The sequence below is a fragment of the Pseudomonas sp. AC172 genome, assembly GCF_979258595.1.
In genome coordinates, this window is the sequence record NZ_OZ409868.1 from 4736110 (window position 1) to 4793780 (window position 57671).

General features: G+C 59.9%; 48 protein-coding genes (2 of these 48 only partly in view). 20 read left to right on the forward strand and 28 right to left on the reverse strand.

Annotation, left to right across the window (positions count from 1 at the left end; genetic code table 11):
• The 11 genes from ACZ0A4_RS21450 to bioB all read right to left on the reverse strand — a co-directional run.
• Nucleotides 1-1690 carry the 5' portion of an acyl-CoA dehydrogenase C-terminal domain-containing protein gene (locus tag ACZ0A4_RS21450; RefSeq protein ID WP_463576288.1) on the reverse strand. 89 nt of this gene lie to the left of the window's left edge, so 1690 of the gene's 1779 nt are visible here — the first part of the coding sequence; it begins with the start codon at nt 1688-1690; the stop codon falls past the left edge of the window.
• 211 nt (nt 1691-1901) lie between these two features.
• Complete coding sequence (locus ACZ0A4_RS21455) at nt 1902-3698, reverse strand: acyl-CoA dehydrogenase C-terminal domain-containing protein (protein ID WP_463576289.1); 1797 nt, start codon at nt 3696-3698, stop codon at nt 1902-1904.
• A gap of 90 nt (nt 3699-3788) precedes the next feature.
• A complete protein-coding gene (locus ACZ0A4_RS21460) occupies nt 3789-5078 on the reverse strand; it encodes a GGDEF domain-containing protein (protein WP_463576290.1) in 1290 nt (429 codons plus the stop codon).
• A gap of 198 nt (nt 5079-5276) precedes the next feature.
• Nucleotides 5277-7379, reverse strand: coding sequence for a cytochrome-c peroxidase (locus tag ACZ0A4_RS21465; RefSeq protein ID WP_463576291.1), 2103 nt, complete (start codon nt 7377-7379; stop codon nt 5277-5279).
• A gap of 273 nt (nt 7380-7652) precedes the next feature.
• Nucleotides 7653-9458, reverse strand: coding sequence for a phenylacyl-CoA dehydrogenase (locus ACZ0A4_RS21470; RefSeq protein WP_463576292.1), 1806 nt, complete (start codon nt 9456-9458; stop codon nt 7653-7655).
• Nucleotides 9459-9733: 275 nt separating this feature from the next.
• Nucleotides 9734-10030 carry a hypothetical protein gene (locus tag ACZ0A4_RS21475; RefSeq protein WP_016983171.1) on the reverse strand — a complete coding sequence of 99 codons (297 nt, stop codon included), beginning with the start codon at nt 10028-10030 and terminating at the stop codon, nt 9734-9736.
• Nucleotides 10031-10137: 107 nt separating this feature from the next.
• Entirely contained in the window at nt 10138-10818 is a 681-nt protein-coding gene (gene bioD / locus ACZ0A4_RS21480) for a dethiobiotin synthase (protein WP_463576293.1), read from the reverse strand.
• Nucleotides 10815-11624, reverse strand: a complete 810-nt coding sequence (bioC, locus tag ACZ0A4_RS21485) for a malonyl-ACP O-methyltransferase BioC (RefSeq protein WP_463576294.1) — start codon at nt 11622-11624, stop codon at nt 10815-10817. Before bioC ends, bioD begins: the two co-directional genes overlap by 4 nt.
• Entirely contained in the window at nt 11617-12348 is a 732-nt protein-coding gene (locus ACZ0A4_RS21490; protein WP_463576295.1) for an alpha/beta fold hydrolase, read from the reverse strand. The genes bioC and ACZ0A4_RS21490 overlap by 8 nt, the downstream gene beginning before the upstream one ends.
• Nucleotides 12341-13519, reverse strand: coding sequence for an 8-amino-7-oxononanoate synthase (bioF, locus tag ACZ0A4_RS21495; protein ID WP_463576296.1), 1179 nt, complete (start codon nt 13517-13519; stop codon nt 12341-12343). Before bioF ends, ACZ0A4_RS21490 begins: the two co-directional genes overlap by 8 nt.
• A gap of 170 nt (nt 13520-13689) precedes the next feature.
• Nucleotides 13690-14745: a biotin synthase BioB gene (gene bioB / locus ACZ0A4_RS21500; RefSeq protein ID WP_463576297.1), complete on the reverse strand. Its 1056-nt coding sequence runs from the start codon at nt 14743-14745 to the stop codon at nt 13690-13692.
• A gap of 91 nt (nt 14746-14836) precedes the next feature.
• Here bioB and ACZ0A4_RS21505 point away from each other — a divergent pair, with 91 nt between their 5' ends.
• The 5 genes from ACZ0A4_RS21505 (at nt 14837) to rarD (ending at nt 20728) form a co-directional block, all read left to right on the forward strand.
• The gene (locus ACZ0A4_RS21505; RefSeq protein WP_463576298.1) at nt 14837-15571 is read left to right on the forward strand and encodes a double zinc ribbon domain-containing protein; all 735 of its coding nucleotides are present in this window, start codon (nt 14837-14839) and stop codon (nt 15569-15571) included.
• Nucleotides 15572-15754: 183 nt separating this feature from the next.
• On the forward strand, nt 15755-16519 hold the full coding sequence (locus tag ACZ0A4_RS21510; RefSeq protein WP_463576299.1) for a TOBE domain-containing protein: 765 nt from the start codon (nt 15755-15757) through the stop codon (nt 16517-16519).
• 70 nt (nt 16520-16589) lie between these two features.
• Nucleotides 16590-18491 carry a PhoX family protein gene (locus ACZ0A4_RS21515; protein WP_463576300.1) on the forward strand — a complete coding sequence of 634 codons (1902 nt, stop codon included), beginning with the start codon at nt 16590-16592 and terminating at the stop codon, nt 18489-18491.
• A 167-nt stretch (nt 18492-18658) separates the two neighbouring features.
• Nucleotides 18659-19633, forward strand: a complete 975-nt coding sequence (locus ACZ0A4_RS21520) for a serine/threonine protein kinase (protein WP_016983182.1) — start codon at nt 18659-18661, stop codon at nt 19631-19633.
• 207 nt (nt 19634-19840) lie between these two features.
• On the forward strand, nt 19841-20728 hold the full coding sequence (rarD, locus tag ACZ0A4_RS21525) for an EamA family transporter RarD (protein ID WP_463576301.1): 888 nt from the start codon (nt 19841-19843) through the stop codon (nt 20726-20728).
• A 223-nt stretch (nt 20729-20951) separates the two neighbouring features.
• Here rarD and ACZ0A4_RS21530 read toward each other — a convergent pair whose 3' ends face one another.
• Entirely contained in the window at nt 20952-21470 is a 519-nt protein-coding gene (locus ACZ0A4_RS21530; RefSeq protein WP_463576302.1) for a glycine cleavage system transcriptional repressor, read from the reverse strand.
• A 504-nt stretch (nt 21471-21974) separates the two neighbouring features.
• Between ACZ0A4_RS21530 and ACZ0A4_RS21535 the strand changes: the two genes are divergently transcribed.
• Nucleotides 21975-24152 carry a malate synthase G gene (locus tag ACZ0A4_RS21535; protein WP_463576303.1) on the forward strand — a complete coding sequence of 726 codons (2178 nt, stop codon included), beginning with the start codon at nt 21975-21977 and terminating at the stop codon, nt 24150-24152.
• A gap of 254 nt (nt 24153-24406) precedes the next feature.
• Here ACZ0A4_RS21535 and ACZ0A4_RS21540 read toward each other — a convergent pair whose 3' ends face one another.
• Nucleotides 24407-24853 carry a response regulator gene (locus tag ACZ0A4_RS21540; protein ID WP_397482293.1) on the reverse strand — a complete coding sequence of 149 codons (447 nt, stop codon included), beginning with the start codon at nt 24851-24853 and terminating at the stop codon, nt 24407-24409.
• Between the two features lie 258 nt (nt 24854-25111).
• Between ACZ0A4_RS21540 and ACZ0A4_RS21545 the strand changes: the two genes are divergently transcribed.
• The 8 genes from ACZ0A4_RS21545 (at nt 25112) to ACZ0A4_RS21580 (ending at nt 34403) form a co-directional block, all read left to right on the forward strand.
• Nucleotides 25112-27046, forward strand: coding sequence for a putative nucleotidyltransferase substrate binding domain-containing protein (locus ACZ0A4_RS21545; RefSeq protein ID WP_463576304.1), 1935 nt, complete (start codon nt 25112-25114; stop codon nt 27044-27046).
• Nucleotides 27043-27750, forward strand: a complete 708-nt coding sequence (locus ACZ0A4_RS21550) for a 3'-5' exonuclease (protein ID WP_463576305.1) — start codon at nt 27043-27045, stop codon at nt 27748-27750. The genes ACZ0A4_RS21545 and ACZ0A4_RS21550 overlap by 4 nt, the downstream gene beginning before the upstream one ends.
• A gap of 349 nt (nt 27751-28099) precedes the next feature.
• On the forward strand, nt 28100-28576 hold the full coding sequence (locus ACZ0A4_RS21555; RefSeq protein ID WP_463577612.1) for an RNA polymerase sigma factor: 477 nt from the start codon (nt 28100-28102) through the stop codon (nt 28574-28576).
• Nucleotides 28573-29547, forward strand: coding sequence for a FecR domain-containing protein (locus tag ACZ0A4_RS21560; protein WP_463576306.1), 975 nt, complete (start codon nt 28573-28575; stop codon nt 29545-29547). The genes ACZ0A4_RS21555 and ACZ0A4_RS21560 overlap by 4 nt, the downstream gene beginning before the upstream one ends.
• Before the next feature lie 239 nt (nt 29548-29786).
• Nucleotides 29787-32210, forward strand: a complete 2424-nt coding sequence (locus ACZ0A4_RS21565; RefSeq protein ID WP_463576307.1) for a TonB-dependent siderophore receptor — start codon at nt 29787-29789, stop codon at nt 32208-32210.
• Nucleotides 32211-32284: 74 nt separating this feature from the next.
• Complete coding sequence (locus ACZ0A4_RS21570; RefSeq protein ID WP_463576308.1) at nt 32285-33415, forward strand: PepSY-associated TM helix domain-containing protein; 1131 nt, start codon at nt 32285-32287, stop codon at nt 33413-33415.
• Complete coding sequence (locus tag ACZ0A4_RS21575) at nt 33412-33591, forward strand: hypothetical protein (protein ID WP_463576309.1); 180 nt, start codon at nt 33412-33414, stop codon at nt 33589-33591. The genes ACZ0A4_RS21570 and ACZ0A4_RS21575 overlap by 4 nt, the downstream gene beginning before the upstream one ends.
• A gap of 182 nt (nt 33592-33773) precedes the next feature.
• Nucleotides 33774-34403: a glutathione S-transferase gene (locus ACZ0A4_RS21580; protein WP_463576310.1), complete on the forward strand. Its 630-nt coding sequence runs from the start codon at nt 33774-33776 to the stop codon at nt 34401-34403.
• Between the two features lie 205 nt (nt 34404-34608).
• Here ACZ0A4_RS21580 and creD read toward each other — a convergent pair whose 3' ends face one another.
• From creD to rloA2, 4 genes are all read right to left on the reverse strand, one after another.
• On the reverse strand, nt 34609-35979 hold the full coding sequence (gene creD / locus ACZ0A4_RS21585) for a cell envelope integrity protein CreD (RefSeq protein ID WP_463576311.1): 1371 nt from the start codon (nt 35977-35979) through the stop codon (nt 34609-34611).
• A gap of 184 nt (nt 35980-36163) precedes the next feature.
• A complete protein-coding gene (gene creC / locus ACZ0A4_RS21590) occupies nt 36164-37582 on the reverse strand; it encodes a two-component system sensor histidine kinase CreC (RefSeq protein WP_463576312.1) in 1419 nt (472 codons plus the stop codon).
• The gene (gene creB / locus ACZ0A4_RS21595) at nt 37582-38262 is read right to left on the reverse strand and encodes a two-component system response regulator CreB (RefSeq protein WP_463576313.1); all 681 of its coding nucleotides are present in this window, start codon (nt 38260-38262) and stop codon (nt 37582-37584) included. Before creB ends, creC begins: the two co-directional genes overlap by 1 nt.
• Nucleotides 38263-38335: 73 nt before the next feature.
• Nucleotides 38336-38839: a retropepsin-like aspartic peptidase RloA2 gene (gene rloA2, locus ACZ0A4_RS21600; protein WP_463576314.1), complete on the reverse strand. Its 504-nt coding sequence runs from the start codon at nt 38837-38839 to the stop codon at nt 38336-38338.
• 306 nt (nt 38840-39145) lie between these two features.
• On the opposite strand from rloA2, the gene ACZ0A4_RS21605 reads away from it, so the two are divergent.
• Nucleotides 39146-40033: an acyltransferase gene (locus ACZ0A4_RS21605; RefSeq protein WP_463576315.1), complete on the forward strand. Its 888-nt coding sequence runs from the start codon at nt 39146-39148 to the stop codon at nt 40031-40033.
• A gap of 1 nt (nt 40034) precedes the next feature.
• Here the strand turns inward: ACZ0A4_RS21605 and ACZ0A4_RS21610 are convergent, their stop codons facing one another.
• Nucleotides 40035-40592, reverse strand: coding sequence for a DUF2780 domain-containing protein (locus tag ACZ0A4_RS21610; protein WP_463576316.1), 558 nt, complete (start codon nt 40590-40592; stop codon nt 40035-40037).
• A gap of 149 nt (nt 40593-40741) precedes the next feature.
• On the opposite strand from ACZ0A4_RS21610, the gene ACZ0A4_RS21615 reads away from it, so the two are divergent.
• Nucleotides 40742-41377 carry an RNA polymerase sigma factor gene (locus tag ACZ0A4_RS21615; protein WP_463576317.1) on the forward strand — a complete coding sequence of 212 codons (636 nt, stop codon included), beginning with the start codon at nt 40742-40744 and terminating at the stop codon, nt 41375-41377.
• Nucleotides 41374-42048, forward strand: a complete 675-nt coding sequence (locus ACZ0A4_RS21620; protein WP_463576318.1) for an anti-sigma factor — start codon at nt 41374-41376, stop codon at nt 42046-42048. The genes ACZ0A4_RS21615 and ACZ0A4_RS21620 overlap by 4 nt, the downstream gene beginning before the upstream one ends.
• Before the next feature lie 254 nt (nt 42049-42302).
• On the opposite strand, the gene fdhA is transcribed toward ACZ0A4_RS21620, so the two are convergent.
• From fdhA to ACZ0A4_RS21665, 9 genes are all read right to left on the reverse strand, one after another.
• Complete coding sequence (gene fdhA / locus ACZ0A4_RS21625) at nt 42303-43502, reverse strand: formaldehyde dehydrogenase, glutathione-independent (RefSeq protein ID WP_186532956.1); 1200 nt, start codon at nt 43500-43502, stop codon at nt 42303-42305.
• Between the two features lie 137 nt (nt 43503-43639).
• Nucleotides 43640-44635: an IS110 family RNA-guided transposase gene (locus ACZ0A4_RS21630; RefSeq protein ID WP_463575969.1), complete on the reverse strand. Its 996-nt coding sequence runs from the start codon at nt 44633-44635 to the stop codon at nt 43640-43642.
• A gap of 302 nt (nt 44636-44937) precedes the next feature.
• A complete protein-coding gene (gene purU / locus ACZ0A4_RS21635) occupies nt 44938-45795 on the reverse strand; it encodes a formyltetrahydrofolate deformylase (RefSeq protein WP_008086918.1) in 858 nt (285 codons plus the stop codon).
• A gap of 223 nt (nt 45796-46018) precedes the next feature.
• Nucleotides 46019-46651, reverse strand: a complete 633-nt coding sequence (locus tag ACZ0A4_RS21640; RefSeq protein WP_463576319.1) for a sarcosine oxidase subunit gamma — start codon at nt 46649-46651, stop codon at nt 46019-46021.
• A gap of 181 nt (nt 46652-46832) precedes the next feature.
• The gene (locus tag ACZ0A4_RS21645) at nt 46833-49850 is read right to left on the reverse strand and encodes a sarcosine oxidase subunit alpha (protein WP_463576320.1); all 3018 of its coding nucleotides are present in this window, start codon (nt 49848-49850) and stop codon (nt 46833-46835) included.
• The gene (locus ACZ0A4_RS21650) at nt 49847-50176 is read right to left on the reverse strand and encodes a sarcosine oxidase subunit delta (protein ID WP_007913119.1); all 330 of its coding nucleotides are present in this window, start codon (nt 50174-50176) and stop codon (nt 49847-49849) included. Before ACZ0A4_RS21650 ends, ACZ0A4_RS21645 begins: the two co-directional genes overlap by 4 nt.
• Before the next feature lie 14 nt (nt 50177-50190).
• On the reverse strand, nt 50191-51441 hold the full coding sequence (locus tag ACZ0A4_RS21655) for a sarcosine oxidase subunit beta (RefSeq protein WP_003206307.1): 1251 nt from the start codon (nt 51439-51441) through the stop codon (nt 50191-50193).
• Nucleotides 51442-51461: 20 nt separating this feature from the next.
• Entirely contained in the window at nt 51462-52715 is a 1254-nt protein-coding gene (locus tag ACZ0A4_RS21660; protein ID WP_007913117.1) for a serine hydroxymethyltransferase, read from the reverse strand.
• A 285-nt stretch (nt 52716-53000) separates the two neighbouring features.
• Nucleotides 53001-53711: a TraX family protein gene (locus tag ACZ0A4_RS21665; protein WP_463576321.1), complete on the reverse strand. Its 711-nt coding sequence runs from the start codon at nt 53709-53711 to the stop codon at nt 53001-53003.
• 126 nt (nt 53712-53837) lie between these two features.
• On the opposite strand from ACZ0A4_RS21665, the gene ACZ0A4_RS21670 reads away from it, so the two are divergent.
• On the forward strand, nt 53838-54878 hold the full coding sequence (locus tag ACZ0A4_RS21670) for a threonine aldolase family protein (RefSeq protein ID WP_016772826.1): 1041 nt from the start codon (nt 53838-53840) through the stop codon (nt 54876-54878).
• A gap of 202 nt (nt 54879-55080) precedes the next feature.
• The gene (locus ACZ0A4_RS21675; RefSeq protein WP_463576322.1) at nt 55081-55905 is read left to right on the forward strand and encodes an SDR family oxidoreductase; all 825 of its coding nucleotides are present in this window, start codon (nt 55081-55083) and stop codon (nt 55903-55905) included.
• Nucleotides 55906-56114: 209 nt separating this feature from the next.
• On the opposite strand, the gene gbcB is transcribed toward ACZ0A4_RS21675, so the two are convergent.
• Nucleotides 56115-57215 carry a glycine-betaine demethylase subunit GbcB gene (gene gbcB / locus ACZ0A4_RS21680; protein WP_007911227.1) on the reverse strand — a complete coding sequence of 367 codons (1101 nt, stop codon included), beginning with the start codon at nt 57213-57215 and terminating at the stop codon, nt 56115-56117.
• 297 nt (nt 57216-57512) lie between these two features.
• Here gbcB and gbcA point away from each other — a divergent pair, with 297 nt between their 5' ends.
• Nucleotides 57513-57671 carry the 5' portion of a glycine-betaine demethylase subunit GbcA gene (gbcA, locus tag ACZ0A4_RS21685; RefSeq protein ID WP_008083155.1) on the forward strand. It continues 1137 nt past the right edge of the window, so only the first 159 of its 1296 coding nucleotides appear in the window; its start codon is at nt 57513-57515; its stop codon lies off the right edge, out of view.

Genomic DNA, 57671 nt, shown 5'->3' on the forward strand with positions numbered 1-57671 from the left:
CGAAATAGAAGCGCGCAGTGCCAAGTTTGCTGGCATAGAAATCGTCCTGCGCTTCTTTGCCCAGTGAGGCTTTGGCCATCAATGCCCACATGTAGGCGTAGGAAACGTATCCAAACGCTTGCAGATATTCGACCGAGGCCGCGCCGATTTCGTTCGGGTTGTTTTTCGCCCGATCCAGCAACCACGAAGTCAGCTCGTCGAGGGTGTCGACCGCATCGTTCAACGGCTTGGTGAACTCGCCCAGATCGGCGCTGGCAGTTGCGGTGAAATGGCGGATCTCGTCGGCGAACAGTTGGTAGAACGCGCCGCCGCTGCCGACGATCTTGCGCCCGACCAGATCCAGCGCCTGAATGCCGTTGGTGCCTTCGTAGATTTGCGTGATGCGCACGTCACGCACCAGCTGCTCCTGACCCCACTCGCGGATATAGCCGTGGCCGCCGAAAATCTGCTGGCCATGCACGGTGGTTTCCAGACCCAGATCAGTGAGGAATGCCTTGGCCACTGGCGTCAGCAACGCGACCAGATCTTCCGCACGTTTGCGCGTGGTGGCGTCTTCGCTGAACTTGGCAGTGTCGAGTTGCATTGCCACGTAGGTGGAAAACGCACGGCCGCCCTCGTTCGAGGCTTTCATGGTCAGCAGCATGCGCCGCACGTCCGGGTGGACGATGATCGGGTCAGCGACTTTGTCTTTGTTCTGCGCGCCTGTCGGCGAACGGCTTTGCAGGCGGTCGCGGGCGTATTCGACAGCGTTCTGGTACGAACGCTCGCCGGTCGCCAGGCCTTGAATACCGACGCCTAGACGCTCGTAGTTCATCATGGTGAACATCGCGGCCAGGCCTTTGTTCTGCTCGCCGACCAGATAACCCACGGCTTCGTCGAAGTTCATCACGCAGGTCGCGGAGGCCTGGATGCCCATCTTGTGTTCAATCGAACCGCAGTTCGCCGGGTTGCGCGCGCCGAGGCTGCCGTCGGCATTGACCATGAACTTCGGCACGAGGAACAGCGAGATGCCTTTCGGGCCCGCAGGGGCGTCCGGCAGTTTCGCCAATACCAGGTGAATGATGTTTTCGGTGAGGTCGTGTTCGCCACCGGTGATGAAGATCTTGGTGCCGCTGACCTTGTAGGAACCGTCAGCCTGAGGCTCGGCCTTGGTACGGATGATCCCCAGGTCGGTGCCGGCGTGCGGCTCGGTCAGACACATCGAACCTGCCCAGACGCCGGCGTACATGTTCGGCAGGTACGCGGCTTTCAGCTCTTCGCTGGCGTGGGCATTGATCGACAGGCAGGCACCGGCGGTCAGCATCGGGTACAGGCCGAAGGACAGACTGGCGGAGTTGACCATTTCTTCAACCTGCGCCGACACGGCTTTGGGCATGCCCATGCCGCCGTACTCGGGGTCACCGCCAACGCCGACCCAGCCGCCTTCAGCGTAGGTCTGATAAGCCTGTGGGAAACCGGCTGGAGTGGTGACGGCGCCGTCGACCCAGTGGCAACCTTCCTCGTCAGCGGCGCGGCTCAGCGGCGCGATGCTTTTGCTGGTGACCTTGCCGGCCTCTTCGAGAATGGCTTCAACGGTTTCGGCGTCGACGGTCTCGGCCAGCGCTGGCAGTTCGGCCCAGAGCTTGGCGACTTCGAACACTTCATTGAGGACGAAGCGCATATCGCGCAGCGGCGCTTTGTAGTCAGCCATGGCAAACCTCGCAAGATCTAAACGGTGATTCGTGGAATGGTGTTTTCGTTGAGCCGGAGTGTACCTCAACAACTTTTGCGACACATAGGGTCAACCGGTGACTGTTTTGTTATTTTTAGTCATCACAAAAAGATCGCAGCCTTCGCCAGCTCCTACAGAGAAATCAGATCCCGCGTAGGAGCTGCCGAAGGCTGCGATCTTTCGATCTTCCCTAAAGTGCAAACAACTCCGCAGGCAGTTTCATCAGGCAATCACTTCCCGCCTCGATCGCCGCCCGATGCGCCGCCGTACGCGGCAACAAACGCTTGAAGTAAAACTCGCACGTCGCCAACTTCCCGCGCAGGTAATCCGCCTCGCCCTCGCCCGCCTCCAGTTGCGCCTGCGCCACCAATGCCATGCGCAACCACAGATAACCGAGAATGATGTAACCGCTGTACATCAGATAATCCACCGACGCCGCGCCCACTTCATCCGGGTTCTTCATCGCCGCCATGCCGACTTTCATGGTCAAGTCGCCCCACTGCTGGTTCAGCTCATTGAGCTGCGCAACGAAACTGCCCAGTTGCGGGTGCTCAGCGTTGGCCGCGCAGAACTTATGGACGATCTTGGTAAAGCCGCGCAGCAATTTGCCCTGACTGCCCAGCACCTTGCGCCCGAGCAAATCCAGCGCCTGAATGCCGTTGGTACCCTCGTAGATCGGAGCGATCCGACAGTCGCGCACCAGTTGCTCCATGCCCCATTCACGAATGAAGCCATGACCACCGAACACCTGCATGCCGAGGTTGGTCACTTCCAGCCCGCTGTCGGTCATGAACGCTTTGCAGATCGGCGTGAGGAACGCCAACAAGTCTTCAGCCTCCTGGCGCGCGTCGGCGTCGCTGTTCAGATGTGCGGTATCGAGCAACTGTGCGGTGAAGTAAGTCAGCGCGCGGTTGCCTTCGTTGAAGGCTTTCATGGTCAGCAACATGCGCCGCACGTCCGGGTGGACGATGATCGGGTCGGCGACTTTGTCCGGGGCTTTGGCGCCGGTCAGTGAGCGCATCTGCAAGCGGTCGTTGGCGTATTTGATCGCGCCCTGAAAGCTTGCCTCGCCCAGACACAAGCCCTGCATGCCGGTGCCGAGGCGCGCGTGGTTCATCATGGTGAACATGCAGTTGAGGCCCTTGTTCGGCTCGCCGATCAGGTAGCCCTTGGCGCCATCGAAGTTGAGCACGCAGGTAGCCGAAGCCTTAATGCCCATCTTGTGTTCGATCGAACCGCAGGACACGCCGTTGCGCTCACCTGCCTCACCCGCCGCATCCGGCAAGAATTTCGGCACGATAAACAGCGAAATCCCTTTGGTCCCGGCCGGCGCGTCCGGCAGCTTGGCCAGCACCAGATGAATGATGTTGTCGCTCATGTCGTGCTCGCCGGCGGAGATGAAAATCTTGCTGCCGGTGACCGCGTAGCTACCGTCTGCCTGAGGCACGGCGCGGGTCTTGATAATGCCCAGGTCGGTGCCGCAATGGGCTTCGGTCAGGCACATGGTGCCGGTCCATTGGCCGGCGGTGAGTTTGCTCAGATAGGCTTCTTTTTGCTCGGCGCTGCCATGGGCGTGGATCGCCGACATCGCGCCGTGAGTCAACCCCGGGTACATGCCCCAGGAGGTGTTGCTGGAGCCGACCATTTCGCTGATCACCAGCCCCAGCGAACTCGGCAGGCCCTGGCCGCCGTAGGTCGGGTCTGCGGCCAGACCGTGCCAGCCGCCCTCGACGTATTGTGCGAAAGCCTGCTTGAAGCCCGTAGGCGTTGTCACCACGCCGTTGTCGAAATGGCAGCCCTCTTCGTCGCCGCTGCGATTGAGCGGTGCCAGCACGTTCTCGCAGAACTTCGCGCCCTCTTCGAGGATCGCGTTGATCATGTCCGGGCTCGCGTCATCCGCGCCGAGGGCGGCGTAGTTGGCGTGGAAGTCGAAGACGTGGTCGATCAGAAAGCGCATGTCGCGCAGGGGGGCTTTGTAATCAGGCATGGTGGCTTCTCCGTCAGCAGATTTCTCCAACCTACTGCTGGCCACCACGCCCCACAATCATTGTGCAGACGCTGAATGCGCCGTCATCACTCAACCTGCGGCCGTGTCCATGCGCACCGCGCCGCGGCGGTTCTGGCCGAATGCGACCACGCAGTTACGCCCCGCGCCTTTAGCGGCGTAGAGCGCTTCGTCGGCGGACTTCAGCACTTGTTCCGGATTGCGCTGCTCCACTCGCTCGGCGACGCCAATGCTCACCGTCACCGAAACGCTGGAGGCACCGGAGCCGGCGCGGCGCTGCCGACCTTGCTGATCGTCCTGCGGTCGGTTTTCCTGATTACGCAGTTGAATGTTGTAGGAGGCAATCGACTCGCGAATCACCTCAAGATGCGGCATGCACTCTTCAAGGGTTTTGCCTGCAAACACCAGGGCGAATTCCTCACCGCCATAGCGATAGGCCCTACCGCCACCGCTGATTTTCGACAGCTTGCTGGCGACTAATCGCAGCACCTGATCGCCTACATCGTGGCCGTGTGTGTCGTTGAATTTCTTGAAGTGGTCGACGTCGCTCATCGCCAGCACGTAGTTGCGGCCAAGGCGCTGCATGCGTTCGTTGAGTGCGCGACGGCCCGGCAGACCGGTCAGTTCGTCACGGAAGGCCATTTGATAAGCCTCGTGCGCAACTGCAGCGGCGATCATCAACATCACCTGACTGCACATGATATTCAGGGTAAACGGCAGGATGAAGGTTTTCGGCAGCATCCAGAACACGCCGAGCAGGCCAACCAATTGAGCTGCGTGCAGCGGGCGCGGATTGCGCCAGTATTGCCAGGCCAGCAGCAGGAACGCCGAGATAAACACCGGATAGGACAGCTGGATCAGGCTCATCCACGCGCCGTGCAGCGCAGGCCAGCGGATTTCCGACAGCCAGATCAGCAATGCCTGGGGATAACTTTGCTCAAGGCCCAATGCCACACTGCCAAAAGCCAGCAACACGGCGAAGCGCGCAATCATGTCCTGAAACAGATGCGTGCGCTCCTGCCACGCCGCAAACAGCCCAAACAACAACGGCAGCAATAAACAGACGAGGTGGAACACCACCGCGGCGTCTTCGCGCACCTTGCCGTTGTCGCGGTAATAGTCGGTCTGGGTGTCGAGCAAGAAGTAGGCGATGTACACCGTGAGCATCAGAAACAGTTCGCGCTGTCGGCGGTAAACCGCGCAATACGCGCCGCCCAACAACAGCACCAACGTCGGCAACACGTTGAACAGCGAAGTGAAGAACACACTGAGGTCTTTGACGTACGCAGCCGCCAACCCCGCAAGCAGCAACAGCAGTGATGGTAGGAAATGGCTGAAACGTACAGCGGAAGAACGCGGCAAGGGTAAAGCTCCGACCCGTCATGGCAAAGAGATGGCATTGTGCCTGCAATGCGTGCAGTTAAGCACACACAATGTGATCCAGATCACACGCAGTCTCTTTAACGGCAGAAAAGCTGAGTATCTGAGCGATTTACCAAGTTTTTTGCCTTGAACGAGCCAATGGCCATCATGACTGATGGCCAGGCCCGGAATTATCCCTCAAAGATCGTTGTAGAACGGCAGCAACGGCCCCTCCGCCGAACTCCGTCCTTCGGCCCCGTAGGGCTTGAGATTGATCAAAGCGTCCGATGCCTGGCGGGTGGTGACTTTCGGACTGGCCGGACGTTGGGTCACGACGTTTTCATCTCCGATATGGCCTTGTGGGATAACCAGTGATGGATGATCGAACGGCGCCCGCTCCCAAGCCACGCGCGGATCGGTCAGGCCGACTTCCATGAATTTCACCAGTGCGTCGATTTCTTCAGGCGTCAGATTGAGGTTGGTCATGTCCGGATCGAGGTTGGAGGTGTTGTGCTGATTCGCCGAAGGGTGTTCGAAACCGCTGGTGTTGTTGGCGTCTTCACCACGGCGATCACCGCCGCGGTTGTAGAACTCCATCACTTGCTTGAGCGTGGCGCGGCTGCCGTTGTGGAAGTACGGCCCGGTCAGCGCGATGTTGCGCAGGGTCGGGGTTTTGAACGCGCCATCGACTGAATCGCGGAAGTTGACGTTGGGCTTGAGTGTCGCGTCGCACGGAATCGCTGCGCTGAGTGGCGCTTCAAAGGTGCAGACATCGACGTCCAGCGAATCGGGAATGCTGGCGCCCTGCAACACCTTGTTGTACTGACGGCTGAACGACCATGGGTTGCCCCAGGCATCCGAGCCACCGAGGGCCAGATCTTCGGAGGTCGGACGTACACCCGTGTTGTAGAAACCGTTGTCGTAGAGGGTGGTGAGGTTATCGGCCATGACCATGCGTTCGATGCGTTCACGCGGATGCATCAGCAGGCGGCTGGCCGCGTTGGTCAGCTCCGCGCCGCCATGGCAGTTCACACATTTACCCTTGCCGAGAAACAGGTTCATGCCTTGGACCTGCTGCGCATTCATGGCGGTTGAGTCGCCTTGCAGATAGGCATCGATTGGCGCCTGATCAGAAATCAGGGTGGATTCGTACATCTGAATCGCCAGCCCGAAGAACAACGGAAAATTTGCTTCCATTTGCGTGTACGGCGCGCCACCCACCAGCACGTTTTGCGTGGCGTTCCACAGGCGTGGCTGGAAGGCGTTTTTGATCAGTTCGCGATAGGTCGGACGCCGCGCGCCGGATACTGATGCCAGCACGGAGTCGTTGGAAGATATCCGCTGTTGTTTGAGCATCAGTTGATCGAGCATGCGCCGGCCGATGTCAGCGAAAGTGCGGCCACCACAGGACATTTCCACCCCGCTACCCGGCGGGCCCACCGCTTGCGACGCGGCGGAAGCATCGTTGAGCGCCAGCCGGACTTTGCTTGCCACGGTGCTGCGCTCGGCGGTCACGTAAATCCCTGCATCGGGATCGCGATTGCCGAACGGCGAGAAACCGTTGAACACGTTGTTGGCCCGGCCGTCCCAGAAGTTGCGCACATTGAACGCAGCGTTGATCACCGACGGCGCATTCCGCCCGGTGCTGCGGCGTACATTGATGCCGCCGACCTGGAAGATGCCGTCCGGTTGCTGGGTGCATTTGTCGAAACGTGGCTGGTTGGGTTTGACGAAGTTGGCATCGAATACGCCTTGGGAGCCGACGACATCGTCGCTCGAATAAACGATCGGCGAGTTGCGCTCCAGTGGATTGCTCAGCACGTGGGTCGGGAAATCGGTTTTCTTCAGCGTGTAGTTCGGCCCGCCCTTGCCGCCGGACAGCATCGCGTAGGACGCCACGTCACCGGGGATGTCCGGTGCTACAAAGGGTTTGTTGAAGATCGAGGCGACGTTGGCGTTGGTGTGTGCCTGGCCGGGGTTGAGTTGGTTGGTGATGCGGTGATCGACGCCGGCGTGATAGTGACAAGATGCGCATGCCGTGGCGCCATCGCTGCCGACTTCCATGTCCCAGAACAGCGCCTTGCCGAGAAGGATCGCGGCGGAGCGATTGAGTACGTAGTCGGTCATCAAGTCGACTTTGCGGCCGCCCTCGGTTCCGGAGGGATCGGGCGGCACCATGCCGCGCAAGGACTGCAGGCTTGGCACCTCCGGCACGGGCGGATCCACCTCTACGGGATCTGCCGCCATGGCTCTGAGGGTTACAAGTGCGAGGACTAACCCGACAAGTCGACAGATGTTCATAGGCTTCACCCTGACGTTGTTGTTATGAGTTCGCCGGGCGAGAGGCGTCGTGGAACAGGACTGGCTGTCTCGTTTGCGCCGGTTAATGTGCGCAGTGCAATTAATTGGCCAATCTTCCGAGAAACATTTTGAATCAATAATCGCTAGGGCTGCGCGCTGTCAGCTCACCGTTTCTGCTGGGGAAACGTCCCCAGTGTTGGGGATAAATCCAGCGCAAAAAAAACCGCCGCCCCCGAAGGAGCAGCGGTTTTTTTCAATCGACAACGTTAGGACTTAGTAGCCCAGTGCGAAGTCTTCTTCTTTCATGTCCATCAGGTTGTTGGCGCCCGACAGCATGGTCGCCACGTGGGTACGGGTACGCGGCAGGATGCGCTGGAAGTAGAAGCGCGCGGTTTGCAGCTTGGCGGTGTAGAACGCCGCGTCGCCGCTGCCTTCTGCCAGCTTCTCGGCAGCCAGACGTGCCATGTCGGCCCAGAAGTAAGCCAGGCAGGCATAACCGGAGTACATCAGGTAATCCACGGAGGCCGCGCCGACTTCTTCACGATCTTTCATGGCGGCCATACCGACCTTCATGGTCAGCTCGCCCCATTCCTTGTTGATTGCCGCCAGCGGTGCGACGAACTCTTGAACAGCTTCGTTGCCTTCGTTGTTCTGGCAGAACTTGTGGACGATCTTGGTGAAGCCTTTCAGAGCCTCGCCTTGCGTCATCAGCACTTTACGGCCCAGCAGGTCGAGTGCCTGGATACCGGTGGTGCCCTCGTACAGCATCGAAATGCGGCTGTCGCGAACGTTCTGCTCCATGCCCCACTCGGCGATGAAGCCGTGGCCGCCGTAGATCTGTACGCCGTGGTTGGCGGATTCGAAACCGACTTCGGTCATGAACGCTTTGGCGATTGGAGTCATGAAGGCCAGCAGTGCGTCGGCTTTCTTCTTCTCTTCTTCATCGACGCCGTATTTGACGATGTCGACCTGTTTGGCGGTGAAGTACACCATCGCACGGTTGCCTTCGGCGAAAGCCTTCATGGTCAACAGCATGCGACGTACGTCAGGGTGCACGATGATCGGGTCAGCGGCTTTTTCCGGCGCTTTCGGGCCAGTCAGCGAGCGCATTTGCAGACGATCACGAGCGTATTTCAAGCCGCCCTGGAAACCGATTTCGGCATGGGCCAGACCTTGCAGCGCAGTACCCAGACGCGCGGTGTTCATAAAGGTGAACATGCAGTTCAGGCCTTTGTTCGCCGGGCCGATCAGGTAACCGGTAGCACCGTCGAAGTTCATCACGCAGGTGGCGTTGCCGTGAATGCCCATCTTGTGTTCCAGCGAACCGCAAGTCACAGCGTTGCGTGCACCGATGGAGCCATCAGCATTCGGCATGAACTTCGGAACGATGAACAACGAGATGCCTTTGGTGCCAGCCGGAGCGTCCGGCAGGCGGGCCAGCACGATGTGGACGATGTTGTCGGCCATGTCGTGTTCGCCGGCCGAGATGAAGATCTTGGTGCCGGAGACTTTGTAGGAACCATCAGCCTGAGGTTCGGCCTTGGTGCGTAGCATGCCCAGGTCGGTGCCGCAGTGCGGCTCGGTCAGGCACATGGTACCGGTCCATTCGCCGGAGACCAGTTTGGTCAGATAGGCTTCTTGCTGCTCTGGGGTGCCGTGCTCGGAGATGGTGTTCATCGCGCCGTGCGACAGGCCTGGGTACATGCCCCACGACCAGTTGGCTTCACCAACCATTTCGCTCACGGCCAGACCCAGCGACTCCGGCAGGCCTTGGCCGCCGTGCTCAACGTCGTGCGCCAGGCTCGGCCAGCCGCCTTCGACGAATTGCTTGTAAGCCTCTTTGAAGCCGGTCGGGGTTTTCACGCCGGACTCGCTCCAGGTGCAACCTTCGAGGTCGCCCACGCGGTTCAGCGGTGCCAGTACCTGCTCACAAAACTTGGCGCCTTCTTCGAGAATGGCGTCAACCATGTCCGGAGTTGCGTCTGCGCAAGCCGGAAGGCTCTGATAGTGCGCTTCGTAACCGAGCAGCTCGTCACGAACGAAGCGAATATCACGCAAGGGGGCCTTGTAGTCAGGCATAGCGATAAACCTCTGCTGATGTAACCGGGAATGAACGACCGCGTTGATTTGTTGTGACGGTCAAACAGTTGTTTGAAACATACGTTTACGCCGAAATCTTGTCAAGCATCGAAGTTTTGCCGTTCGTCCCCATATCGTTCAAACACCGGACGCAGCAAACCGCCATGAACTCGAACGAGTCACGGGCGCTGGAAAAAGATTAGTTGAGGGAGAAGGACTTACAACGAAAAACGCCGCGACAAGGCGCGGCGTTCAAGGTGCAGATTACGAAAAAATCAGGCGAAGGTGTCGATGATCGTACCCAGCACTTCGTCGGATGCCTTGGCGACTTTCACCCCCAGTTCCACTTGGAATTTGCCTTGGGCCATCTGAACCATGTCGCTACCCAAGTCCATTTGCTGGCTACGATCGACACCACGCAGACGATCGACCTGTGCCTCCGAAGACTGGCTGGTGACCGAACGTTCAATGGTGTTGTTGGCAATCTGGCTGGCGGCCTGATCGACGCGGTTCTGCCCGCTCTGAATCGAGCTCAGACCCGCATAAAAAGCTGTGTTACCGGAGATTTCCATAACGGTTCTCATCCTTGGGAAGGATCAATGACGCCATTGAAGCAGAGGCGTCAGAAAAACACCCGTCAAAAACACTAATGGCACAGTGCCTTCCCATAGAGAAAAGCTTAGTCAAGCAGATCCAGTTGCAAATGATCCGCCACCGTTTCCGCGCTCAAGGTCTTGAGTTTAGGCACTCGCCCCAGACACGGCGCCGGAATTCGCTCGGCCAATGTCGCGAGGTTTTCTTCCAGCCGCGACGTCTTCGGATCGATGATATTCGCCACCCAACCTGCCAATTGCAGCCCATCGCGAGCAATCGCCTCGGCCGTCAGCAAGGCATGACTGATGCAACCCAGCCGCACGCCCACCACCAGAATCACCGGCAACTTCAGCGCAATCGCCAGATCCGACAAATTATCCTGATCTGCCAATGGCACACGCCAACCACCCGCGCCTTCGATCAGAGTGAAGTCGGCATTCATCGCCAGAATTTCGCGCATCGGCGCCAGCAGCGATTGCACGGTCAAGGCCACACCCGCTTCTCGCGCCGCCAGATGCGGAGCAATCGCTGGTTCGAACGCCACCGGATTGACCTGTTGATAACTCAGCGGCAACGAGCATTCGGCCAGCAGCGCCAACGCGTCGGCATTGCGCAATCCCTTCGGCGTCACTTCGCACCCGGACGCCACCGGTTTGCCCGCCGCTGTGCTCAGCCCGGCCGAACGCGCTGCATGCAGCAACCCTGCGGCAACCGTGGTCTTGCCGACATCAGTGTCCGTTCCGGTGATGAAATAGGCTGCGCTCATACGGGTTTCTCCAACACGGCGTAGACCACCTGATAAGTCGCCGGCAACCCCGACGTCTCACGGAACTGCTCATAAGCTTCGACCAGCCCGAGAATCCGCGCGCGTCCGGTCAAACCGCCCGGCCGCCCCGGATTCAGATTGTGCGCACCCAAGGCTTTCAATTCATGGGTGAGGCTGCGCACATCCGGGTAGTGCAACACGTGAGGCTGATTCTCCAGACTCAACGTGCGCAAGCCACTGGCCGCACACAATTGCTCATAACGGGAGAACTCGCGGAAGCGGTTGACGTGCACCAGCCCATCGACCTGCCGCCAGCTATCACGCAATTCAAACAACGTCCCGACACAAAGACTAGCAAACGCAAAAACCCCGCCTGGTTTCAGCGCGCGGAAGGCTTCGCTGAGCACCCCTTCGAAATCCGCACACCACTGCACCGCGAGGCTGGAGAAAATCAGGTCGCAGGTCGAATCCTGCAGCGGCAGCCGCTCCGCATCGCCAGCGATGAAATGCTCGGCACCGCCCAACGGCCGCGCATGCTCAAGCATGCCTTCAGCGATATCCAGCGCCAAACCGTGGCTCTCAACAAAACGCGAGGCCAGCGCCCGGGTGAAATAACCCGTGCCACAGCCCAGATCCAGCCAGCGCGCCGGTACAAATTCCTGCGGCAACCGCTGCAGCAATTGTGTACCGACATCACGTTGCAACTCGGCGACGCTGTCGTAACTGGCCGCTGCACGAGAAAAAGAGGCTGCGACCTGACGCTTGTCAGGCAAGGCGCCAGGCAGCACAAGAGACAAATCAGTCATCACCGCACTCATGTAAAAAAGCCTGGATAGCGCCCGCCAGTCCGTGGGGCTCCTCCAGAATAAACGCATGACAGGCCTGTTCGATCAGACCTATTTCAATATCCGGCAACAGCGCAAACAACGCCCCCGCCGCTTCCGCCGGGACCAGAGCGTCCTGTCCGGCGAACAGATGAAATTGCGGGCCACGAAACGCCTGCAATGCTTCACGGGTGTCCAGTTGCGCGAGCAGCTCCAGTCCCGCCATCAACACAGCGGGCGCCGTCTGCGGCGCGCCGCCGAGCATCAGCCGCGACAATCCGCGCGGATCTTGCGCACCTTGAGCACACAGCAACGAGAAACGCTTGAGAGTCATACGCGGATCGGCTTGGCAACCGGCAAGGAATGCATCGAAGGTCTCGCCGGGCATCGCATTCGGCCATTGTTCATGGGCAACAAAACAAGGATTGCTCGCCAGCGTCAGCAAGCCGCAGCAATGTTCACCCCGACGTGCGGCCAATTCGGACGCAAGCATGCCGCCCAGCGACCAGCCACCCAGCCAGACGTCTTGAGGAATGTTTTCATCGAGTTCCTCGAGCCAGTCTTGCAGATCACTGGAATCCAGTTCCGGCAACGGCTCGATGTCCACTTTCAGATGTTCGTCGAGCCCTTGCAAAGCGGCGGCCAGAGGTTCCATCGGCGACACACCGAGGCCCCAACCGGGCAGCAGAATCAGGCGATCACGCATGGCTTGGCTCCGACGTCAGTTGGGCAAAGCAATCGGCCAGTCCCTCTAACAATAGCTGCACCTGCGCCTCGCTGTGGGCGGCGGTCAGGGTCACGCGCAAGCGGGCGCTGCCGGCGGGCACGGTCGGCGGGCGGATCGCGGTGACCATCAAGCCGCGATCGCGCAGCATTTGCGAAAGACGTACCGCGCGCCCGGCATCGCCAATCATGATCGGCTGAATCGGCGTGAAGCTGTCCATCAGCTCCAGGCCGATCTGCTCGGCACCCCGACGGAACTGGCGGATCAGCGTCTGCAAGTGCTCGCGGCGCCAGTGTTCACTGCGCAGCAGTTCGAGACTTTTCAGCGTCGCGCAGGCCAGCGCCGGTGGCTGGCTGGTGGTATAGATGTACGGCCGGGCGAACTGGATCAGGCTTTCGATCAGCTCTTCGCTGCCCGCGACAAATGCCCCCGCCGTGCCGAACGCTTTGCCGAGGGTGCCGACCAGAACCGGCACATCCTCCTGACTCAAACCGAAATGCTCGACAATCCCGCCGCCATTCGCACCCAGCGGCCCGAAACCGTGAGCATCATCAACCATCAACCAAGCACCTTTGGCCTTGGCTTCGCGGGCCAGCGCCGGCAGGTCTGCAAGGTCGCCGTCCATGCTGAACACACCGTCGGTGACCACCAACGTATTGCCGGTGGCTTTCTCCAGACGTTTGACCAGGCTCACCGCATCGTTGTGCAAATAACGATTGAAACGCGCGCCAGACAACAGACCCGCATCCAATAACGAAGCGTGATTGAGGCGATCTTCCAGCACCGTATCACCCTGCCCCACCAGCGCGGTGACCGCGCCAAGATTGGCCATGTAACCGGTGGTGAACAGCAGCGCACGTGGGCGACCGGTGAGGTCGGCCAATGCTTCTTCCAGTGCGTGATGCGGGCCGCTATGGCCGATCACCAGATGCGAGGCACCGCCGCCGACTCCCCAGCGTTCAGCACCGGCGCGCCAGGCTTCGATGACTTGCGGGTGATTGGCCAGACCGAGGTAATCGTTGTTGCAGAACGCGAGCAGCGGTTTGCCGTCGACCACCACTTCAGGCCCCTGCGGGGACTCTAGCAGCGGTCGCTGGCGATAGAGGTTTTCGGCACGACGGGCAGCAAGGCGTGCGGCGAGATCGAAAGACATGCAGGCCTCGGTGAGATCACAAATATCAAAGTGAACGCGATCCCTGTCGGAGCGAGCTTGCTCGCGAAGAGGCCTTCACATCCAACATCAATGTCGACTGAGGCACCGCTTTCACCAGCAAGCTCGCTCCCACAGGGGTTTTGCATTCCTTCAGAGGAATCCGCGCAGATTTAAACGGCGGCGTTGTAGAACTGCTCGCTGCTCTTCTGCTCAACCAGCGCTTGTTCGATCGCAGCCTGGTGTACCTCATCGGAATGCTCTTCACGGGCTTCCGGCAGAATGCCCAGTCGCGCAAACAGTTGCATGTCCTTGTCCGCCTGCGGGTTGGCGGTGGTCAGCAACTTGTCGCCGTAGAAAATCGAGTTGGCCCCAGCAAAGAACGCCAACGCCTGCATCTGCTCGTTCATCGCTTCGCGGCCAGCAGACAGACGCACGTGGGATTGCGGCATGAGGATACGCGCCACGGCGAGCATGCGGATGAAGTCGAACGGGTCGATGTCTTCGGCGTTTTCCAGCGGCGTGCCGGCGACTTTCACCAGCATATTGATCGGCACCGATTCCGGATGCTCCGGCAGGTTGGCCAACTGGATCAGCAGATTGGCGCGGTCATCCAGCGACTCGCCCATGCCGAGGATGCCGCCGGAACAGATCTTCATCCCCGACTCACGCACATAGGCCAGTGTTTGCAGACGCTCGCTGTAAGTGCGGGTGGTGATGATGCTGCCGTAGAACTCAGGCGACGTGTCGAGGTTGTGGTTGTAGTAATCGAGCCCGGCCTTGGCCAGTGCTTCGGTCTGATCCTGATCGAGACGGCCAAGGGTCATGCAGGTTTCCAGGCCCATGGCCTTCACGCCTTCAACCATTTTCAGCACGTACGGCATGTCTTTGGCCGACGGGTGTTTCCACGCCGCGCCCATGCAGAAACGTGTCGAACCGATGGCCTTGGCGCGTGCCGCCTCTTCGAGGACTTTCTGCACTTCCATCAGCTTTTCTTTTTCAAGGCCGGTGTTGTAGTGACCGGACTGCGGGCAGTACTTGCAGTCTTCCGGGCAGGCGCCGGTCTTGATCGACAGCAGGGTCGAGACCTGCACGCGGTTGGCGTTGAAATGTGCGCGGTGCACCGTTTGCGCCTGAAACAGCAAGTCGTTGAATGGCTGTACGAAGAGTGCTTTAACTTCGGCCAGAGACCAATCGTGACGCAGGGTGGCGGTGGTGCTCGCGCTCATGGGTAATTCCTTGGTTATGCTTGGCTGGCGGCTGCGGGAACGGAATACCCACAGGCGCGACACGGATGTTCGGCATATTTAAGGAAGAGTCATGCGCTGTCAACCACGATACGAAGGACAGGTTTACATCTGTTTAAATAATGTACAAACCTGCCTGCTTTGCGATGAGCCAGCAGAAGCAAAAATGCCAATCTGCGTGGCTTGCGAAACCGATCTGCCATGGCTCGGCGAGCATTGCGTCACCTGCGCTTTGCCCTTGGTCGCAGCGGGCCTGACCTGCGGCGAGTGCCAGCTAGAGCCACCTGCGTTCGAACAAGTGGTCGTGCCATGGCTGTATGGTTTCCCTGTCGACAGTTTGATTACGCGCTTTAAACACAACGCAAAATGGCCGTTTGGCCACTTGCTCGCCGACGTTCTCGGGGAATACCTGCAACATCGCTTCGATGAGGGTTTAGCCAAGCCCGATGTGCTGTTGCCAGTGCCGCTGGCGCGTAAACGCCTGCGTCAAAGGGGCTTCAATCAGGCGGCGATGCTGGCGCGGTGGTTGAGTCAGTCGCTGGATCTGCCGTGCGAAGAACAGGTTCTGCGGCGAATCAAGGAGACCGACGCCCAGCAGGATCTTGATGCCAAGGCGCGTAAACGCAATTTGCGCAATGCGTTCGACCTCATGCCGGATGCGCAGGTACAAGGCCGGCATTTGGCGTTGATTGATGATGTGCTGACCACTGGCGCGACGGCTCAAGCGTTGGCGCGATTGTTAATGAATGCTGGCGCAGCAAGAGTTGACGTCTATTGCCTCGCCCGCACGCCAAAACCCGGAAGCTGAAGCCAACACAAATCTCTGTGGGAGCGAGCTTGCTCGCGAAGAGGCCGGAACATTCATAATCAATGTTGACTGAGACGCCGCTTTCGCGAGCAAGCTCGCTCCCACAGGGTTCTGTGTCGGGCTTGACTCTCGCGTCGCTAGCGGCCAACTTCCACGTCCACCGCCACAAAAAAGCATCCCCCCATGTCCATGCCTTCCCTGTTGTCCCAGCACATCGTCCGCCGTCCGCAGCGTATCGCCCTGCTGCAACACATCGCCGAACAGGGCTCGATCACCCGCGCTGCGAAGAGCGCAGGCTTGAGCTACAAAGCGGCGTGGGACGCCATCGATGAGTTGAACAATCTGGCGCAAAATCCATTGGTCGAGCGTGCCGTCGGTGGCAAGGGTGGCGGAGGTGCGAAACTCTCCAGCGAGGGCGAGCGCGTTTTGCGCCTGTACCAAAAACTGCAGGCCTTGCAGGCGCAGGTGCTGGAAGCGGCAGAAGATGCCAGCGATCTGGATCTGCTCGGTCGCTTGATGCTCCGAACCAGTGCGCGCAATCAGTTGCACGGTAAAGTCGTGGCGATCCAGGCGCTGGGTCGCAATGACCTGATCCGCCTCGAACTGGCCGAAGGGCTGTGCCTCGACGCGCAGATCACCCACGACAGCACCGTGCATCTGGAGCTGCAAGCTGGCACCGAAGTCGTGGCGCTGATCAAGGCCGGCTGGCTGGAGTTGCTCGGACACGAGCAACCTGCAACGTCTGGTCACAATCTTCTGAAGGGCACCATCGAAGCGATTCTCGACGCCGAGGACGGCCCCAGCGAAGTACGTATTACCCTGCCCAACGGCCATACCCTCTGCGCCTTGGCTGAGCCGCTCGATTTGCGCACGCGCGGATTGAGCGTGGAACAGCCGGTGCAGGTGCAGTTTTCGCCGTCCAACGTGCTGATCGGCACGCCGCTGTAATCAGACGCTGCAACGAAAGCGTCATCGACGCTCATTAAGGTAGCTGCCAAAACCAAGCAGGGAGCCTGATGTGAGCCTATTAGAAGAAAACCAATCCACTGACCTGGAAAAAATGGTCGGCCTCAGCCGTCGCGGTTTCATCGGCGCCGGCGCACTGTGCGGCGCGGCAATGTTCCTCGGCGGTAGTCTGTTGAGTCGCAGCGCACTGGCCACCGGCGTCAGCGCCGGAAACAGTCGCCTGCTCGGTTTCGAGAGCATTCCCGCGGCGACCACTGACGTGATCAGCCTGCCCAAAGGCTACAAGTCTTCGGTGCTGATCAGTTGGGGCCAGCCCCTGCAAAAGAACGGCCCGGCCTTCGACCCGAGCGGCAACGGCACCGCCGCCGCACAGGAAGTGCAGTTCGGCGACAACAACGACGGCATGAGCCTTTTCGCCTTCCCCGACGACCGCAACCGCGCGTTGATGGCGATCAACAACGAATACACCAACTACCGCTACCTCTATCCGCACGGCGGCATGCCGCAATCGGCCGAAGACGTACGCAAGGCGCTGGCTTGCGAAGGCGTGTCGGTGATTGAAGTGCAGCGCAAGAATGGTCAGTGGCAGTTCGTACAGGGTTCGCGCTATAACCGCCGCATTCACGGCAACTCGCCGCTGCGCATCAGCGGCCCCGCGGCCGGTCACGATCTGATGAAGACCGCTGCCGACAAGCACGGAAAAAAAGTCCTCGGCACGTTCCAGAACTGCGCCAACGGTAAAACCCCGTGGGGCACTTATCTGACTTGCGAAGAAAACTTCACCGACTGCTTTGGCAGCAGCAACGCCCAGCAGCAGTTCGACCCGGCGCAAAAACGCTATGGCGTCTCGGTCGCCAGCCGTGAGATCAACTGGCACCCGTACGATCCGCGCTTCGACATGGCGAAGAACCCCAACGAACTCAATCGTCACGGCTGGGTGGTCGAGATCGATCCGTTCGATCCGCAATCGACCCCGGTCAAACGTACGGCTCTGGGCCGCTTTAAACATGAAAACGCCGCACTGGCCGAGACCGATGACGGTCGCGCCGTGGTGTACATGGGCGATGACGAACGTGGTGAGTTCATCTACAAATTTGTCAGCCGCGACCGCATCAACCACCGCAACGCCAAGGCCAACCGCGACATCCTCGATCACGGCACCCTGTACGTGGCGAAATTCGACAATGGCGACAGCAACCCCGATCACCCCAAAGGCCAGGGCCAGTGGATCGAACTGACCCACGGCAAGAACGGCATCGACGCCAGCAGCGGTTTCGCCGATCAGGCCGAAGTGCTGATCCACGCGCGCCTCGCCGCCAGCGTCGTTGGCGCAACGCGCATGGACCGTCCGGAATGGATCGTCGTCAGTCCGAAGGACGGCCAGGTTTACTGCACCCTGACCAACAACGCCAAGCGTGGCGAGGACGGCCAGCCGGTGGGCGGGCCGAACCCGCGCGAGAAGAACGTCTACGGGCAGATCCTGCGCTGGCGCGCCGACCGTGATGATCACGCTTCGAAGACGTTTGCCTGGGATCTGTTTGTGGTCGCCGGCAACCCGGGGGTGCATGCCGGAACGCCGAAGGGCGGCTCGAAGAACATCACCCCGCAGAACATGTTCAACAGCCCCGATGGCTTGGGCTTCGACAAAGCCGGGCGCTTGTGGATTCTCACCGATGGCGACTCCAGCAACGCTGGGGACTTTGCCGGGATGGGCAATAACCAGATGCTGTGTGCCGATCCGAAGACCGGTGAGATTCGCCGGTTCATGGTCGGACCCATCGGTTGCGAGGTGACGGGGATCAGCTTCTCGCCGGATCAGAAAACTTTGTTTGTCGGGATCCAGCATCCGGGGGAGAACGGGGGTTCGACCTTCCCTGAGCATTTGCCGAATGGCAAGCCGCGGTCGTCGGTGATGGCGATTACCCGTGAGGACGGCGGGATCGTCGGCGCCTGACAGGCCCTCATCGCTGGCAAGCCAGCTCCCACAATGTCTTGCGCAAGACCTTGTGGGAGCTGGCTTGCCAGCGATGGCGTCAGCCCAGACACCAAACCCCTAAGGGCCTGCCATCTGCGCTACCATGCTGGGCCGGACGCGGCAGCCTGCTGCGCGCAGGAGTCAGCATGGCCCACCCGTTTGAAACCCTCACCCCCGACCTCGTGCTCGATGCCGTTGAAAGCATCGGCTTCCTCAGTGATGCGCGCATTCTGGCGCTCAACAGCTATGAAAACCGCGTCTATCAAGTCGGCATCGAAGACTCCGAACCGCTGATCGCCAAGTTCTATCGCCCGCAGCGCTGGACCAACGAAGCCATTCTCGAAGAACACAAGTTCACCTTCGAGCTGGCCGACGTCGAAATCCCGGTGGTGGCGCCGCTGATCCACAACGGCGAAACCCTGCACGAGCATGCCGGTTTCCGCTTCACTCTGTTCCCGCGTCGCGGTGGTCGGGCGCCGGAGCCGGGCAATCTTGATCAGTTGTATCGCCTGGGCCAGTTGCTCGGGCGGATTCACGCGGTCGGCGCAACCAAGCCGTTCGAACACCGTGAAGCCCTCGCGGTGCAGAACTTCGGCCACGCCTCGCTGAACACCTTGCTCGAAGGTAACTTCATTCCGAAAAGCCTGCTGCCGGCCTACGAGTCCGTCGCCCGCGACCTGCTTAAGCGCGTGGAAGATGCCTACGCCAACACGCCGCACCAGAACATCCGCATGCACGGCGACTGCCACCCCGGCAACATGATGTGCCGCGACGAGATGTTCCACATCGTTGACCTCGACGACTGCCGCATGGGCCCGGCGGTGCAGGACATCTGGATGATGCTCGCCGGTGATCGTCAGGAATGTCTGGGGCAGTTGTCGGAATTGATGGATGGCTACAACGAGTTTCACGATTTCGATCCGCGTGAGCTGGCGCTGATCGAACCATTACGCGCCTTGCGCCTGATGCACTACAGCGCCTGGCTGGCGCGGCGCTGGGATGACCCGGCGTTCCCGCACAGCTTTCCTTGGTTTGGCACCGAGCGGTATTGGGGCGATCAGGTGTTGGCGTTGCGTGAGCAACTGTCCGCGCTCAACGAAGAACCCCTGAAACTCTTCTGATTAAAACCTGAACCCTGTGGGAGCGAGCTTGCTCGCGAAGGCGTCATGTCAGTCAGCATAATGTTGAATGTCAGTCCGTATTCGCGAGCAAGCTCGCTCCCACATGGGTTGTGTGTGTTCACACATTTCTGACCAACCAGCTACGGCATTCACCGACGAATCTCCTTACAATCCCTCCTTTGTCAGCTGCCTAAGCAAGGATTCTGCATGCAAGCCGCCAACCCGCGTCGCGGGTACATTCTGGGCCTGAGTGCCTACATCATCTGGGGCCTGTTCCCGATCTACTTCAAAGCCATCGCCGAAGTGCCGGCCGTCGAAATCATCATCCATCGCGTGCTGTGGTCGGCGCTGTTTGGTGCGCTGTTGTTGATGGTGTGGAAACACCCGGGCTGGTTGCGCGAGTTGCTCGACAACCCCAAACGTCTGGCGATTCTGGCGCTGAGCGGCACGTTGATCGCGGCCAACTGGCTGACCTACGTGTGGTCGGTTAATAACGGACGCATGCTCGAAGCGAGCCTCGGTTACTACATCAACCCATTGGTAAACGTGCTGTTGGGGATGTTGATTCTCGGCGAACGCCTGCGTCGGATGCAGTGGATTGCGGTTGGTCTGGCAGCAGTTGGCGTGGCGCAACAAGTGTGGCAGGTCGGCAGCCTGCCGTGGGTGTCGCTGGTGCTGGCGCTGACGTTCGGTTTCTACGGTCTGATCCGCAAGCAGGCGCCAGTCAAGGCGTTGCCGGGTCTGGTAGTGGAAACCTGGATGCTGGTGCCGATCGCGATTGCCTGGCTGCTCTTCAATCAGACCGCGACCAGCGCTCAACCGGAGTTCTGGACCACGTCCCAAGCCTGGTGGCTGGTGGCGGCCGGTCCAGTGACATTGGTCCCGCTGGTGTGCTTCAACGCCGCCACGCGCCACTTGCCGTACACCACGATCGGCTTCCTGCAATACCTGGCGCCGACCCTGGTGCTGTTGCAAGCGGTATTGCTGTTCGGTGAGCATCTATCGTCCAGCACACTGGTGGCGTTTATCTTCATCTGGGCCGGTCTGGCCATTTACAGCGTCGATGCGGTGATCAGTTTGCGTCGGCGCAGCTGATCAAAAAACGCACAAACCTTCACAGGCCACGGTTCTCGTGGCCTGCATCGTTCCTTCCCAAGGTTATCCACAGCGTGATCCCCGCCGTTTGTGTGCAAGTCACTGAATGTTGGCGGTTTTTTGATCACCTGCTGCAAAGCCACGGCGGACCTCGCGTTGCGGGGTGTCTCTACAGGTTATCCACAGGCAGGTGCACGTTTAAACTGGATAACCTGACCGGCGCTTAAACGTCTGTGCGTAACACCAGTTCTACCATTAGATCGTCAGCCAGGGTTTCCAGGCGCGACTGCAAGACATCAAGCGACAGGGTCAGTGGAACTGCAAGAATCGCCTCAGCGTGGAACAGCGGTTCACTGCTCATCGGTGCTGGTCGTACCTCTGTCACCAGACGCTCAAGGTTGACGCCCTGCTCGCTGAGCAACCGGGTGATGTCACGCACGATGCCGGGCCGATCATTGCCCACCAACTCCATGGCGATCGGTTTCCAGGTGCAGGACTGCTCGATACCGCTTTCGGCAATCAATACGCGGATACCATGAGTCGACAGTCCTTGTAAGGCATCGACTAATTCGTCGTAAGCCTCTGCCGGTACCCCCACTCGAAGAATTCCGGCGAACTGCCCGGCCATCCGCGACATGCGGCTTTCCAGCCAGTTACCGCCGTGTTCGGCAATGCATTGGGCGATGCGCTCGACCTGCCCGGGCTTGTCCGGAGCGAAAACGGTGAGTACGAGATGGTCCATGGCGTCGCCCTCTTGTCATGACTTTTGTTATAGAAGGGGAAGTATAGGCAAGGGTCGATTTTCCGTTGAGGCGACCGACGCTTTCGCGAGCAGGCTCGCTCCCACATCAACCGGTGCCATAGCAGCCAAATACCATTTATGTGTACAACTTTTTATATTTAGCTGGAACAATCCAGTGGTTTTTTGAGAACATCCCGTTCCGCGATGTGACCGCAATGCGACATGAGGTCGCAGAACGACGTAATTAGTCTGATTTTCACAAGCGCAACTCATCATGTAGTATGCCGCAGCGCGCACTACATAACGCTGAATCGATGTCTGCCCAAGGCCTGTTCGCAACCCTGAAAGCCCCGTCAGCAAGGCCCCAAGCCGTTGATTGGTCCCAGCCCAGCCGCCAGCAATGGCATGTACTGGTCGGCAGGTTTGTGGTTTAAATGGCCAGAGGCTTCATTGTCAAAATTGAAGAGCTGAAAAGCGAAATAGCTGAGCAGAGTGAGGCAAGCAATGACTGAACACGTTCAAGTCGGTGGCCTGCAGGTCGCCAAAGTCCTGTTCGACTTCGTGAACAACGAAGCCATTCCCGGTACCGGCCTCACCGCCGACAAATTCTGGGAAGGTGCCGACAAGGTCATTCATGACCTGGCACCTAAGAACAAAGCCCTACTCGCCAAACGCGATGACTTCCAGGCGCGCATTGATGCCTGGCACCAGGAACGCAACGGTCAGGCGCACGACGCCGTGGCCTACAAAGCCTTCCTGCAAGAAATCGGTTATCTGCTGCCAGAAGCGGCTGATTTCCAGGCAACGACGCAAAACGTCGATGATGAAATCGCCCGTACCGCCGGCCCACAACTCGTTGTGCCGGTGATGAACGCTCGCTTCGCTCTCAATGCTTCGAACGCCCGCTGGGGTTCGCTGTATGACGCCCTCTACGGCACCGACGCGATCAGCGAAGACGGTGGCGCGGAGAAAGGCAAAGGCTACAACAAGGTGCGTGGCGACAAAGTCATCGCCTTCGCCCGCGCGTTCCTTGACGAAGCCGCGCCATTGGCGGCTGGCTCCCACGTCGATTCGACCGGCTACAAAATCGCCGACGGCAAACTGCTGGTCACCCTCAAGGGCGGCAGCAACAGTGGCCTGCGCGATGATGCACAACTGATCGGTTTCCAGGGTGACGCCAACGCGCCAATCGCGATCCTGCTGAAACACAACGGTCTGCATTTCGAAATCCAGGTCGACGCTACTACCCCGGTTGGCCAGACCGACCCGGCCGGCGTCAAAGACATCCTGATGGAAGCGGCGCTGACCACCATCATGGACTGCGAAGACTCCGTGGCGGCCGTCGATGCTGACGACAAAGTGGTGATCTACCGCAACTGGCTAGGCCTGATGAAGGGCGATCTGTCGGAGTCTGTGTCCAAGGGCGGCCAGACCTTCACCCGCACCATGAACCCGGATCGCACCTACGCCGCGCCGAATGGCGGTGAAGTGACGTTGCACGGTCGTTCGCTGCTGTTCGTGCGTAACGTCGGTCACCTGATGACCATCGACGCGATCCTCGACAAAGACGGCAACGAAGTGCCGGAAGGCATCCTCGACGGTCTGGTGACTTGCCTCGCGGCGATGCACAACCTCAACGGCAACACCTCGCGTCGTAACACCCGCACCGGTTCGGTTTACATCGTTAAACCGAAGATGCACGGCCCGGAAGAAGCGGCGTTTACCAACGAGTTGTTCGGTCGCATCGAAGACGTGCTGGGCCTTGCGCGCAACACCCTGAAAGTCGGGATCATGGACGAGGAGCGCCGCACCACGGTCAACCTCAAAGCCTGCATCAAGGCAGCCAGCGAGCGCGTGGTGTTCATCAACACCGGTTTCCTCGACCGCACCGGCGACGAAATCCACACCTCCATGGAAGCCGGCCCGGTTGTGCGCAAGGCCGACATGAAGGCAGAGAAGTGGATCGGCGCCTACGAAAACTGGAACGTCGATATCGGTCTGAGCACCGGCCTGCAAGGTCGCGCGCAAATCGGTAAAGGCATGTGGGCAATGCCCGACCTGATGGCGGCGATGCTTGAGCAGAAAATCGCCCACCCGCTGGCCGGCGCCAACACCGCTTGGGTTCCTTCGCCGACTGCCGCAGCACTGCACGCGCTGCACTACCACAAGGTCGACGTGTTCGCCCGTCAGGCCGAACTGGCCAAACGTGCTCGCGCGTCTGTCGACGACATCCTGACCATCCCGCTGGCGGTCAACCCGAACTGGACGCCAGAGCAGATCAAGAACGAACTGGACAACAATGCCCAGGGCATTCTCGGTTACGTGGTGCGCTGGATCGACCAGGGTGTGGGTTGCTCGAAAGTGCCGGACATCAATGACGTCGGCCTGATGGAAGACCGTGCCACGCTGCGGATCTCCAGCCAGCACATCGCCAACTGGCTGCGCCACGGTGTGGTCACCGAAGCGCAAGTGATGGAAAGCCTCAAGCGCATGGCGCCGGTGGTAGATCGTCAGAACGCCAGCGACCCGCTGTACCGTCCGCTGGCACCGGACTTCGACAGCAACATCGCCTTCCAGGCGGCGGTCGAACTGGTGGTTGAAGGCACCAAGCAGCCGAACGGTTATACCGAACCGGTTCTGCACCGTCGTCGTCGCGAGTTCAAGGCGGCTAACGGCCTGTAAGTTTGCGCTGATGTGAAAAAGCCCTGGTCGAGAGATCAGGGCTTTTTTGTTTGTGGCGGGGTCCGTTTTGTGGTCGGCTTGAGATCCATCCCCCTCACCCCAGCCCTCTCCCCCAAGGGGGCGAGGGGGAAAGGGAGCCGATCTCTGTGCTTTTCAAACCTGAGTTCGACTGAGGAGTTTCAGGTCGGTGTACCTCAAACATCCACCTCGGTCAGTCCCCTCTCCCTCCGGGAGAGGGCTAGGGTGAGGGGCTCTTAGGGTTCTATCCCCAATTCATGCTTCACCAACGCCAACAACTTGCCCGTATCAATCGGCTTGAGCAGAAAATCCACCACGCTCAAATGCATCGCCGCAATCGCGTCTTTCACATCGGCATCGCCGGACACAATGATGATCGGCATCGCCGCCCGCACCGATTCTCGCACCTGGCGAATCAGGTCGAGGCCACCGACATTGCCCATGCGCAGATCGGTGATGACCAGCCCGATCGAAGGTTTTTCTTCAAGCATCTTCAGCGCCGTTTCACCACTGGCCGCGGTCATGCAACGAATGCCATCCAACGCAAGAATCTCCGACAACAGCTCCCGGGCGTCCTTGTCGTCATCAACGATCAATACACGCTGAGGTGGAAGATCAGGTTCGAGCATGACTGCACTGAGCGCTTCCCGCTCGGCATCGCTCAAAATATCGTGGTCGGACATGGCGTTCTCTAAGTATTCAAAACAGTCCCTTGGCAAGTGGTCAGACATCGCGGGGCAGAGCTTCAATGTGCACTTCGTCGGATTTTTTTCCAAGGGGGTAGAACGAGGAATTTCCGACTGTTTGCGTAGGGCATCTCCGAAACGGCGCCAATGGTGGCAAAACCTAGACTTACGTCCAATGGGCACCCCGCGCGCAGGGGCCGACCATGGCTGCAACGATCCGACAACAACAATTCAAAAAAGACTGCGGTAATGGTTATGAGTAAAGCGGACGCCTTCACCCAGGCAGGGAAAACCGCGGTATTGCAGAACATTCAGGGCACCCTGCAATTCCTCCAGCGCTTCCCGCCCTTCAATCAGATGGAACACGCCCACCTCGCGTATCTGGTGGAACAATGTCAGCTGCGTTTCTATGGCCAGGGCGAAAGCATCATCAAACCCGCCGACGGCCCGGTCGAACACTTCTATATCGTCAAACAGGGTCGGGTGGTCGGCGAACGTCAGCACATCACCAAGCCCGGCACCGAGACCACGTTTGAAATCACCACCGGCGAATGCTTTCCACTGGCTGCATTGCTCGGCGAACGCGCGACCCGCACCGAACACCTGGCCGGCGAAGATACGTTCTGCCTGCAGTTGAACAAACTGGCGTTCATCAAACTGTTCGCCCTCTCCAATGCCTTTCGTGACTTCGCCTTGCGCGGGGTCAGTAGCCTGCTTGACCAGGTCAATCAGCAAGTGCAGCAGAAAGCCGTGGAAACCCTCGGCACGCAATATTCGCTGAACACCCGCCTGGGCGAACTGGCGATGCGGCACCCGGTGACGTGCAGCCCCGACACGCCACTGCGCGAAGCGGTGAAGTTGATGCACGAGCAGCAGGTCGGCAGCATCGTTGCGGTGGATGAACACAAGTCACCGCTGGGAATTTTCACCCTGCGCGATTTGCGCCATGTGGTGGCTGAAGGCATCGGCGATTTCAGCGAGGCCATCGAGCGCCACATGACGCCTTCGCCCTTTTATCTTTCGCCGGATCACAGCGCGTTCGATGCGGCGATTGCCATGACCGAACGGCACATCGCCCACGTCTGTCTGGTCAAGGACCAGCGCCTGTGCGGCGTGGTTTCCGAGCGCGATCTGTTTTCCCTGCAACGAGTCGATCTGGTGCATCTGGCCCGGACGATTCGCAGCGCCCAACGCGTCGAACAACTAGTCAGCCTGCGCGGCGAAATCGGCCAACTGGTCGAACGCATGCTCGCCCACGGCGCGTCCTCGACGCAGATCACCCACATCATCACCCTGCTCAACGACCACACCGTGTGCCGGGTGATCGAACTCACCCTCGCGGAAAAAGGCGATCCCGGTGTGCCGTTCAGTTGGCTGTGTTTCGGCAGTGAAGGCCGCCGCGAGCAGACGCTGCACACCGATCAGGACAACGGCATTCTGTTTGATGCCCGCGATGCTGTGCATGCAGCGGAGATTCGCGGCAAGTTGCTGCCGATTGCCCAGCAGATCAACCACAGCTTGGCGCTGTGCGGCTTCACCCTGTGCAAGGGCAACATCATGGCCGGCAATCCCGAGCTGTGTTTGTCGCGAGCCGAATGGGCGCGGCGCTTTGCGGCGTTTATTCGTGAGGCGACGCCGGAGAATCTGTTGGGTTCGAGTATCTACTTTGATCTGCGCGTGGTCTGGGGCGATGAAAAAGGCTGCGAGCAATTGCGCCAAGGCATTCTCGATCAGGTCGGCGACAACCGTTTGTTCCAGCGCATGATGGCCGAGAACGCCCTGCGCAATCGTCCTCCGGTGGGACGTTTCCGCGAGTTTGTGCTGGCGCGCAAAAATGGCGAAAAAGCCACGCTGGATCTCAAGGTTCAAGGCCTGACGCCGTTCGTGGATGGCGCACGACTGTTGGCGCTGGCCAACGGCATCGACGCCAACAACACCCTCGAACGCTTCCGCCAGTTGGTCGACAAAGAAGTCATCGAACGGCTGGACGGCGCGGCATATGAAGAGGCGTATCACTTCATTCAGCAGACGCGCATGCAGCAGCATCAGTTGCAGACCCGCGAGAATCTGCCGTACTCCAACCGCGTCGATCCCGACAGCCTCAATCACCTCGACCGGCGCATCCTGCGTGAATCCCTGCGCCAGGCCCAGCGCCTGCAAAGCAGCCTGACGTTGCGGTATCAGCTATGAGCCTGTTCTCGTGGCTGCGTCCAGCGAGTGCGGTGGTGCCGGTGGATTTCCAGCAGCGTCTGGCTCAGTTGCCGACGATTACCGAACTGCGCGAATGCACGTTGCGCGAACAGCGCTGGGTGGTGCTGGATCTGGAAACCACCGGGCTCAACCTGAACAAGGATCGCGTGCTGTCGATTGGCGCGGTGGTGATCGAAGATGGCGCGATCGATTTCAGTCAGCAGTTCGAGCGGACGCTGCAATGCCGGGAATTGAAGCTCAGCCCCAGCGTGCTGATTCATGGTTTGGGGCCAAATGCGATTGCCGCTGGCAGTGAGCCGGCCGAGGCCTTGCTGGAATTGCTCGAGTTTATCGGCGACAGCCCGGTGCTGGCGTTTCATGCGCCATTCGATCAGCACATGCTCGGGCGCGCGTTGAAGGAACATCTGGGGCACAAATTGCAGCAAGTGTTTCTGGATGTCGCTGATATTGCGCCGCTGGTGTGTCCGCAGGCGCAGATCCGCGATGCCGGGCTGGATGAGTGGATCGGCTGGTTCAAGCTTGAGGTGTTCGAGCGGCATAATGCGAGTGCCGATGCGCTGGCCACGGCGGAGTTGGCGTTGATTCTGTTCAGCCGGGCGCGAGGGCAGCAGATTCATAGTCCGTTGAATTTGCAGCAGCGGTTGAGTCAGTGGAAGCGGCGGCAGCAGGCGCCTTCGTTCTAAATCAAAAACCCCTCACCCCAGCCCTCTCCCGGAGGGAGAGGGAGAGGGAGAGGGAGCCTACCGAGGTGTTCGAAGCTTTGCATCGACCTGAGGAATCCAGTCGATTATGGATTCAGCAGAAATCTTTTCACGTCGGCGTATTGCGTCAATATCCCCCAATCAGTCCCCTCTCCCCCCGGGAGAGGGTTAGGGTGAGGGTAGCCCTTCAAAAACCCACCCGACCAGTGGCCAATTGCTAACCATTCCCACCTCTGCCACAATCGCGAACAATTCGCGTTAGTTAACATTTCCCAATCGGTGATGTCCGGTGTCGTCAGTCCCAAGCCCTAACAGTGAGCTCGTCGGTGCGATGTATCGCGACCATCGCGGTTGGCTATTGGCCTGGCTGCGACGCAATGTGGCCTGCCCGCAACGTGCCGAGGACCTGAGTCAGGACACCTTTGTCCGCCTGCTCGGTCGCGACGAAATGCTGACACCGCGCGAGCCGCGGGCCTTTCTGTTGGCGATCGCCAAAGGCTTGCTGTTCGACTACTTCCGCCGCGCGGCGCTGGAACAGGCCTACCTCACCGAACTGATGCTGATCCCCGAAGGCGAACAACCTTCGGTGGAAGAACAGCAAATGATCCTCGAAGACCTCAAAGCCATCGACCGCTTGCTCGGCAAACTGTCGACCAAGGCCCGTGCCGCTTTCCTTTATAACCGCCTCGATGGCCTCAGCCATGCCGAGATCGCCGACAAGCTCGGCGTTTCGGTGCCGCGTGTGCGCCAGTATCTGGCGCAAGGCATTCGGCAGTGCTACATCGCCCTGTACGGGGAACCGACATGAGTCCGGCCAGTTCCAGACCGGTGCCGGCCCATGTGCTGGACGCGGCGATTGCCTGGCAACTGACCCTCGATTCGAGCAGTCCGCTGGAGCGTGAAGAGTTCGCCAAATGGCACGCGGCCCATGAAGAGCACGCCCGCGCCTGGCGCCAGTTGGGCATGCTCGATCAGCGATTCAGCGTGGCCAAAGGCCCGGCCCGCAGCGCCTTGCTGCAATCGCGCGAAGGCATTCGGCGACGGGTACGCAAGCTCGGCAGTGGGCTGGCCAGCGTTGTGGTGCTGGTCGGTGTGGGCCTGTTTGCCAGCGAACGCTTTCTGCCGCTGGATTACTGGCTTGCCGATCAGCGCACCGCGACCGGTGAGCAGCGCACCCTGCGCCTGGCTGACGGCACCGTACTGAATCTCAACACCCACAGTGCGGTGGATGTACGGTTCGATGAGAAGCGCCGATTGATCGTTTTGCAGGAAGGCGAAATTCTCGTCGAGACCGGTCATGGCGATGCGCGGCCCTTCATCGTTGAAACCCGCGAAGGCAGCATGCGCGCCTTGGGGACGCGGTTTCTGGTCAAGCGTGAAGACGAAGGCACGCGCCTGAGCGTGTTGCAGTCGGCGGTCGCGGCGCACCCGCAATCCAACCCTGAAGAGCAAATTCTCCATGAAGGCCAGCAAGTGCTGCTGCGCAGTGACGGGTTGGGCTCGATTGTCGCGCTTAATCCCGGCGCCGATGCCTGGACGCGCGGCATGCTGGTGGTGGATAACGCGCGCCTCGGCGATCTGGTGCATGAGCTCGGGCGTTATCGTCGCGGGCATCTGGGCGTGGCGCCGGACGTGGCGGATTTGCGGATTACCGGCAGCTTCCCGCTGCATGACACCGACAAGGCCTTGAGCGCGTTGTTGCCGACCCTGCCGGTGCAGATCGAGCGGCATACGCCGTATTGGGTGACCGTCGCGAAGGCCGATATCAAGCCTGAGTAGTGTGGCGCCTGACAAATTGCCTTCGCGAGCAAGCTCGCTCCCACAGGGAAACGCATTCCAATGTGGGAGCGAGCTTGCTCGCGAAAGGGCCATTAGACGCGCGATACAAGTCCGCTCAAACGCGTCAAATCAGCGGCATTCAAACTTTAATCGAAATTATTTTCATCCAGCCCTATCACTTTCTGCTTTTCATCCGGCACACAGGCAATTGAGAAATATTTCCATTCAGGAGCCGCCGTATGTCCCGTTCACTAGACACCTTGTTGCGCCCCAGTCTGCTGGCCGTCGCCATCGCGCTCAGCGCGCCGCTGATCAGCAGTCCGTTGCTCGCCGCTGAACAAGCGTCCAGCGTGCGCGCCTACAACCTGCCGGCGGCGCCCCTGTCGACCACCCTGAACCAGATCGCCAGCCAGGGCGGCATTGCCCTGTCGCTGAATCCGTCGCTGGCAGCGGGCAAGACTTCGGCGCCGGTAAGCGGCCAGTTCGATGCAGCTGGCGCCCTGCGTGCGGCCCTGCGTGGCACCGGTCTGCAACTGGAACAAAGCAATACCGGCACTTACACCCTCGTGGCCGTGCCTGAAGGGACGCTGGCCCTGCCGGAAACTTCCGTCATCGGCGTAGAAAACCTGGAAAGCGCCTGGGGCCCGGTCGAAGGCTATACCGCCACTCGCACCGCCGCTGGCAGCAAGACCGACACCGCGCTGGTCGAAGCACCGCGTTCGATCTCGGTGGCTACACGTCAGCAAATGGACGACCGCAGCGTGCACAGCCTCGATGATGCGGTGCGCTACATGCCGGGCATCACCGCCAGCAGCTACGGCAGCGACACCCGCGCCGACTGGTTGCGTGTCCGTGGTTTCGAACCGACCCATTTCCTCGACGGTCTGCCGCTGCCGAAAGGCGTGTACGCCAACCCGAAACAGGAAACCTGGAACCTCGACCGCCTCGCCCTGCTCCGCGGTCCGGCCTCCTCGGTTTACGGCCAGACCCCACCGGGCGGCCTGCTGGACATGGTCAGCCGTCGCCCAAGCACTGAAGCCAGCAACGAAATCCAACTGCAGTACGGCAGCGACAATCACCGCCAGATCAACTTCGCCAGCACCGGCAAGATCGATGACGCCGGCCAGTTTCTCTACGGCATCAGCGGTGTGGTGCGCGACAGCGACACGCAGATTGATCATATTGAGAACAAGCGTTACAACATTGCGCCAAGCTTGACCTGGAACATCGACGAGGACACTAAACTCACCTTTTTGAGTCAGTTCACCCGCGACGATACCGGCATCACCAGCCAGTTCCTGCCGATTCAGGGCACCAAAATCAAATCGCCGTTCGGTGATATTTCCCACCACAAAAATCTTGGCGACCCAGACTGGGAATACTACGACCGCACCTACTACGCATTGGGGTATGCATTTGAAACCCGCCTGAACGATGTGTGGCAGTTCAAGCAGAACCTGCGATACACCAAATCCGATCTTTCCTTCCAGGCTTTGACAGTTGGCGCCTACGCGTTCAACCCGGTTGATGCCGAAGGCAACGTTGGCCGTACTAGCACCTCTGTCGATGAAGACATCAGCCAGTTCGCCGTAGACAACAACTTCCAGGCCGATTTCGCCACTGGTGACGTTCGCCACACCCTGTTATTGGGTCTGGATCACCAGCGAAATAACGCTAACTTTCTCTCCATCTATGGCGACGGTTTAAAAACCAACGTCAACAATCCGATCTATGGCCAACCCATCATCCGCCCGGATCGCTCGGCGGCTTATCTGGACTACAACCAAAAGACCAACCAGACCGGCCTATACGTGCAGGATCAAATGGCCCTCGACCAGTGGCGCCTGACGCTAGGCGGCCGCGAAGACTGGGTTCATACCAGCACCCTCTTCAACAAAACTGATGCAACAAACACCGATCGCGACAAGCACTTCAGCGGCAACGCGGCGATCAGCTATGTGTTCGATTCGGGCTTCGTACCTTACCTTTCGTACGCTGAATCCTTCCAGACCACCGCCGGCGCGGACGCCAGCGCCACGGGTTCGCTCAAACCGACCGAAGGCAAGCAGTGGGAAATGGGCGTCAAATACCAGCCGCCAGGCAGCAAAACCCTGTTGACTGCTGCGGTGTATGACCTGACACAGAAAAATGTCGCGGTCACCACTACCGTCGGTAATACGCCAATCACCAGCCAGACTGGTGAGGTGAAAGTAAAAGGCTTGGAGCTGGAAGCTACATCCGACCTCACAGACAATCTGAAAGTGATCGCCGCCTACACGTTGGCTAAGTCCGAAGTGCAAAAAGGTGACTTCAAAGGTAATCGTCTTCAACTGATGCCTAACCAGCAAGCGTCGTTGTGGACTGATTACACATGGCATGCCGGTATGCTCGATGGTTTCGGCGTCGGCGGCGGTGTTCGTTACACTGGCAACACCTACGGCGATCAAGCCAATACCTGGCTGGGCAAAGCGGATGCCTACACCGTGTTCGATGCCTCCGTGCATTACGACCTCGGCCGTTTGGACAACAGCCTCAAAGGCGCGTCGCTCGCACTGAATGCGACCAACCTGTTCGACAAGGATTACATTTCCACCTGCGACAGCTACAACTGCTACTACGGCGACCAGCGCAGCGTCGTCGCCAGCGCCACTTACAAATGGTAAGCGATTGAGCTGAAACAGGCCCTGTTACCTGGCCGTCCCTCGTGGACGGCTTTGGTGTTTTTGAAGGTCATGAAATGAAAAGTAAAACAATCCGCCGCTGGTCGTTCATCCACACCTGGACCAGCCTGATTTGCACCGTTTTTTTATTGCTGCTGGCACTGACCGGTCTGCCGCTGATTTTCCATCACGAGATCGAGCACTTGCTCGGCGACGCACCCGAAGTTCGCGAGATGCCGGCCGACACGCCGCGGCTGAATCTGGCGCAACTGGTCGAGGCCGCCGAAAAACATCGCCCCGATGAAGTCGTGCAGTACTTCGGTTTCGATGACGATGAGCCGAATGCCGTGTTGACGATCATGGCGAAAACCGCCGGCACCGAACCGAATTCGTCGCACACTTTCATGCTCGATGCGCGTACCGGTGAAGCACTGGAAACGCCTTCGGCCAACGGCGGTTTGATGCTGTTCATCCTGCGCCTGCACGTCGACATGTTCGCCGGGCTGCCGGGCAAATTGCTGCTGGCGTTTATGGGGCTGCTGTTTGTCGTGGCCATCGTGTCCGGGACGGTGCTGTATTTGCCGTTCATGCGCCGCCTGAAATTCGGCACGGTGCGCCAGGATAAATCCACCCGCTTGCGCTGGCTCGACCTGCATAACCTGATTGGCGTTGTCACCCTGACCTGGGCCTTGGTGGTCGGTGTGACCGGTGTGATCAGCGCTTGCGCCGACCTGCTGATCGCCGCCTGGCGCAACGACGCACTGACTGCACTGATCGAGCCTTACCGCGATGCCCCACCGCTGACGCATCTGGCGCCGGCCACCCGCCTGCTCGACATCGCCGCCGAAGTAGCGCCGGGGATGAAGCCGGATTTCATTGCCTTCCCCGGCACACGCTTTTCCAGCGAGCACCATTACTCGGTGTTCATGAAGGGCGGCACGCACCTGACCTCGCACCTGCTGACGCCGGTGCTGATCGATGCCACAACTCTGAAGGTCACCGCCGTGGCCGAACGGCCGTGGTACATGGACGCCATGGGCATGTCGCAGCCGCTGCACTTCGGTGACTACGGCGGCATGCCGATGAAAATTCTCTGGGCCACGCTGGATGTACTGACGATCATTGTGCTCGGCAGCGGCGTGTATCTGTGGGTGGTGCGGCGCAAAGCGGCGAAGCCTGTGCTGGAAACGGCGGAGGCCTCTGCATGAAGCCGCGTCAGTCGAATTTCTGGAAGGTGTTCAGCACGCCGATCGTGATTGCGCTGCTGAGTGCGGCGGGGTTGTTTGCGGCGTTGCTTGGCGATGGGATTTGGGATGCGTTGAGCTGGGTCGGGCTGGGTGTCCCGGCATTTCTGGCCATAAGAGGATTGTTGCAGCGCGTGTGAAATCTGTGTTGCCTGGCATGGCCTCTTCGCGAGCAAGCTCGCTCCCACAGGGGAACGCATTCCAAATGTGGGAGCGAGCTTGCTCGCGAAGGCGGCAGCAATTACACCATCAATTCCTCGCCAGCCTCGCCGCATCTGGCTAGGCTAACCTCCTGCTCTTCGACGATCACCGAGGTTTGCCAATGTCCGCCCCCAGCATGACCCTGTACCACAACACGCTCTCTCCGTTCGTGCGCAAAGTGATGGTGTTGCTGCACGAAACCGGTCAGCAGGCTCGCGTCGCGCTGCAAGACTGCGTGCTCAGCCCGGTCAGCCCGAGCGCCGAGCTCAACGCCGATAATCCGTTGGGCAAGATCCCCGCCCTGCGTCTGGCCGACGGCCATGTCATCCATGACAGCCGCGTGATCCTCGAATACCTCGACCAGCAGCACGTGGGCAACCCGCTGATTCCGCGTGAAGGCGCAGCCCGCTGGCGGCGTCTGACCCTGGCCTCGATGGCCGACGGGATCATGGATGCGTCAGTGATGGTGCGTTATGAACTGGTTCTGCGCGCACCGGAAAAGCATTGGGATGAATGGCTCGAGGCCCAGCGCGACAAGATCCGTCGCGCCCTCGCTGTGCTGGAAAAGGATGCGATTGCCGAGCTGACCAGCCATTTCGATGTGGCAGCGATCAGCGTGGCATGTGCGCTGGGTTACCTCGACCTGCGTTTCCCGGATCTGGGTTGGCGTGAGGCCAACCCGCAACTGGCCAACTGGTTTTTTGAAGTGAGTCAGCGACCGTCCATGATCGCCACGATGCCCAAGCCTTAAATCGGCGGCGCCTGTTCCGGCCTCTTCGCGAGCAGGCTCGCTCCCACATTGTTTTTGGGTATGGCAGAAATCTCTGTTTCAACACCCATCCTGTGGGAGCGAGCCTGCTCGCGAATGCACCACCTCGGTTCCGGCGGCAGCGCTGCAAAAATCAGTGTCACCAAAACCTCTACCTCCCGCTGATCTTCACGCAATCCCACCCGGCTCATTGCATCGCCCCCACATCAAACTCCAACGGTTTGGCTGGCTTCTGTCCAATCCCGTACCAGTCCAGTTTGCGCGTCAGCACCATAAACACACCGAGCAGACCGAACAGCAACAACGAGCCCATCAGCAACGCGTAATCCTCAGCGCTCAGCAATCCGTAAAGCAGGCCATACAACGCCGCCAGCCCCGTCGAAAAGCTCAAACCATGACGCACACTGCGCAGCACATGGCAGACATAAAACCCGATCAACAACACACAAGCGCTGGCCGACAATAGATACGCCAGGGCAAAACCAATGTGCTCCGACAACGACAGCAGCAACAGATAAAAGAACGCCAGCGCCACACCCACCAATGCGTATTGCACCGGGTGCACGGCCAGACTCTTGAGCACTTCGAACAGGAAGAAACCGGCGAACGTCAGAACGATGAACAACAACGCATATTTGATCGCCCGGTCACTCTTCAGGTACTGATCCACCGGGTCGACGAAACTCACACCGAAGCTGCGGCCGTTGAACGCCTCGCAATCATTGCCGCTCACGCAACGGCTCATGGCGTCTTGCAGGTTGGTGGAGAAAAACGTGGTCTGCCAATCCGCGCTGAAACCCTGATCGTTGATCTCACGTTTGCCCGGCAAGAAGTTGCCGACAAAACTCGGGTGTGGCCAGTTGGCCGTGAGACTGACGCTGCTGCTCTTGCCCACCGGCAACACTTGCAACGAACCGGTGCCTTGCAGGCGCAGGTCAAAACCAAAGCCCAGCTCGGTGGTTTTGCTGGTGTCGAGCAGCGGCAGCGTGACCCGCACGCCTTCACCGAGCCAGCCGACTTGCGTACCCGGAACAAAATCCAGACGCTGGCCATCGAGTTCCAGTTTCAGCGCATTTTCGATGCCGCGAATGTCACTGATGCCGACCGCGAGAAACGGTGCGTCGAACTGGTAGTCGCTGAAGTCTTCCTTGATCCCCAATTGCGCCGGCAATGAGAAATGGCCGTTGATGCGGTTGTCAGCGTGGAACAGCCGCGCTTCATAAATGCCCCGCGCACGCAGTTCGGTTTGCACTTGGCCATCGAGTTCGAAACGCTCCGGCAGGAAGTACAAACGGCCGCGTTCTTCGCTCGGTTCGTCGTAGCGCTGGTTGGTCTTGTCATTGGTTTTCCAGTTGTGAATCACCTTGCGATACGGCACCACCATCACCGGCCCGCTCAGTTGCTGGCTGTAGCTGGCGCTGCGGGCGATGTCTTCAAGCACGCCGTCACGCAACTGTTGGCGCTCGTCGATGACACCGTCGATCATCAGCAACGGGATCAGCAACAGCAGGATCAGCACGGCAATGGCGCCGAGCTTTATCGTCAGATTCTTGTTCATGGGACTCTCCCTGTTTGGATGGGCAGAGTCTGCTGGTGCTGTATGAGGGGAATGTGGGGTGAATATGGAGATTGTGTGGAGACTTCACTGGCACCCTTCGCGAGCAGGTTCGCTCCCACATTGGATCTGTGTCGTTCACAAATCCCCTGTGTGCGAGCCTGCTCGCGAAGGCCGCGCCTCGGTATCAAGACAGGCGCAATGTCACTTCCACACCGCTCTCGACATTGCGAATCTGCATCGACCCACCATGCAACTTGACCACCTCTTCAACGAAGTTAAGCCCCAACCCCGTGCTTTTGCGTCCACTGTCCGGTCGCGGCAATGAGTAGAAGCGCTCGGTTAAACGCGGCAAAGCGTAGTCAGGAATCGGCGCCGTTTCATTGAACAATCGAAATTCGATCTGCTCGCCTACCCGCTCGGCGCTGAAGCGCAACAGCCCCTGTGACGGAATGAAATCCAGCGCATTCTCCAACAGATTGCCCAGCGCCTGACGCAGCAAAAACGGTTCGCCAATCAGCAGCAGATCCGGCGCAATCGTCTGCTCGACCCGCAACTGTTTGCCTTCAATCCGCGCCGCCTGTCCTTGCAACAGCTCATCAACCAAAACCGCCAGCGGCACAGCGACCCGCTCTTCAAGACCCTGACGTTGTTCAACCTGCGCCAGATTCAACAGCCGCTCGATCAACTGCTGCATCCGCGCACTTTCACTGTCTATGTTGCCGACAAAGCGCAATCGCTGAACCGGCGGCATGTCCCCTTGCAGCAACTCCGCCGCACCACGAATCGCCGCCAGCGGACTTTTCAGTTCATGGGTCAGCGTGTGCACATAGCGTTCGACGTAAGCCTTGCCTTCCAGTTGCGTACGCATCTGCTCAACCGCTGTGGCCAGTTGCTCCAGTTCACCGCCACGGTAATGCGGCACCTCAACCCGCCGGCCTTCGCTGACCGCCTGGGCATAACCGGTCAACCGGTGCAGCGCACGGCTCAGCCACCACGACAGCAATGCTCCGAACAGCAGACCGAGACCAATCAACCCGGCGCCGTAAAACAGCAGACGGCGTTCGGTACGATCAACATAAGGCTGTAATGAGCTGTTGGGCTTGGCCACGGTGACCACGCCGATAATCTGCCCGTTGTCACGGATCGGCGCGCCGACGTGCATCACTGACGAGCTCGCGTCGTCCGGGTCGCTGCGGCTCGAACGCGCGCCGTATTCGCCACGCAGGGTCAGGTAGACATCGTTCCAGCGCGAGTAGTCCTGCCCCACGGCCACGCCACTGGAATCGAGCACCACAATGCCTTTGGCGTCAGTCACGTAGATGCGGTGGTTGACCTGATTTTTCGGCAAACCCCAAATGGTCGCTTGCGGCTGGCGCTCACCATACGCGCGCAGCAGCTCGGGCCAGCGGTTCTCGCTGAGGGTGCCGGCCTTGAAATCATCGCGCAGGATTTCTGCCATCAGGTTGGCGGTATCGACCAGGGTTTCTTCGGTGGACTGGCGCACGCCGGGACGGATTTCTTCCATCACCGTGTTGAGCACGAAATAACCGGTGAGGCCGACAAACAGCACATACACCAGAAAAATCCGCAGCCCCAGCGACATCAGCTGTGCCCCGGGCTGTAGCTGTAGCCGAGGCCGCGATGGGTCTGGATCGGCTCGGCCTCGGCACGCACAAGACGCAGTTTGGCGCGCACACTTTTGATGTGGCTGTCGATGCTGCGCTCGTAACCTACGTCCGCGGCGACGCCCAGCGCGTCGAGCAATTGCTCGCGGCTGAACACCCGCTCGGGTTGTTCGAGCAGGCATTGCAGCAGGCGGAATTCGTGGCGGGTCAGACTTAATGTCTGGCCGCGATAAAGGATTTGCACGCGTTCGGGATCGATACGAAACAGTGCCGACGAGGCTTCAATGACGGGACGCGGCGCCATGCGCTTGAGGATTGCCTTGACCCGTGCCGCCACCTCGCGGGGACTGAAGGGCTTGACCACGTAATCGTCGGCGCCGATCTCCAGCCCTACCACACGGTCGATCTCGGCATTGCGGGCGCTGAGGAACAGTACCGGCACTTCGCTGAAGCGCCGCAACTGCTTGCAGGTCTCAAAGCCGCTGATGTCCGGCAGGCCGATGTCGAGGATGATCAGATCGGCCGGGGTCTGGCGCTGATGCTCCAGCGCCGCCGCGCCGAGGCTCAGCCACGTGGTGGTGAAGCCCTCGCCCTGCAAGGCAAAAATCAGCGTGTCGGCAATCGCCGCTTCGTCTTCGACAATCAGGATATGAGGCATGGCGTCCGAGCCCGTGGGTTAAGTGCGCGAACGGTGCCCCAAGCCTGACGTTACGTCAATGAGACCACTTGGCTCAGCAGTCCGGTTTGTCCGCGGTGAAGCGTCGCGCCGGGTTTACCGCCGCGCCAAACTCACGCAAGGCCTTGGCACCGATCAGCAGCGGGTAGTTGAAGTTGCTGCGGTCGGTCAGATTGACCTCGACGGTACGCTTGACGTTGCCCAGGCACAGTTCCAGGTCGACCACCGGGCGCTTGGCGACGTCGGTGCCTTCGCCCTCGTCTTCTTCGTCCGAACGGCTCTTGATCTTGCTGATCCGCGCGACCTTGTGTTCGTAGACCTTGTTGCTGGCGTCCCTGGTGGCGAGGCGGAAACGCACCCATTCGTCGCCATCACGGGTGAAGGTTTCGATGTCCTTGGCCGACAGCGAGGCGGTCAGCGCACCGGTGTCCATCTTGGCCTTGAGCACTTCACCGCCGATTTCCGGCAGCGCGATGTATTCGTAGCGCCCGTACAGGGTCGGCTCGGCGGCCATGACCGGCAGGGCGACGAGGGCAAACAGTGCAAGGAGGGATTTCACGTAAGGGGCTTCCTTGGAAAATGAGGGCGGCAGACTGGGATTTTAGACACCCATTGAGGCATTCGTTCGCCTTGAAATCGCTTTCGCGAGCAGGCTCGCTCCCACAGGGACTTATGTCGAACACTCATCCTGAGTACACCTGAATACACTGTGGGAGCGAGCCTGCTCGCGAAGAGGCCAGCACATTCAACACAACGCTTGAGCAAAGCATACCGGCCCAAAAGTGAAACATTCGTCACCACCGATTTGGCCTGCCGCGCGAAGCTGCTTATCATGGCGCGCCCATCCGTTTGCAAAGAGTTGCTTATGCGCCGCCTGCTCACCGGCTGTTTCGTCACCCTGCTGCTGTTGCTCAACACCCTGATGCTGATCGGGCCATTGCTGGTGTTTGCCTTGCTCAAACTGGTCGCACCAGGCCGCTGGCGCGATTACGCGTCGGGCGCGGTGATGTGGATCGCCGAGACCTGGGCCGAGATCGACAAGCTGATCTTCCGCCTGTGCATCCCCACCCAATGGGACATTCGCGGTGGCGAAGATTTGCGCGGCGACACCTCGTATCTGGTGGTCAGCAATCACCAGTCGTGGGTCGATATTCCGGCGCTGATCCAGACGCTGAACCGGCGCACGCCGTTCTTCAAATTCTTCCTCAAGAAAGAACTGATCTGGGTGCCGTTTCTGGGGCTGGCGTGGTGGGCGCTGGATTACCCGTTCATGAAGCGCTACACCAAAGCGTTTCTGGCGAAAAATCCCGAGCTGGCCGGCAAGGATCTGGAAATCACCAAACAGGCCTGCGAGCTGTTCAAGCGTCAGCCCGTGACCGTGGTGAATTATCTGGAAGGTACCCGTTACACCGCTGCCAAAAGTGCCGAGCAACAATCACCGTTCAACCACTTGCTCAAGCCCAAGGCCGGCGGCGTGGCGTTCGTGTTGGCGGCAATGGGTGAACAGCTGGATGCGATTCTCGACGTCACCGTGGTTTATCCACAGGCGAACATTCCGGGTTTCTGGGATTTGATCAGCGGCAACGTGCCGCGCGTGATCATCGACATCAAGACCCGCGAACTCGACCCGGCACTGTGGCAGGGCGATTACGAGAATGATCCGGTGTTCCGCCAGACGGTCCAGAACTGGGTCAACCAGCTCTGGAACGAGAAGGATCAGCGCATCGCCGAACTGCGCAGCGAGCGCCGTTGACTCAGCTACCGGTGCCGGCACCCCAGATACTGCCGAGGCTTTGCAGCAGCGGGCCGCCGACGCCTTGATCACCCAGATACTTGAGCAGCACCGGGGCAAACTGGCCAACCATGCCGCTGTCCATGCCCAAGGCGCCGAAAGCGTTGTTCAGGTCATTGGTGTCCTTGACGTTGCCCAGCGCGTTTTCCAGACCGGCGGATTTGCCAGACTGACCAAGCAAACCGCTCAATGCCGCCAGGTTGCCGCTACCGCCCGATAACTTATCGATACCCGGCACTTCTTTGGCCAACTGCGAATAATCGGTGCTGCTCAATTGGTTCTTCGCCAGCCCCAACATGGCGCTGGTGCCGCCGACGGCTTGCTGCGGCGTAACGCCCAGACCTGTGACCGCTTGCAGCAGACCGGCGGTTTCCGAAGTCGGCGCGGCGGCGGTGGCAGCGTTGCCGCCCTGCATGCTCGAAGCCGCCCTGGTCACATCGTCGAGGCTGAAACCGGCGAACACCGGGCTGGCCGCAAGGGTCATCAGTGAAGCCAAAGCAATACCGCGTGAAATCTTCATTCAGACATCCTCTTGCGCTGTAAAAATCGCCCATCGAAAACCGGCGAAACTGCCGGTTTGACCGGGTATCCACCGGCATGTTCCGGCGCGGCGCATCCATTTTCGTCCGGCCTGCGTATATAAAACGTGAAATCCCGGACACCCTCGCGATGAATGGCACAACCGCTGTCGCTGAACTAGCCTGTGAACAGTCCGAGCCCAGCCCTCGTCGCTCGGCCTTTGCCTGGAGAGTCGTTATTTCCACCGCCGACACCGATCAGCTTCGACAGTTGTTGGCCCAGTGCTCACTGGGTGATCGTCGCGCCTTCGAAACGCTCTATCGCAGCGTCGGCCCGCGTCTGCACGGCGTGGCCCTGCGTTTTATGGGCCGCACCGATCTGGCGGAAGAAGTGCTGCAGGAAAGCTTCGTGCGCATCTGGAACAACGCCTCGCGCTACGAAGCGCACCTGTCGGCGCCGTTGACCTGGATGATCAACATCACTCGCAATCAGGCCATCGATCAATTGCGCAAACACCGTGACCGGCCGTTGACCGATCTGGAACAGGACGCCCTACCAGACGAAAGCCCCTCGGCCCATGACCAGTTGAGCGGCGCCCGTGAGGCTCACGCACTTAATCGCTGCCTGGAAACCCTCGACGGCATGCAGCGCCAGTCAATCACTGTGGCGTACTTTCAGGGTTTGTCGTGCACGGAACTCGCCGAACACCTGGCCACGCCACTGGGAACGGTGAAATCGTGGATCCGTCGTGGCATGGAACGTCTGCGCCGGTGCCTTGAATCATGAACTACCAGACCCCAGCCCTGCGCCGCGCCCTCGCCGCCGATTACGCCATCGGCCTGATGTCGGCGGCGGCGCGTCGACGGTTTGAACAGCTATTGCTGGATGACGCCGCGCTCCGGGCGGAGCTGGCGCAGTGGCAGGAAACGCTGCTCAGCCTCACCGAATCCCTGCCGGAACATCCGGTGCCCGATCGCGTATGGCAAGGCATCACCGCGCGCATCGATCCGCAAGTGCTGCATGTCCCGCAGAAACGGCCATTCTGGAACTGGCTGCGACTCACCGCAGCGGTCTGCTCCCTCGCCGTGCTGGTGTTCCTCGGCTCGCTGTACAACCGCGACGACGCCCGCTACCGCGCCACCCTGCTGACCGCCGATGCGCAACCGGCGCTGAAGGTCGAAGCGCATGCGGACTATCTGCAAGTCGAGCCGCTGACGCTGGCGGCGGTTGATGCGGATCGCAGTCTGGAACTGTGGGCGATACCGGCGGATGGCAAGCCGATTTCCCTCGGTGTGATCCCGGCGGGGGGCAAAGGCAAGGTTGAATTGAGTGAGGCGCAGAAGGCGTTGATCGGTAAACCGATTGCATTGGCGGTCAGTCTTGAGCCGAAAGGTGGCTCGCCGACCGGACAGCCGACGGGGCCGGTTCTTTATCAGGGTGCTTTGGCAGTTCTTTGAAGCAAAGCCCCTCACCCTAACCCTCTCCCAGAGGGAGAGGGGACTGACCGAGGTGTCTGGCACCATACATCGACCTGCCAAACCGAGTCGATTATGGATTCACAGCGATATTTTCAGGTCGGCGTAAATTGTGAGCATCCCTCGGTCGGCCCCTTTCCCTCCGGGAGAGGGCTGGGGTGAGGGTAGCTTTTGACCTGGGCTTGCAACAAAAAAACGGCGACCCTGAGGTCGCCGCTTTGTATTGCGCTTAAGCGTTACGCCGCACTGAACAACTTATGCGGATCAATAACAAACTTCTTCGGCACACCCGCATCAAACTCGCCGTAACCTTCCGGCGCCTGATCGAGGCTGATCACTTGCACGCCCACCACTTCGGCGATGTTGATGCGATCCCACATGATCGCCTGCATCAGTTGGCGGTTGTACTTCATCACTGGCGTCTGGCCGGTGTGGAAGCTGTGCGACTTGGCCCAGCCCAGACCGAAGCGAATGCTCAGGCTGCCCATTTTCGCGGCAGCGTCCACGGCACCCGGGTCTTCGGTGACGTACAGACCCGGGATACCGATTTTGCCCGCTACGCGGACCACGCCCATCAGTGAGTTGAGTACGGTGGCCGGGGCCTCGGCTTTGACACCGTCGTGGCCGTGGCCGCGCGCTTCGAAGCCGACGCAGTCGACTGCGCAATCCACTTCCGGCTCGCCCAGCAGTGCGGCGATCTGTTCGTGCAGCGGCGTGTCTTGCGACAGATCGACGATTTCAAAACCCTGGGCCTTGGCGTGAGCCAGGCGGATGGTGTTGACGTCGCCGATGATCACCACCGCCGCACCGAGTAACCGCGCAGAGGCAGCAGCGGCCAGACCGACCGGGCCGGCGCCCGCGATGTAAACGGTGCTGCCCGGACCAACGCCGGCAGTGACGGCGCCGTGATAACCGGTCGGGAGAATGTCGGAGAGGCAGGTCAGGTCACGGATTTTCTCCATGGCCTTGTCGCGGTCCGGCAGTTTCAGCAGGTTGAAGTCGGCGTACGGCACCAGCACGTATTCGGCCTGGCCACCGGTCCAGTCGCCCATGTCGACATAACCGTAAGCGCCACCGGCACGGGCCGGGTTGACGGTCAGGCAGACGCCGGTGTGTTGCTCTTTGCAGGAACGGCAGCGCCCGCAAGCGACGTTGAACGGCACGGAGACCAGATCGCCGATTTTCAGGTTTTCAACGTCGGAGCCCTTCTCGATCACCTCGCCGGTGATCTCATGGCCCAGCACCAGACCGGTCTGCGCCGTGGTACGGCCGCGCACCATGTGTTGGTCGGAGCCGCAGATGTTGGTGGAAACCACTTTGAGAATGACCCCGTGCTCGATCTTGCGACCGCGCGGGTCCTGCATTTTCGGATAGTCGATTTTCTGTACTTCGACCTTGCCAGCGCCGAGATACACCACACCACGATTGCCAGACATGCTTTCACCTCGCTGTTGTTTTTATGGAACCGCGTTGCCCAGGCAGGCAGCGCGTTGAGTGCTCGGTAAATCAAAAGATCGCAGCCTTCGGCAGCTCCTACATGAATCGCATCCCCCTGTAGATACTCTGTTCACGGTCAAGCTTTTGCGAGGTGTTTCTCGCTAAAAAGCTTGGCCGTATTGAAATCTTCGCCGGCTCGCATGCAGGCCCACAGCCCAGTCAGGTATTTGCGCATGACGGCGACGATGGCCTGCATTTTTCTCTTTCCTCGCCCGATCAGCGCTTCGTAAAAGGCTTTCACGTTGCTGTCGCAACGTATGGCAGTCAGCGCTGGCATATACATCGCTGAGCGTAGGTAGGCGTTTCCGCCCTTACTTATCCGTCCAGGTTTATCGATGCTGGTACCTGATTGCGTAAGCCGTACATCGAGACCTGCATGTCGGCTGACCTGCGCGGACTTAAGCGTCACTGGCAAGGTCGTCAATTCAGCCAATGCCGCAAATACTGAAATTTCGCCCATGCCCGGCGCTGCGATCATGTGCCCGAACTGGGCGCTTAGGGTTGGGCAATTGTCGATCAGCGCCCGACCTGCGAGCCTGAAACGCTCGATTCGCTTGTCAAATGCCTCAATGGCTTCTTCTTCGTCTTCAATCAGCATTTTCATGGTTGTTTGAGTAGCTTTCAGCGCATGCAGCTCGTTCTTGGCTCGGGTGCGATGACACGTCAGACGATTGATATGCCTTCCGATAGCCCGCAGTTCCAACTGTATGGTCGTGGGCGGCGTCCACAATCTGGGGCTCATGCGCTCGCCGTATTCAGCTAGCAACTGGGCATCGATCGCATCGGTTTTGCTGTTCTTCAGCATCAGCTTGGCGAAGTTATGAAAGCTCTTCGGGTTGATAACCGAAACGGGCAAACCCGCTGCAGTGAGCTCCATGGCCAAATCCAGGTAATAGATGCCGGTGGCCTCCATCACTACGGATAAAGGCTTGAGCTCGAGCAGTCTGTTGACCGCTGCTTTGCGCCCGGCGGGCGTTTGGTCGATGTTGCAGGCCCCTGCAAAACGGCCGTCGTTGCGCCAGCCCATGGCGGTCGTGCGAGACCCCACATCCAAACCGACATGCATGCTCATGCTTTCAACTCCGAGTGAACTGGGTTAGAAATGCATCCTGGTTCCCCTGACCTCGAACTTCATGCCACTGCAACCTTGTAATGCGAAGTCCGACTTGTCGGCTTCTCGATACTCTTCGTGGTGGGCAATGAGGCGGGGGGACCTCTCTACAGACAAGGTCAGGAGCAAGTCCTGCCTTTAGGAGCGATCGGTCTCCCCCAGAAACACATCTTCGTATGTCCGCACCAACGAGCTTAGATCTCAATCGACTGGTGTAAGGGCAACATACAAGGAGCTGCCGAAGGCTGCGATCTTTTAGCGATCTAAAGAACGACCGTGCGATTGGCGTTCAAAAACACCCTTCTTTCGATGTGATACCCAACCGCCCGCGCCAGAGTCAGGCCTTCAATATCCCGCCCCTTGGCAATCAGATCCTCAGGGTAGTGACTGTGATCCACCGCCTCGACGCCTTGGGCAATGATCGGCCCTTCATCGAGATCGTTATTGATGTAATGCGCCGTCGCGCCCACCAGTTTCACGCCCTTGTTGTAAGCCTGGTGATACGGCTTGGCGCCCTTGAAGCCCGGCAGCAACGAGTGATGAATGTTGATGGCCTTGCCATCGAGCTTGCGGCACAACTCCGGTGACAGCACCTGCATGTAGCGGGCGAGAATCACCAGTTCGGCGCCGGACTCTTCGATCACCTGCCACACCTGACGCTCCTGCGATGGTTTGTCGTTGGGGTCGAGGGGGAAATGGTAGTAGGGAATCTGGTGCCAGTCGGCCAGCGGTTTGAGATCGGGGTGATTGGACACCACCGCGGCAACGTCCATCGACAACTGGCCGATGCGCTGGCGGTAGAGCAAGTCGTTGAGGCAGTGATCGGCCTTGGAGACCATGATCACCACTTTTGGCCGGTAGTTCGGCGCGGTCAGCTCGAAGATCATGCCAAAGGCCTGGCCACGTTCGGCCAGGCCTGCGCGGAAGGATTGTTCGTCGAAGCCGTCGGGCTGGCGGAATTCCACGCGAATGAAAAAACGCCCGGAGAGGCGGTCATCGAACGAATGGTGCTCGGTGACGTAGCAGCCCTGCTCGAACAGAAAACGCGTGACCGCGTCCACGGTGCCGAGGACGCTGGGGCAGTCGGCGGTCAGAATCCATGTGTCTGGGGCGCGGCTCATGGTGCGGAGACTCCTGTTCTTTGTGCGGGGTGTCTGGGGGATTTTTGCCCCTCACCCTAGCCCTCTCCCGGAGGTAGAGGGGACTGACCGAGGTGTTCGTTCGAGCTACGCCGACCTGAAATATCGCGGGTGAATATAGATCACAAAAACACCCGAGATCGGCTCCCTTTCCCCCTCTCCCCCCTGGGGGAGAGGGCTGGGGTGAGGGGGTGGCTTTTGATCTTCAGGCCTGAACGCTCAACCCGTACTCAGCCGAAGCATCCTGCAACCACAACCACCAGTAATCCGAGAAGCTGCGACGGATCAGCAGTTCCCAGGTGTCTTCGGCGGTATGACGAATCATCAGCTGCGACTTGGCGAACACCGTGCCGACCGCTTTACCCACCGGGAAACTGTTCGGGTGCACGTCGTAGCTGGTGGATTTCATCAGCACCTGACGTACGTTCGGCCCGCTCAGCTCAAGCACTTGCTGGCCGCCGCTGACGTTGACGATCGCAATGTGCAGGTCGCCCAGCGCTTCACGCAGTTTCTGTTCGGCGGCGAATTCTTCACCGCTTGGCACGATCAGCAACCACTCGTCCGGGCCCATCCATTGCAGGCTGGTGTCGCCTTTGACGATGACGCTCAGAGCGCCGGGCAACTCGATGCCCAACGCTTTATGTACGCCGGCCGCGAACGCGGCATCGTGGCCATCGCCACGAATGGTCAGGTGACCGAGGAGTTTCTTTTCCCGCACGATCACGCCGGCGTTCTTGCGGCCCTTGCCGACCAGGCTGGCGAGGTCGGCATGGTGCAGCGACGACTCGGCACGGGCACCGGTGGTCGGGCGTTGTTGGTAAACATTGGCTGTGGTCATAAAGCACCTATATCAATTCTGTTGGTTCCGGCCCCTGTGGTGGCTGTTACTCCGCCTTCGCGAGCAAGCTCGCTCCCACACTGGACTGATGCCTGACACAAATCCCATTAACAACCCGAAACCTGTGGGAGCGAGCTTGCTCGCGAAGGCGATATCCGCCACCCCACAGGACTCCAGATCATCAAATGTTCTGGCGATCCCCCTTCGGATCGAAGAACACCGAAGAAACAATCTCCGCCTCGATCACGCTGCCGTCGGCCAGCGGTGCAAACACCCGCTCACCGAGGCGCTTCAGACCGCCCTTGACCACACCCATGGCAAACGAATAACCGAGGGAGTTGTGCGCGTAGCTGGAGGTCACGTGGCCGACCATGGTCATCGGAATCGCCTGCTTGGTGTTGAACACCAACTGCGCACCTTCCGGCAACCACACGTTCGGATCGATCGGCTTCAGACCGACCAGCTGTTTACGCTGATCCTTCACGCAGTCTTCACGGTTCATCCCACGCTGGCCGATCCACGAGAACGGTTTGGTGCGACCCACGCACCAGCCCATGTTCAAATCGTCCGGGGTCATCGAGCCATCAGTGTCCTGACCGACGATGATGAAACCCTTCTCCGCGCGCAGCACGTGCATGGTTTCAGTGCCGTAGGGGGTCAGGTTGTACTGTTTGCCGGCATCGACGATTTTCTCCAGCACGCCCATCGCGTAGTCGGCCTGGACGTTGACTTCGTACGACAGCTCACCGGTGAACGAGATGCGGAACACCCGCGCCGGCACACCGCCGACCAGCCCTTCTTTCCAGGTCATGAACGGGAAGGCTTCGTTGCTCAAATCAATGTCGGTCACAGCGCTGAGCAGCTTGCGGCTGTTCGGCCCGGACAGGGTCATGGTCGCCCAGTGGTCGGTGACGGAGGTGAAGTACACCTTCATGTCCGGCCATTCGGTCTGGTGGTACAGCTCCAGCCATTGCAGCACGCGTGCGGCGCCGCCAGTGGTGGTGGTCATGACGAAATGGTTGTCGGCCAGACACGCCGTCACACCGTCGTCGAAGACCATGCCGTCTTCTTTGCACATCAAACCGTAGCGCGCCTTGCCCACATCGAGTTTGGTCCAGGCGTTGGTGTACACGCGGTTGAGGAACTCGCGGGCATCCGGGCCTTGAATGTCGATCTTGCCGAGGGTCGAGGCATCGAGCAGGCCGACGCTGTCGCGCACGGCTTTGCATTCGCGCTTCACGGCGGTGTGCAGGTCTTCACCGTTTTTCGGGAAGTACCATGGACGTTTCCACTGGCCGACGTCTTCAAACTCGGCGCCGTTCTTCACGTGCCAGGCATGCAGTGCGGTGTGGCGAACAGGCTCGAAGATGTGCCCACAGTGACGACCGGCCACGGCGCCGAAGGTGACCGGCGTGTAGTTCGGGCGGAACATCGTGGTGCCCATCTGCGGGATGGTCACGTTCAGCGAGCGCGCGGCAATGGCCAGACCGTTGACGTTGCCGAGCTTGCCCTGATCGGTGCCGAAGCCCAGCGCGGTGTAGCGTTTGACGTGCTCGACCGACTCAAAACCTTCGCGGGTTGCCAGTTCGATCGCTGCAGCGGTCACGTCGTTTTGCAGGTCGACGAATTGCTTCGGCGCCCGTGCGGTGTTCTTTTCATGCGGCACCTGGAACAGCGCCAGCGTCGGTTCTTCGTGACGGCTCAAGGCTTTTGGCAGCACGCCTTCGACGGTCTGGAAACCGGCTTCAGCGGCAGCGCGCACGCCGCCTTCAAAACCGTCAGCCAACGAATCGCCGAGACCGTAAACGCCGTTGATGCCACCGACGCACACGCGTTTCTGCGGTGCTTCGCCCGGTACGAAACCGAGGATGTCTTCACGCCAGGTCGGCTTGCCACCGAGGTGCGAAGCCAGGTGGACGACAGGGCTATAGCCGCCGGAACTGGCCACCACATCGCAGTCGAGCCACTCGCCCGGACTGGTCACGGCGTGCGCTTTGACATCAATCGCAGCAACGCGAGCAGCGGTGACGCGCTTGCTGCCACGGGCTTCAATCACGGCGCTGCCGGTCAGAATGCGGATGCCTTTGGCGCGGGCTTCTTCCACCAATGCACCACGCGGATTGCTGCGCGCATCGGCGATGGCCACCACTTGCAGACTGGCATCGAGCCAATCCAAAGCAACGCGATAAGCGTGATCGTTGTTGGTCGACAGAACGAGCTTCTTGCCCGGCGCCACGCCGTAGCGACGCACGTAAGTCGACACCGCGCCAGCGAGCATGTTGCCCGGCACGTCGTTGTTGCCGTAAACCAGCGGACGCTCGCAAGCACCGGTCGCCAGCACGACACGCTTGGCGCGGACACGGTGAATGCGCTGACGGACCTGGCCAATCGGCGCACGGTCACCGAGGTGATCGGTGAGGCGTTCGTGAATGGTCAGGAAGTTGTGGTCGTGGTAACCGTTGACCGTGGCGCGCGGCAACAGCAGCACGTCCGGGGTGTTCTTCAGTTCCGTGATGACGCTGGCGACCCAGTCCATCGCCGGTTTGCCGTCGAGGCTTTCGCGGGAATCGAGCAGGCTGCCGCCGAACTCTTCCTGCTCATCGGCAAGAATCACTCGGGCACCGCTGCGCGCAGCGGCCAAGGCAGCGGCGAGACCGGCCGGGCCAGCGCCGACGATCAGCACGTCGCAATGCTGGTTCATGTAGTCGTAGGTGTCCGGATCGACTTCGGTCGGCGAACGACCCAGACCGGCAGCCTTGCGAATGTACTTCTCGTACGTCATCCAGAACGATTGCGGGTACATGAAGGTTTTGTAGTAGAAACCCGGCGGCATCAGCTTGCCGCCGACCTTGCCGAGAATGCCCATCATGTCATTGTTGACGCTCGGCCAGCCGTTGGTGCTGGTCGCGACCAAGCCTTGGTACAGCGCCTGTTGCGTGGCGCGCACGTTGGGAATCTGGGTGGCTTCGGTGGCACCGATCTGCAGCACCGCGTTCGGCTCTTCGGCACCGGCAGCAAAGATCCCGCGAGGACGCGAATACTTGAAGCTGCGGCCAATAATGTCGACGCCGTTGGCGATCAGCGCGGCGGCCAGCGAGTCACCCTCGAAGCCTTTGTAGCTCTGACCGTTGAAGGTGAAGCTCAGCACTTTGTTGCGGTCGATCCGTCCACCGTTGGACAGGCGATTGGTCTGGCTCATACCTTCTCTCCCAGCGCCGTCGTGGCTGTTTTCGCCGAATCAGCCTTGTCGGTGAATTGCGGCTTGGTGCCGATCTTGTAGGTTTCGAGAATCTCGTAGGTCACGGTGTCGCGGGTGACGTTGAAGTACTGACGGCAACCGGCAACGTGGTCCCACAGTTCGTGGTGCAGACCGCGCGGGTTATCGCGGAAGAACATGTAGTCGCCCCACTCTTCATCAGTGCAGGCGCCAGGGTCGAGCGGGCGCGGAATGTGCGCCTGACCGGATGCGTGGAATTCCTCTTCGGAGCGCAGTTCGCCGCAGTGAGGACAGAAGATATGCAACATGGGGATTTCTCCTGTTAGTGGGCAACCGCAGCAGCGCCGTGTTCATCGATCAACGCACCGTTGTGGAAACGGTCGATGGAGAAAGGTGCGGCCAACGGGTGCATTTCACCCTTGGCCAGACTCGCGGCAAACACGTTGCCCGAGCCAGGAGTTGCCTTGAAACCACCGGTGCCCCAACCGCAGTTGAAGAACATGTTCGGTACGGGGGTTTTCGAAATGATCGGGCAAGCGTCCGGGGTGGTGTCGACGATGCCGCCCCACTGACGGTTCATGCGCACGCGGGACAACACCGGGAACATCTCGACGATGGCCTGAATGGTGTGCTCGATCACCGGGTACGAACCGCGCTGGCCGTAGCCGTTGTAGCCGTCGATACCGGCGCCGATCACCAGGTCGCCCTTGTCGGACTGGCTGATGTAACCGTGCACGGCGTTGGACATGATCACGCTGTCGATAATCGGTTTGATCGGTTCGGACACCAACGCTTGCAGCGGGTGGGATTCGATCGGCAGACGGAAACCGGCGAGCTTGGCCATGTGCCCAGAGTTACCGGCCGTGACCACGCCGACGCGCTTGGCGCCGATGAAACCCTTGTTGGTTTCAACACCAATGCACACGCCGTTTTCCTTGCGGAAACCGATCACTTCGGTCTGCTGAATCAAGTCCACGCCCAAGGCGTCAGCGGCACGGGCAAAGCCCCAGGCCACGGCATCGTGACGGGCGACGCCGCCGCGACGCTGAACGGTCGCGCCCATCACCGGGTAGCGGGTGTTCTTCGAGCAGTCGAGGTACGGAATCTCGTCAGCCACTTGCTTGGCGTTGAGCAGTTCGCCATCGACGCCGTTGAGGCGGTTGGCGCTGACTCGACGCTCGGAATCGCGGATGTCCTGCAGGGTGTGGCACAGGTTGTAGACGCCACGCTGGGAGAACATCACGTTGTAGTTGAGATCCTGCGACAGGCCTTCCCACAATTTCATCGCGTGTTCGTAGAGGTGCGCCGACTCGTCCCACAGGTAGTTGGAACGCACGATGGTGGTGTTGCGCGCGGTGTTACCGCCGCCCAGCCAGCCCTTCTCGACCACGGCGACGTTGGTGATGCCGTGTTCTTTCGCCAAGTAATAGGCAGTCGCCAGACCGTGCCCGCCGCCACCGACGATGACCACGTCGTAGACCTTTTTCGGCGTTGGCGTGCGCCACATGCGCTGCCAGTTTTCGTGGTGGCTGAGGGAGTGTTTGAAGAGGCCGAAGCCCGAATAGCGTTGCATAGTCAGTTACTCCAGAACACTCAGCGATAAACCGGGAAGTCTGCGCACAGGGCCGACACTTGCTGGGCAACATTGGCCTCGACATCGGCATCACCGAGGTTGTCGAGGATGTCGCAGATCCAGCCAGCCAACACTTCGCACTGGGTCACCTTGAAACCGCGAGTGGTGACAGCCGGGGTGCCGATGCGCAGGCCCGAGGTCACGAACGGCGATTGCGGATCGTTCGGCACGGCGTTCTTGTTGACGGTGATGTGCGCGCGACCGAGGGCAGCGTCGGCGTCTTTGCCGGTCAGGCCCTGACGGATCAGGCTGACCAGGAACAAATGGTTGTCGGTGCCGCCGGACACTACATCGTAGCCACGTTTGATAAACACGCTGGCCATCGCCTGGGCGTTGTCGATCACTTGTTGCTGATACGCCTTGAAGCCTGGCTCCAGCGCTTCCTTGAAGCACACGGCTTTACCGGCGATGACGTGCATCAGCGGGCCGCCCTGAGCGCCGGGGAATACGGCAGCGTTGAGCTTTTTCTCGATCTCTTCGTTGGACTTGGCCAGGATCAGCCCGCCACGTGGACCGCGCAGGGTTTTGTGCGTGGTGGTGGTGACCACGTCGGCGTACGGCAGCGGGTTCGGGTACAGACCGGCGGCGACCAGACCGGCCACGTGGGCCATGTCGACGAACAGCAGCGCACCGACCTTGTCAGCGATCTGACGGAAGCGCGGGAAGTCCAGGGTCTTCGAGTAAGCGGAGAAACCGGCGACGATCATTTTCGGCTTGGATTCGACGGCGAGACGTTCGACTTCGTCGTAATCGATCAGCCCGGTGTCGGTGTTGATGCCGTACTGTACGGCGTTGTAGAGCTTGCCCGAGGACGACACTTTGGCGCCGTGGGTCAGGTGACCGCCATGGGCCAGGCTCATGCCGAGGATGGTGTCGCCCGGCTGGATCAGCGCCAGGTAAACAGCGCTGTTGGCCGAGGAACCGGAGTGCGGCTGGACGTTGGCGTAATCGGCGCCGAACAGTTGCTTGGCGCGTTCGATGGCCAGCGCTTCGACTTTATCCACATGCTCGCAGCCGCCGTAGTAGCGCTTGCCCGGATAGCCTTCGGCGTATTTGTTGGTCAGGCCGCTGCCTTGCGCTTGCATCACGCGTTTGCTGGTGTAGTTCTCTGACGCGATCAGCTCGATGTGATCTTCCTGACGTTGCTCCTCGGCATTCATCGCCGCCAGCAGTGCATCGTCGTAACCCTGGATCTGGTCTTGCTTGCTGAACATCGCGTCTCTCCCAGCGGCATCTGTGCGCCATTCGTCTCGGTAAGGCACTGGCAATCACGGCAGTGCCCTTTGATGCCGATGGTATGACCGGCGCAGACAGCTCAAATGCCTGCGCGCGCCACGCAAAGGTGCGTTTACGACATGGCTGGAAATGCGTTTTCCAGACTCGATCTCGAAAACACTGGAGAACCCTGTGGGAGCTGGCTTGCCAGCGATGGCGGTGTCATATCTGGCATCGATGGCGGCTGACCCACCGCTATCGCTGGCAAGCCAGCTCCCACAGGGTTAAGCGGTGATTTGACGGATAAGTAGCAGCAGGAGGAAATGCCCAGGATAAAGGGCGTAAGCCCAGCGGCGCATGGGGGGAGGCTGAAGATGTCGCACATGTCGCAACAGGAACATTCCGAGCATTGGCGCGAACAGACAGATGACAATGCCAAGGATCGCGACGCTGCTACCGAATCTCGCCGAGTCGTACAGCACCTGCCATTGATTCGCCGCCAGACAAATCAATCCCGGCAGCAAGCTGAAGTACCAGGGGCGGCGAAACACCAGCAGCATCGCCAACGGCAGCAGAACGCCGAAGAAGCCGAACATCAGCCGCTCCGGGAATACAGCGGCCAGTGTCACTGCACTTACCGCCAGCAGTCGTGAAACCCAAACCGGATCCTGCCACCCCCGCGCCACCAGCAAGCCCAACGCCAGCGTCGGCATCACGTTCAACGTATCCGGCTCTGGAATGTACAACCGATAGGGAATTTCACTCAGCGCACTGAACAGCGACAACCAGCCCAGATACCGCCATTCCATCTTCCGCGACCCATCGCGCGAAAGATTCGCCGCCATCGCCAGACAAAACCACGGAAACGCCAGCCGCCCCGGCACGTACAGCCAATCGGCGGAGAACCCGACATATCGCAGGTGATCGAGCAACATGCTCAATAGCGCCAGCCACTTGAGCAGATCCAGCGCGCCGTCACGTTTTCTCAGGTGCATAATCGACCCGCAAACTGGTAATTTCCTGAACGCGACATCCCGTGTGCTCCCCGGAAGATCTTCGGTAAAGTGCGCACCAACATTGACCACGAGCCTTCACAAGAGTCTCGACCACGGAAGCCGGCCATGACCGACAAGAGCCAACAATTCGCCAGCGACAACTACTCCGGTATCTGCCCTGAAGCCTGGGCTGCGATGGAGCAGGCCAACCATGGCCACCAGCGCGCTTATGGCGACGATGAATGGACCGCACGCGCGGCCGATCATTTCCGCAAACTGTTCGAAACCGACTGCGAAGTATTCTTCGCCTTCAACGGCACCGCCGCCAACTCGCTGGCCCTGTCGTCGCTGTGCCAGAGTTACCACAGCGTGATCTGCTCGGAAACCGCCCACGTCGAAACCGACGAATGCGGCGCGCCGGAATTCTTCTCCAACGGCTCGAAACTGCTGATCGCCGGCACTGAAAACGGCAAGATCACCCCGCAGTCGATCCGTGAAGTCGCGCTCAAGCGCCAGGACATCCACTACCCGAAACCGCGCGTCGTGACCCTGACCCAAGCCACCGAAGTCGGCAGCGTCTACACCCCGGAAGAAGTCCGCGCCATCAGCGCCACGTGCAAGGAACTGGGCCTGCACCTGCACATGGACGGCGCGCGCTTCTCCAACGCCTGCGCATTCCTCGGTTGCTCGCCGGCAGATCTGACCTGGAAGGCCGGCGTTGACGTGCTGTGCTTCGGCGGCACGAAAAACGGCATGGCCGTGGGTGAAGCGATCCTGTTCTTCAACCACAAACTGGCGGAAGACTTTGACTATCGCTGCAAACAGGCCGGCCAGTTGGCCTCGAAAATGCGTTTCCTCTCGGCACCGTGGGTCGGCATCCTCGAAAACGACGCCTGGCTGAAATACGCCCGCCACGCCAACCACTGCGCGCAATTGCTGGCCGAGTTGGTCAGCGACATTCCCGGCGTCGAACTGATGTTCCCGGTGCAAGCCAACGGCGTGTTCCTGCAACTCTCGGAACCGGCCATCGCCGCACTGACCGCGAAAAACTGGCGTTTCTACACCTTCATCGGCAAGGGCGGCGCGCGCTTCATGTGCTCGTGGGACACCGAAGAAGAACGCGTCCGCGAACTCGCCCGCGACATCCGCGAAGTCATGTCCGCCTGATAGACCCCTCCCCTGTGGGAGCGAGCCTGCTCGCGAAGAAGCCGTGTCAAACAACACAGATGTTGAATGACACACCGCTTTCACGAGCAGGCTCGCTCCCACAAAAACTCGCCCACTCAGCCCTCCTCGTTCGCACCTGAAGACTTGGTCTACATTGTCTGTCGAGCCCTTCGCTCACATAACAATAAGCAGGAGCATCGGCATGTCGTTACAAGGCAAAACCCTGTTCATCACCGGCGCCAGCCGTGGCATTGGCCGTGAGATTGCGCTGCGCGCCGCGAAGGACGGGGCCAACATCGTCATTGCGGCGAAGAGCGCCGAACCCCACGCCAAATTACCCGGCACCATTCACAGCGTCGCGGCGGAAGTCGAAGCGGCGGGCGGAAAGGCTCTGGCCCTGCAAGTGGATGTGCGTGATGAAGAAGCCGTGCGTCAGGCACTCGCGCAGGCCAGTGAGCACTTCGGTGGCATCGATGCACTGGTGAACAACGCCGGGGCAATCAAGCTCACGGGTGTGCAACACGTCGAACTCAAGCGTTTCGACCTGATGCACCAAATCAACACCCGCGCGGTGTTGCTGTGCAGTCAGGCCGCCCTGCCCTATCTGAAAAAATCCGCCGGGCACATTCTCAATCTGTCACCACCACTGAATCTGGCGAACAAATGGTTTGCACAGTTCAGCCCGTACACCGTGACCAAGTACGGCATGAGCATGCTGACGATCGGGATGAGTGAGGAGTTTGCCGGTTATGGGATCAGCGTCAATTCGCTGTGGCCGCAGACGATGATTGCCACGGCGGCGATTGAGTTTCAGTTGGGTAATCGGGAGTCGTTCAAGCAGGCGCGTCTGCCTTCGATCATGGCGGATGCGGCGCATGTGATTCTGGATAGCAGCGGGCGGCAGATTACCGGGCGACTGTTGATTGATGAGGAAGTTTTGCGTGAGAGCGGCGTGACTGAGTTCGGTCAATATCGCTTTGATCGAGAAAGCGACGCGGCACTAATGCCGGATTTGTTTATCGACTGAAAAGCCCCTCACCCTAGCCCTCTCCCAGAGGGAGAGGGGACTGAATGGGGGATATTTGAGAATTACGCCGACGTGAAACTGCTTTGCCGAATCCATAATCGATAAGGTCTTTCAGGTCGATGCAGAACGCCAGACACCTCGGTCGGCCCCCTCTCCCTCTGGGAGAGGGCTGGGGTGAGGGGCAAGCCGTACGCGAAAATTCGCCCCACTCAGAAATCGATACGCACATCGCCTTTAGGCACGCTGCAGCACGACAGGATGAACCCCTCAGCCTCGTCGTCCTCGGTAATCCCGCCGTTGTGCTCCATCTCCACCTCACCGCCCAGCTTGAGCACCTTGCACGTCCCGCAAATCCCCATCCCGCACGCCTTCGGAATCATCAACCCCAGCTTGGCTGCCGCCGCGTGCACGGTCTCGCCCGGGGCCACACGAATGCTCTTGCCGGACGAGGTGAATTCGACCTGATGCAGATCCGCCGCATCGATTTCCGGCGCATCCGCAGCTTGCTCCGCCTGTTCCACCGCATCGGCACGGGCCTCGGGCGGCGTCGCCCCGAACGATTCCTCGTGATAACGCGACATGTCGTACCCGGCCACTTCCAGCAACCGCTTGACCGCATTCATGTACGGCGTCGGCCCGCAGCAGAACACTTCGCGCTCAAGGAAGTCCGGCACCATCAATTCCAGCATCTTGTGATTGAGGTAACCGCGATAACCAGCCCACGGCTCACCCAAGCCGTGCTTCTCGCAAATCAGGTGCAGGCTGAAGTTGTCGATCCGCGACGCCATATGCTCCAGCTCGCGGTGATAGATGATGTCTTTCGGCGAGCGCGCGCTGTGGATAAAGGTCATGTCGACGTTGGCGTTGGTGTCGTAAAACCAGCGCGCCATCGACATGCACGGCGTGATACCGACGCCGCCGCTCAGGTACAGCACTTTCGGGCTCGGGAAGTCGATGGCGTTGAACAGCCCGACCGGCCCGTGCACCGCCAGCTCCTGGCCTTCATGCAGCGTATCGTGCAGCCAGTTGGAAACCTTGCCGCCCGGCACGCGCTTGATCGTCACCGAAAAGCTGTACGGCACCGACGGCGAACTGGAGATCGTGTACGAACGCATGATCGGCTGGCCTTCGATTTCCAGCTCCAGGGTGACGAACTGCCCGGGCTTGAAGAAGAACAGGATCGGCTGATCGGCCATAAAGCAGAAGGTGCGCACGTCCCAGGTTTCCTGGATGACTTTGACGCAACGGACGATGTGTCGGCCATTGGCCCAGGTCTGGGTGGTGACCGGATTCAGGAAGCTGTTGGACATGCTGTTCTCCACGGCCGACTGTCGGCCTCATGTCGGCGATTCTGCGTATAGCGCGAACCGCCCGTTTACCTATCCGCGACATCGGCATACTTATCGCGACCAGCCCCCAACCACCGGGGGTTGCGCGTCGGGAACAGATTGCACCATGTCGCCCATGGATAAGGTTCCGCCCTGCGCCGGCCCCACACTCGCCCCAACACCAAGACAGATTCTTTACACCTTGCGTAGCAACCGTTAGCAGCACACCTGATCAGCCACTTTTCGCCGGCCACGCAGATGGCCATGAGGATCACATCGATGGACGTCACCGCAAAAATCAGCCTGGGCGATCCGCTGGAACCCGCACGCAAGGCCACCGCACAAATGCTCCAGGAGCGCGAGCGGACGTTTTCGCTGCCGCAACCGTTCTATAGCGATGAGCGGCTGTTCGATATCGACATGCAGGAGATCTTCCAG

What these genes read in the sequence shown, in the direction of transcription:
- ACZ0A4_RS21455 (WP_463576289.1), bottom strand. Translation starts at nt 3,698, where the DNA reads ATGCCTGATTACAAAGCCCCCCTGCGCGACATGCGCTTTCTGATCGAC.
- ACZ0A4_RS21465 (WP_463576291.1), bottom strand. Translation starts at nt 7,379, where the DNA reads ATGAACATCTGTCGACTTGTCGGGTTAGTCCTCGCACTTGTAACCCTC.
- ACZ0A4_RS21470 (WP_463576292.1), bottom strand. Translation starts at nt 9,458, where the DNA reads ATGCCTGACTACAAGGCCCCCTTGCGTGATATTCGCTTCGTTCGTGAC.
- ACZ0A4_RS21475 (WP_016983171.1), bottom strand. Translation starts at nt 10,030, where the DNA reads ATGGAAATCTCCGGTAACACAGCTTTTTATGCGGGTCTGAGCTCGATT.
- bioD (WP_463576293.1), bottom strand. Translation starts at nt 10,818, where the DNA reads ATGAGCGCAGCCTATTTCATCACCGGAACGGACACTGATGTCGGCAAG.
- bioC (WP_463576294.1), bottom strand. Translation starts at nt 11,624, where the DNA reads ATGACTGATTTGTCTCTTGTGCTGCCTGGCGCCTTGCCTGACAAGCGT.
- ACZ0A4_RS21490 (WP_463576295.1), bottom strand. Translation starts at nt 12,348, where the DNA reads ATGCGTGATCGCCTGATTCTGCTGCCCGGTTGGGGCCTCGGTGTGTCG.
- bioF (WP_463576296.1), bottom strand. Translation starts at nt 13,519, where the DNA reads ATGTCTTTCGATCTCGCCGCACGCCTTGCTGCCCGTCGTGCCGAAAAC.
- bioB (WP_463576297.1), bottom strand. Translation starts at nt 14,745, where the DNA reads ATGAGCGCGAGCACCACCGCCACCCTGCGTCACGATTGGTCTCTGGCC.
- ACZ0A4_RS21505 (WP_463576298.1), top strand. Translation starts at nt 14,837, where the DNA reads ATGCGCTGTCAACCACGATACGAAGGACAGGTTTACATCTGTTTAAAT.
- ACZ0A4_RS21510 (WP_463576299.1), top strand. Translation starts at nt 15,755, where the DNA reads ATGTCCATGCCTTCCCTGTTGTCCCAGCACATCGTCCGCCGTCCGCAG.
- ACZ0A4_RS21520 (WP_016983182.1), top strand. Translation starts at nt 18,659, where the DNA reads ATGGCCCACCCGTTTGAAACCCTCACCCCCGACCTCGTGCTCGATGCC.
- rarD (WP_463576301.1), top strand. Translation starts at nt 19,841, where the DNA reads ATGCAAGCCGCCAACCCGCGTCGCGGGTACATTCTGGGCCTGAGTGCC.
- ACZ0A4_RS21530 (WP_463576302.1), bottom strand. Translation starts at nt 21,470, where the DNA reads ATGGACCATCTCGTACTCACCGTTTTCGCTCCGGACAAGCCCGGGCAG.
- ACZ0A4_RS21535 (WP_463576303.1), top strand. Translation starts at nt 21,975, where the DNA reads ATGACTGAACACGTTCAAGTCGGTGGCCTGCAGGTCGCCAAAGTCCTG.
- ACZ0A4_RS21540 (WP_397482293.1), bottom strand. Translation starts at nt 24,853, where the DNA reads ATGTCCGACCACGATATTTTGAGCGATGCCGAGCGGGAAGCGCTCAGT.
- ACZ0A4_RS21545 (WP_463576304.1), top strand. Translation starts at nt 25,112, where the DNA reads ATGAGTAAAGCGGACGCCTTCACCCAGGCAGGGAAAACCGCGGTATTG.
- ACZ0A4_RS21550 (WP_463576305.1), top strand. Translation starts at nt 27,043, where the DNA reads ATGAGCCTGTTCTCGTGGCTGCGTCCAGCGAGTGCGGTGGTGCCGGTG.
- ACZ0A4_RS21555 (WP_463577612.1), top strand. Translation starts at nt 28,100, where the DNA reads ATGTATCGCGACCATCGCGGTTGGCTATTGGCCTGGCTGCGACGCAAT.
- ACZ0A4_RS21560 (WP_463576306.1), top strand. Translation starts at nt 28,573, where the DNA reads ATGAGTCCGGCCAGTTCCAGACCGGTGCCGGCCCATGTGCTGGACGCG.
- ACZ0A4_RS21565 (WP_463576307.1), top strand. Translation starts at nt 29,787, where the DNA reads ATGTCCCGTTCACTAGACACCTTGTTGCGCCCCAGTCTGCTGGCCGTC.
- ACZ0A4_RS21570 (WP_463576308.1), top strand. Translation starts at nt 32,285, where the DNA reads ATGAAAAGTAAAACAATCCGCCGCTGGTCGTTCATCCACACCTGGACC.
- ACZ0A4_RS21575 (WP_463576309.1), top strand. Translation starts at nt 33,412, where the DNA reads ATGAAGCCGCGTCAGTCGAATTTCTGGAAGGTGTTCAGCACGCCGATC.
- ACZ0A4_RS21580 (WP_463576310.1), top strand. Translation starts at nt 33,774, where the DNA reads ATGTCCGCCCCCAGCATGACCCTGTACCACAACACGCTCTCTCCGTTC.
- creD (WP_463576311.1), bottom strand. Translation starts at nt 35,979, where the DNA reads ATGAACAAGAATCTGACGATAAAGCTCGGCGCCATTGCCGTGCTGATC.
- creC (WP_463576312.1), bottom strand. Translation starts at nt 37,582, where the DNA reads ATGTCGCTGGGGCTGCGGATTTTTCTGGTGTATGTGCTGTTTGTCGGC.
- creB (WP_463576313.1), bottom strand. Translation starts at nt 38,262, where the DNA reads ATGCCTCATATCCTGATTGTCGAAGACGAAGCGGCGATTGCCGACACG.
- ACZ0A4_RS21605 (WP_463576315.1), top strand. Translation starts at nt 39,146, where the DNA reads ATGCGCCGCCTGCTCACCGGCTGTTTCGTCACCCTGCTGCTGTTGCTC.
- ACZ0A4_RS21610 (WP_463576316.1), bottom strand. Translation starts at nt 40,592, where the DNA reads ATGAAGATTTCACGCGGTATTGCTTTGGCTTCACTGATGACCCTTGCG.
- ACZ0A4_RS21615 (WP_463576317.1), top strand. Translation starts at nt 40,742, where the DNA reads ATGAATGGCACAACCGCTGTCGCTGAACTAGCCTGTGAACAGTCCGAG.
- ACZ0A4_RS21620 (WP_463576318.1), top strand. Translation starts at nt 41,374, where the DNA reads ATGAACTACCAGACCCCAGCCCTGCGCCGCGCCCTCGCCGCCGATTAC.
- fdhA (WP_186532956.1), bottom strand. Translation starts at nt 43,502, where the DNA reads ATGTCTGGCAATCGTGGTGTGGTGTATCTCGGCGCTGGCAAGGTCGAA.
- ACZ0A4_RS21630 (WP_463575969.1), bottom strand. Translation starts at nt 44,635, where the DNA reads ATGAGCATGCATGTCGGTTTGGATGTGGGGTCTCGCACGACCGCCATG.
- purU (WP_008086918.1), bottom strand. Translation starts at nt 45,795, where the DNA reads ATGAGCCGCGCCCCAGACACATGGATTCTGACCGCCGACTGCCCCAGC.
- ACZ0A4_RS21640 (WP_463576319.1), bottom strand. Translation starts at nt 46,651, where the DNA reads ATGACCACAGCCAATGTTTACCAACAACGCCCGACCACCGGTGCCCGT.
- ACZ0A4_RS21645 (WP_463576320.1), bottom strand. Translation starts at nt 49,850, where the DNA reads ATGAGCCAGACCAATCGCCTGTCCAACGGTGGACGGATCGACCGCAAC.
- ACZ0A4_RS21650 (WP_007913119.1), bottom strand. Translation starts at nt 50,176, where the DNA reads ATGTTGCATATCTTCTGTCCTCACTGCGGCGAACTGCGCTCCGAAGAG.
- ACZ0A4_RS21655 (WP_003206307.1), bottom strand. Translation starts at nt 51,441, where the DNA reads ATGCAACGCTATTCGGGCTTCGGCCTCTTCAAACACTCCCTCAGCCAC.
- ACZ0A4_RS21660 (WP_007913117.1), bottom strand. Translation starts at nt 52,715, where the DNA reads ATGTTCAGCAAGCAAGACCAGATCCAGGGTTACGACGATGCACTGCTG.
- ACZ0A4_RS21665 (WP_463576321.1), bottom strand. Translation starts at nt 53,711, where the DNA reads ATGCACCTGAGAAAACGTGACGGCGCGCTGGATCTGCTCAAGTGGCTG.
- ACZ0A4_RS21670 (WP_016772826.1), top strand. Translation starts at nt 53,838, where the DNA reads ATGACCGACAAGAGCCAACAATTCGCCAGCGACAACTACTCCGGTATC.
- ACZ0A4_RS21675 (WP_463576322.1), top strand. Translation starts at nt 55,081, where the DNA reads ATGTCGTTACAAGGCAAAACCCTGTTCATCACCGGCGCCAGCCGTGGC.
- gbcB (WP_007911227.1), bottom strand. Translation starts at nt 57,215, where the DNA reads ATGTCCAACAGCTTCCTGAATCCGGTCACCACCCAGACCTGGGCCAAT.